46 protein-coding genes and 3 tRNA genes (1 of these 49 running past the window's edge) are annotated in these 57,671 nt (G+C 64.6%); 21 read left to right on the top strand and 28 right to left on the bottom strand.

Annotated features, from left to right (window positions below):
- From ABB27_RS09640 to ABB27_RS09605, 7 genes are all read right to left on the bottom strand, one after another.
- Positions 1–1,327, bottom strand: the 5' portion of a protein-coding gene (locus ABB27_RS09640) for a fimbria/pilus outer membrane usher protein (protein WP_161809640.1). It extends 1,010 nt beyond the left edge of the window; 1,327 of the gene's 2,337 nt are visible here — the first part of the coding sequence; the start codon lies at positions 1,325–1,327; the stop codon falls past the left edge of the window.
- A 1-nt stretch (position 1,328) separates the two neighbouring features.
- Positions 1,329–2,117 (bottom strand): fimbrial biogenesis chaperone, encoded by a 789-nt coding sequence (locus ABB27_RS09635; RefSeq protein WP_057628484.1) that lies wholly within the window; start codon positions 2,115–2,117, stop codon positions 1,329–1,331.
- Between the two features lie 8 nt (positions 2,118–2,125).
- Entirely contained in the window at positions 2,126–2,638 is a 513-nt protein-coding gene (locus ABB27_RS09630) for a Csu type fimbrial protein (RefSeq protein WP_057628483.1), read from the bottom strand.
- A 296-nt stretch (positions 2,639–2,934) separates the two neighbouring features.
- Positions 2,935–3,894 carry a Csu type fimbrial protein gene (locus tag ABB27_RS19690; protein WP_057628482.1) on the bottom strand — a complete coding sequence of 320 codons (960 nt, stop codon included), beginning with the start codon at positions 3,892–3,894 and terminating at the stop codon, positions 2,935–2,937.
- A 68-nt stretch (positions 3,895–3,962) separates the two neighbouring features.
- A complete protein-coding gene (locus tag ABB27_RS09620; protein ID WP_057628481.1) occupies positions 3,963–6,218 on the bottom strand; it encodes a fimbria/pilus outer membrane usher protein in 2,256 nt (751 codons plus the stop codon).
- Positions 6,219–6,276: 58 nt separating this feature from the next.
- Positions 6,277–7,110 (bottom strand): fimbrial biogenesis chaperone, encoded by an 834-nt coding sequence (locus ABB27_RS19315; RefSeq protein ID WP_083491236.1) that lies wholly within the window; start codon positions 7,108–7,110, stop codon positions 6,277–6,279.
- A 13-nt stretch (positions 7,111–7,123) separates the two neighbouring features.
- On the bottom strand, positions 7,124–7,636 hold the full coding sequence (locus ABB27_RS09605) for a Csu type fimbrial protein (RefSeq protein WP_057628478.1): 513 nt from the start codon (positions 7,634–7,636) through the stop codon (positions 7,124–7,126).
- Positions 7,637–8,007: 371 nt separating this feature from the next.
- On the opposite strand from ABB27_RS09605, the gene map reads away from it, so the two are divergent.
- From map to ABB27_RS09575, 6 genes are all read left to right on the top strand, one after another.
- A complete protein-coding gene (gene map, locus ABB27_RS09600; RefSeq protein WP_057628477.1) occupies positions 8,008–8,784 on the top strand; it encodes a type I methionyl aminopeptidase in 777 nt (258 codons plus the stop codon).
- A complete protein-coding gene (locus ABB27_RS09595; protein WP_057628476.1) occupies positions 8,781–11,420 on the top strand; it encodes a [protein-PII] uridylyltransferase in 2,640 nt (879 codons plus the stop codon). Before map ends, ABB27_RS09595 begins: the two co-directional genes overlap by 4 nt.
- Positions 11,420–12,490, top strand: coding sequence for a 2,3,4,5-tetrahydropyridine-2,6-dicarboxylate N-succinyltransferase (gene dapD / locus ABB27_RS09590; RefSeq protein WP_057628475.1), 1,071 nt, complete (start codon positions 11,420–11,422; stop codon positions 12,488–12,490). Before ABB27_RS09595 ends, dapD begins: the two co-directional genes overlap by 1 nt.
- Before the next feature lie 173 nt (positions 12,491–12,663).
- Entirely contained in the window at positions 12,664–13,020 is a 357-nt protein-coding gene (locus ABB27_RS09585) for a Spx/MgsR family RNA polymerase-binding regulatory protein (protein ID WP_057628474.1), read from the top strand.
- Positions 13,021–13,082: 62 nt separating this feature from the next.
- Complete coding sequence (dapE, locus tag ABB27_RS09580) at positions 13,083–14,210, top strand: succinyl-diaminopimelate desuccinylase (RefSeq protein ID WP_057628473.1); 1,128 nt, start codon at positions 13,083–13,085, stop codon at positions 14,208–14,210.
- A gap of 41 nt (positions 14,211–14,251) precedes the next feature.
- Positions 14,252–17,176 carry a ligand-binding sensor domain-containing diguanylate cyclase gene (locus tag ABB27_RS09575; protein WP_083491234.1) on the top strand — a complete coding sequence of 975 codons (2,925 nt, stop codon included), beginning with the start codon at positions 14,252–14,254 and terminating at the stop codon, positions 17,174–17,176.
- A 233-nt stretch (positions 17,177–17,409) separates the two neighbouring features.
- On the opposite strand, the gene ABB27_RS09570 is transcribed toward ABB27_RS09575, so the two are convergent.
- Together ABB27_RS09570 and ABB27_RS09565 are read right to left on the bottom strand one after the other, a co-directional pair.
- Complete coding sequence (locus ABB27_RS09570) at positions 17,410–18,096, bottom strand: pentapeptide repeat-containing protein (RefSeq protein WP_057628471.1); 687 nt, start codon at positions 18,094–18,096, stop codon at positions 17,410–17,412.
- 97 nt (positions 18,097–18,193) lie between these two features.
- Entirely contained in the window at positions 18,194–19,090 is an 897-nt protein-coding gene (locus ABB27_RS09565; RefSeq protein ID WP_057628470.1) for a tetratricopeptide repeat protein, read from the bottom strand.
- 355 nt (positions 19,091–19,445) lie between these two features.
- On the opposite strand from ABB27_RS09565, the gene asnB reads away from it, so the two are divergent.
- The 3 genes from asnB (at position 19,446) to ABB27_RS09550 (ending at position 23,085) form a co-directional block, all read left to right on the top strand.
- Positions 19,446–21,131 carry an asparagine synthase B gene (gene asnB, locus ABB27_RS09560; RefSeq protein ID WP_057628469.1) on the top strand — a complete coding sequence of 562 codons (1,686 nt, stop codon included), beginning with the start codon at positions 19,446–19,448 and terminating at the stop codon, positions 21,129–21,131.
- Positions 21,132–21,229: 98 nt separating this feature from the next.
- Positions 21,230–22,615: a cation:proton antiporter domain-containing protein gene (locus tag ABB27_RS09555; protein ID WP_057628468.1), complete on the top strand. Its 1,386-nt coding sequence runs from the start codon at positions 21,230–21,232 to the stop codon at positions 22,613–22,615.
- A gap of 41 nt (positions 22,616–22,656) precedes the next feature.
- Positions 22,657–23,085, top strand: coding sequence for a RidA family protein (locus ABB27_RS09550; protein WP_057628467.1), 429 nt, complete (start codon positions 22,657–22,659; stop codon positions 23,083–23,085).
- 330 nt (positions 23,086–23,415) lie between these two features.
- Here the strand turns inward: ABB27_RS09550 and ABB27_RS09545 are convergent, their stop codons facing one another.
- Positions 23,416–25,740 carry a penicillin acylase family protein gene (locus ABB27_RS09545; RefSeq protein ID WP_057628466.1) on the bottom strand — a complete coding sequence of 775 codons (2,325 nt, stop codon included), beginning with the start codon at positions 25,738–25,740 and terminating at the stop codon, positions 23,416–23,418.
- A gap of 149 nt (positions 25,741–25,889) precedes the next feature.
- Here ABB27_RS09545 and bfr point away from each other — a divergent pair, with 149 nt between their 5' ends.
- Positions 25,890–26,378 (top strand): bacterioferritin, encoded by a 489-nt coding sequence (bfr, locus tag ABB27_RS09540; RefSeq protein ID WP_057628465.1) that lies wholly within the window; start codon positions 25,890–25,892, stop codon positions 26,376–26,378.
- Positions 26,379–26,488: 110 nt separating this feature from the next.
- Here bfr and ABB27_RS09535 read toward each other — a convergent pair whose 3' ends face one another.
- Entirely contained in the window at positions 26,489–27,145 is a 657-nt protein-coding gene (locus ABB27_RS09535; RefSeq protein WP_057628464.1) for a thiopurine S-methyltransferase, read from the bottom strand.
- Between the two features lie 189 nt (positions 27,146–27,334).
- Entirely contained in the window at positions 27,335–29,578 is a 2,244-nt protein-coding gene (gene parC, locus ABB27_RS09530; protein WP_057628463.1) for a DNA topoisomerase IV subunit A, read from the bottom strand.
- A gap of 17 nt (positions 29,579–29,595) precedes the next feature.
- Here parC and ABB27_RS19945 point away from each other — a divergent pair, with 17 nt between their 5' ends.
- Genes ABB27_RS19945 through ABB27_RS09510 form a run of 5 tightly spaced genes read left to right on the top strand, consistent with a single transcriptional unit; the run spans position 29,596 to position 34,467 of the window.
- Positions 29,596–29,742 carry a hypothetical protein gene (locus ABB27_RS19945; RefSeq protein WP_161809639.1) on the top strand — a complete coding sequence of 49 codons (147 nt, stop codon included), beginning with the start codon at positions 29,596–29,598 and terminating at the stop codon, positions 29,740–29,742.
- Between the two features lie 50 nt (positions 29,743–29,792).
- On the top strand, positions 29,793–30,236 hold the full coding sequence (locus tag ABB27_RS09525; RefSeq protein ID WP_057628462.1) for a MarR family winged helix-turn-helix transcriptional regulator: 444 nt from the start codon (positions 29,793–29,795) through the stop codon (positions 30,234–30,236).
- On the top strand, positions 30,233–31,705 hold the full coding sequence (locus ABB27_RS09520) for an efflux transporter outer membrane subunit (RefSeq protein WP_057628461.1): 1,473 nt from the start codon (positions 30,233–30,235) through the stop codon (positions 31,703–31,705). The genes ABB27_RS09525 and ABB27_RS09520 overlap by 4 nt, the downstream gene beginning before the upstream one ends.
- Positions 31,706–31,718: 13 nt before the next feature.
- Entirely contained in the window at positions 31,719–32,900 is a 1,182-nt protein-coding gene (locus ABB27_RS09515; RefSeq protein WP_057628460.1) for an HlyD/EmrA/EmrK family protein, read from the top strand.
- A gap of 7 nt (positions 32,901–32,907) precedes the next feature.
- Complete coding sequence (locus tag ABB27_RS09510; protein WP_057628459.1) at positions 32,908–34,467, top strand: DHA2 family efflux MFS transporter permease subunit; 1,560 nt, start codon at positions 32,908–32,910, stop codon at positions 34,465–34,467.
- Positions 34,468–34,683: 216 nt separating this feature from the next.
- On the opposite strand, the gene ABB27_RS09505 is transcribed toward ABB27_RS09510, so the two are convergent.
- The 3 genes from ABB27_RS09505 to ABB27_RS09495 all read right to left on the bottom strand — a co-directional run bounded on the left by ABB27_RS09505 (position 34,684) and on the right by ABB27_RS09495 (position 35,686).
- Positions 34,684–34,770: transfer RNA gene (locus tag ABB27_RS09505), tRNA-Leu, on the bottom strand.
- A gap of 406 nt (positions 34,771–35,176) precedes the next feature.
- Positions 35,177–35,263: transfer RNA gene (locus ABB27_RS09500), tRNA-Leu, on the bottom strand.
- Between the two features lie 336 nt (positions 35,264–35,599).
- A tRNA-Leu gene (locus tag ABB27_RS09495) sits at positions 35,600–35,686 on the bottom strand.
- Positions 35,687–35,918: 232 nt separating this feature from the next.
- Here ABB27_RS09495 and rnr point away from each other — a divergent pair.
- The 3 genes from rnr to ABB27_RS09480 all read left to right on the top strand — a co-directional run bounded on the left by rnr (position 35,919) and on the right by ABB27_RS09480 (position 40,405).
- Complete coding sequence (gene rnr, locus ABB27_RS09490; protein WP_083491240.1) at positions 35,919–38,318, top strand: ribonuclease R; 2,400 nt, start codon at positions 35,919–35,921, stop codon at positions 38,316–38,318.
- A gap of 147 nt (positions 38,319–38,465) precedes the next feature.
- On the top strand, positions 38,466–39,209 hold the full coding sequence (gene rlmB / locus ABB27_RS09485) for a 23S rRNA (guanosine(2251)-2'-O)-methyltransferase RlmB (protein WP_057628458.1): 744 nt from the start codon (positions 38,466–38,468) through the stop codon (positions 39,207–39,209).
- An 8-nt stretch (positions 39,210–39,217) separates the two neighbouring features.
- Positions 39,218–40,405, top strand: a complete 1,188-nt coding sequence (locus ABB27_RS09480) for a DmpA family aminopeptidase (protein ID WP_083491233.1) — start codon at positions 39,218–39,220, stop codon at positions 40,403–40,405.
- A gap of 168 nt (positions 40,406–40,573) precedes the next feature.
- Here the strand turns inward: ABB27_RS09480 and ABB27_RS09475 are convergent, their stop codons facing one another.
- From ABB27_RS09475 to ABB27_RS09465, 3 genes are read right to left on the bottom strand one after another with little or no spacing between them, the layout of a single operon-like run.
- On the bottom strand, positions 40,574–41,989 hold the full coding sequence (locus ABB27_RS09475; protein WP_244479197.1) for an efflux transporter outer membrane subunit: 1,416 nt from the start codon (positions 41,987–41,989) through the stop codon (positions 40,574–40,576).
- Between the two features lie 8 nt (positions 41,990–41,997).
- A complete protein-coding gene (locus tag ABB27_RS09470; protein WP_057628456.1) occupies positions 41,998–43,950 on the bottom strand; it encodes a MacB family efflux pump subunit in 1,953 nt (650 codons plus the stop codon).
- Complete coding sequence (locus tag ABB27_RS09465) at positions 43,947–45,341, bottom strand: efflux RND transporter periplasmic adaptor subunit (protein WP_484600298.1); 1,395 nt, start codon at positions 45,339–45,341, stop codon at positions 43,947–43,949. The genes ABB27_RS09470 and ABB27_RS09465 overlap by 4 nt, the downstream gene beginning before the upstream one ends.
- A 156-nt stretch (positions 45,342–45,497) precedes the next feature.
- Between ABB27_RS09465 and ABB27_RS09460 the strand changes: the two genes are divergently transcribed.
- The 3 genes from ABB27_RS09460 (at position 45,498) to ABB27_RS09450 (ending at position 48,946) form a co-directional block, all read left to right on the top strand.
- Positions 45,498–46,226, top strand: coding sequence for a response regulator (locus ABB27_RS09460; RefSeq protein WP_057628455.1), 729 nt, complete (start codon positions 45,498–45,500; stop codon positions 46,224–46,226).
- Positions 46,223–47,641 carry an ATP-binding protein gene (locus ABB27_RS09455; RefSeq protein ID WP_057628454.1) on the top strand — a complete coding sequence of 473 codons (1,419 nt, stop codon included), beginning with the start codon at positions 46,223–46,225 and terminating at the stop codon, positions 47,639–47,641. The genes ABB27_RS09460 and ABB27_RS09455 overlap by 4 nt, the downstream gene beginning before the upstream one ends.
- Before the next feature lie 501 nt (positions 47,642–48,142).
- Complete coding sequence (locus ABB27_RS09450) at positions 48,143–48,946, top strand: GGDEF domain-containing protein (RefSeq protein WP_057628453.1); 804 nt, start codon at positions 48,143–48,145, stop codon at positions 48,944–48,946.
- Between the two features lie 12 nt (positions 48,947–48,958).
- Here the strand turns inward: ABB27_RS09450 and rnt are convergent, their stop codons facing one another.
- The 10 genes from rnt to pstS all read right to left on the bottom strand — a co-directional run bounded on the left by rnt (position 48,959) and on the right by pstS (position 57,356).
- A complete protein-coding gene (gene rnt / locus ABB27_RS09445) occupies positions 48,959–49,555 on the bottom strand; it encodes a ribonuclease T (RefSeq protein WP_211263700.1) in 597 nt (198 codons plus the stop codon).
- Between the two features lie 311 nt (positions 49,556–49,866).
- Positions 49,867–50,616: an HvfC family RiPP maturation protein gene (locus ABB27_RS09440; protein WP_057628451.1), complete on the bottom strand. Its 750-nt coding sequence runs from the start codon at positions 50,614–50,616 to the stop codon at positions 49,867–49,869.
- Positions 50,609–51,475, bottom strand: coding sequence for an HvfB family MNIO-type RiPP peptide maturase (locus ABB27_RS09435; RefSeq protein WP_244479196.1), 867 nt, complete (start codon positions 51,473–51,475; stop codon positions 50,609–50,611). The genes ABB27_RS09440 and ABB27_RS09435 overlap by 8 nt, the downstream gene beginning before the upstream one ends.
- Positions 51,459–51,833 carry an HvfA family oxazolone/thioamide-modified RiPP metallophore gene (locus tag ABB27_RS20360; protein WP_057628450.1) on the bottom strand — a complete coding sequence of 125 codons (375 nt, stop codon included), beginning with the start codon at positions 51,831–51,833 and terminating at the stop codon, positions 51,459–51,461. Before ABB27_RS20360 ends, ABB27_RS09435 begins: the two co-directional genes overlap by 17 nt.
- A gap of 137 nt (positions 51,834–51,970) precedes the next feature.
- A complete protein-coding gene (locus ABB27_RS09425) occupies positions 51,971–52,363 on the bottom strand; it encodes an RcnB family protein (protein WP_057628449.1) in 393 nt (130 codons plus the stop codon).
- A gap of 198 nt (positions 52,364–52,561) precedes the next feature.
- Complete coding sequence (gene phoU, locus ABB27_RS09420; protein WP_057628448.1) at positions 52,562–53,269, bottom strand: phosphate signaling complex protein PhoU; 708 nt, start codon at positions 53,267–53,269, stop codon at positions 52,562–52,564.
- A gap of 152 nt (positions 53,270–53,421) precedes the next feature.
- Positions 53,422–54,252: a phosphate ABC transporter ATP-binding protein PstB gene (gene pstB / locus ABB27_RS09415; protein WP_057628447.1), complete on the bottom strand. Its 831-nt coding sequence runs from the start codon at positions 54,250–54,252 to the stop codon at positions 53,422–53,424.
- Between the two features lie 31 nt (positions 54,253–54,283).
- Positions 54,284–55,153 carry a phosphate ABC transporter permease PstA gene (gene pstA / locus ABB27_RS09410; protein WP_172837767.1) on the bottom strand — a complete coding sequence of 290 codons (870 nt, stop codon included), beginning with the start codon at positions 55,151–55,153 and terminating at the stop codon, positions 54,284–54,286.
- Positions 55,150–56,121 carry a phosphate ABC transporter permease subunit PstC gene (gene pstC, locus ABB27_RS09405; RefSeq protein ID WP_057628445.1) on the bottom strand — a complete coding sequence of 324 codons (972 nt, stop codon included), beginning with the start codon at positions 56,119–56,121 and terminating at the stop codon, positions 55,150–55,152. The genes pstA and pstC overlap by 4 nt, the downstream gene beginning before the upstream one ends.
- Positions 56,122–56,267: 146 nt before the next feature.
- Positions 56,268–57,356, bottom strand: a complete 1,089-nt coding sequence (gene pstS / locus ABB27_RS09400) for a phosphate ABC transporter substrate-binding protein PstS (protein WP_057628444.1) — start codon at positions 57,354–57,356, stop codon at positions 56,268–56,270.
- Between the last annotated feature and the right edge of the window lie 315 nt (positions 57,357–57,671).

The raw sequence follows: 57,671 nt of genomic DNA, 5'->3' as shown, positions 1-57,671 counted from the left end.
GGCGTGCGAGCAGTGTCCGGGTCAGATGTGCGGGAGCGTCGACAAATTGCCGGCTGCGGCGCTGGCTGTTGGCCGAAATGCTGAAGCCCGCTGCGTTCCATTGGTAGCCCAGCGCGTATTGGCCGCCGCCACGGCTGGCTGCCTGGCTGCCACTGTAGGAGGCGTTGAGCACGCCGCTGCGGCGCCCAAGCAGGGCCACCGCGCCGACCCCGGCCAACTGCAGGTTGGCGGTGGCTTCTGCATGTGTTTCCAGCGTCAGATGATCGTTCAAGCCATGGCGCAGGCTGGCGCTGGCCAAGGGTTGGTGGTCGTAGGCGAAGGAACGTAGGCCGTAGTCGCGGCGCAGTACGCCGATATCCAGCGACCAGTCCGACAGGCCGGTCTGCAGCAGCTCGGGCGCGCCGTACAGGGCGAATTCCAGCGAGCGGCTGTGGCCATTGATGTCGGTGACCAGCAACTGCGCCTGGCCAGCGCCATTGAGCGCAGGCGTGCTGTCCAGCTGGAAGCGCCCCGGGGCGACGCGTTGGCTGGCCTGGCGCATGCCATTGATGTACAGGTCCACGGTGGAAGGCAGCACCGCCTCGCCTGCAAACGAGGCCAGCGGGGTGGTTGCCCGATAGGGTTGCAGGTTGAAATTGCGCGACAGGTGCAGGCCGCCGATCCGTGCCGAGCGCGACCAGTCGAGCGCGCCGGTGAGCTGGTCACCCACGCTCAGGCTCAGCATCGGGCCGGGTAGATCCAGCTGCCAGCGGCTGTCCAGGCGGGTGTTGCCAGTGTTATGTCCGGCCCGCCCGGTGATCAGGCGCGAGCTCTGGCTTGTGCTCCAGATGCCCGCTCCCAGGCCGAACAGGCGTAATTCGCTATAGCCGCTGATATCCCGGTCACCATGTAATTGCTGCGCATAGAGGTCGTAGTTCAGCAGCAGGCCGGGGCTGCTGTCGCTGACAGCAAGCGCATCGCCAACCTCGCCAACGTGCAGTCGCGTGGTTGGACGGTCCAGCATCTGCACCGGTACCTGCAAGTCCAGGCGCTGGTTGCCGCGGTCATAGTCGATACGGATGCCGGGCAACTGCGACAGTGTGATCGAAGGTGCATCGTCGGCAATCTCGCCCGGTAGCCGCACGCCCAGCTCCTGCAGGGTTTTTGCACTGGCTGACAAGCTCTGCCCCTGCAGATTGAAGCGGGCCAGCGTTCCGCCCTGCTCACGGTTGATATGGACGTCCAGGTACAGCTTCTGGATTTGGCTGGCGGTGGCGGCGAACGGCTCGGGCAAGGTCAGCGGGCGCGCTGCGGTCGGCGGTGCTGCGCCGGTAGCGGCGAGGGCCACGCTAATGGCCAGCGGAAGGGAGAGGCTGCGCTGCGGGGGCATCGTTCAGCCTGGCCTGCAAGTGGCCCGGGTAGGAGAGTTGCGTTGCCAACGGCAGTCTCCATTGCATCTGCTGGCCAGCCAGCACATAGCCGAGCAGGCCTGGGTGCAGCGGTGTGACGCTGCCATTGTCTGCGCGCCAGGCAAGCTCGCTCAGGCGCACGCGCTGGTTGCCTGTGTTGTGCGCCTCCAGGATCAGCGCGCCGCTCGCAGGCTGCCAGCTCGTCTGCAGGCTGCTTGTATCCTGCGCAGGTTTGCTGATCTGCTCGCGCGGCAGCGCACCATGTGGCAGAACAAACACCGGTATGGAGTAGCGCAGCAGGAATTGCAGGCCTGAAGGCCGCTGCTCGGTGGCCTCGGGTAGCTCGTCCACCCACACCCGATAGGCCTGCTCGTAGGGGATGGCTGCCGGCAATGGGGCCGGGCGCACGATGCGTACCAACTGGCGCTCGCCGGGGAGCATCTGGACGATCGCAGGGCTAGCGCGCAAGGCCTGGGTGGGCGCAAGCACGTCGCTTGCTCCTGTCTGCGACCACTGCTGTACGCGGATCTGTGCATGCACGGCCTGGTCGCCGTTGTTCTCCAGCCACAGCGCGTTGGCCTGCTGGTTGTCGCTGAACTCGAGAATGATGGGTGCGACCTGCAGGTTGCCGGCGTTGCTGTCGAATGCACAGGCGAGCACTGCGATCAGCAGCATGCGGCGGCCACGCTTGGCCGCGCGGGTTGCCGACAACGGGGACGACACGCGCATGGCTGTGCTCAGTAGGTGATCGTGGCGATAACCGTGTCGCTGTAGCTGCCTGCCGGGGCGTCGGTGGACGGTACGCGGCCGTAAACAGGGACGGTCTGTGTGCTGGCGCTACCGGTTCCTGCAAGGGTGTCGGTACCGACCACATCGCCCCAGAAATTCTGCCGGCCGGCATCGCGATACAGTCCATAGGCAAGAAAGTTGTTGCTGCCGTCGGACATGCGGCGGTTGTCCGCCGCTGCGGTGGTGCTGGTGGCATTGGCGCCGGAGTTCATGCCGATGGTGTAGGGCGTGCCGTTGCTGCAGTTCACCTCCAGCGTGCCTTGCGCATCGACCGGAGTGCCGGTGGAGCGGGTCAGGGTGCCGAAATCGATGTCGCTGGCGGCAACAGCCTGGATGTCGCAGGACTCGGTGATGACGATGCGGACCTGGAACTGCGTGGTCTGGGTTGCTGCTGATGCAAGGGCTGCGCTGGCAGCCAGGGCAATACTGAGTGGCGTGATGAGGATGCTGCGTGCACGCATGGCGATACCCTCGGCTATGGATGCCAATGCGTGATGTCATGGCATTGGCGAGCACCCAAAGCTAAGCACGCGGTTGCCAGCTTGGCGCGGGTTTAATGCGTCTGGTTCGGCTGAACGGGCGATCCTGCTAACTTGGGTCAATTCGCGCCACGATGCTGCGTTTTGCTGACGTCAGATGCTGCTTGCACCTGTCCGATCTGCAGCAGCTGGATGGCACATGTCGTTACGTCGGTTCGCATGCAGGCTGCTATCACGATGCAAGTGATGCTGTCGTTTGCTGGCACGTGCGGCGAGCATCAGTACGTCAGCGTCACGGTGATGGTGTCCTGGTAGTTGCCGGGTAGGGCGCTGGGTTGTGCAGGCACCTGGCCGTAGACGGTCAGACGCTGCATGTCGCCGTTGCCGATACCACTGACGGCGCTGTGCTGGGTGTTGCCCCAGTGGCTGGAGCGGCTTGCGTCGCTATACAGCTCGTAGCCCCGGCGCGCATCGCCCGAGGCCATGAAGCGGTCGCCGGATTGGGCGTGCAGGCCCTCGTCCAGGCTTACCTGCCAGGCGACATCACGGGTGCATTTCAATTGCAGCGAGGCCGTCTGTTCGCGGTTGCCGGCAAATGCACTGGTGGCGCCGAAGTTCATCTGCGCCAGGGTGCTGATGCGACAGCTGCGCTGCACCGTTGCCTGTACCCCACTCCAATTGAAGTCGATGTCGCCTGCGGCGCCCAGGTGGCCAGGGTAGCGCTCGCGACAATCGCTTTCCGTCGGCGTATGGATATAGCCATAGCTGTAACGAACGAAAGAGTTGTACGGCATGTCGCTATAGGGAAACCTGCCCGATAGGTTCTGACCGGCATGTACGCGGCCATGGATGGGAATTCTGAAGCTCAGGTTCTCGCGCGGCGCCAGCCGGAAAGTGAGGCTGTAGAGCGGATAGCCGCTCCACTGCGGGCCAATCGGCTGGCTGCGGGCGGCATCGGCATAGAGGTCGTAGCGCATGAAGTCGCCATTGCCGTTGGACATCAGGCGCGGTGCCATCGCGCCGGAGGTGCCGGTGCCAATGAACAGGCAGACCCGGAAGATTGCCGGGGTGACCAGCGTGCCGATGCCGCCATTGCAATTGAGCACGATGGCGGTCTGCGCGTCCTGATAGCCGGTGGCCGGAACTGCGCCGAAATTGAGGCTGGGTGAGCTGGAGGTGCTGCAGTACGGCGCTGCTTCGGCCTGCGACAGCGGCAGCCATAGCGGCAGCCCGAACATCAGCGACCAGTAGTGTCTGCTGCGCTTTGCAGGCGGTGAATTGGGTGTTCCAGACCTTGGTTCGCGAACTATTCGCATATCACGTCCTCGAGGTTGATCCTGCCTTCGCTTGCGGGGGCGGTGGGCAAGTGGGCGCTGCATTGACCGGCCTCAAAGTGCAGGCGCGACTGTGGTGGTGGATCAAGCAGATACACCTTGCCTTCGTGGCCGACGACGCTGCTTGTGGGTAGATGGCCGGGGGCTTGCACGCTGATGCGGCTGCCGGCTGGCAGCCATTGGCCATCGCGGTCGCGCACACCAAAATGCAGCGCAAGCCTGCGCCGCATTGGAAAAACTACCTGCACGCCGCGGCGGGTTTCCGGCACGACCTCCGCGCTGGTGCTATCCAGCTGCATGTCGGCCGGCAGATGCTGTGGATCAATGGACAGCTGGTTGCGCTGCCAGGCGCTGAGCTGGGATACCACCAGCTGGCCGTGCTTGTTGGTGCTGCCAACGCTGCGGTTGTCGAGCAGCACCGGCACTTCGCCAACGCCCGCGGTGGAGACCAGTACGAAGGCATCATCAACACGCGGCAGTGTGTGCATGCGCCCGCCTATCCAGGCCAATGCGCCGCTGCCGCTGGCATAGGCCTGGGTGTAGCTGGCTTCCGCGCGGTCATGCTCGATGCCCGCCGACCATTGCCCGCGCAAGGCGCGTTGGTTGATTTCCGCGCGCAAACCACGCTGCTGTTCGCCGCCGCTGATCTGCGCACGCCAACCCAGCGCAGCAGGCGTGCTGGCGGCGCGGTTGGCTTCCAGCGACAGCTGATTGCCGTTGCGGCCATGGCGGAGCGAGGCGCTTCTGCTGGTATGGCGGTCCAGTGGCTGGGACCAGTAAGCGAACGCGCTATCGCCGCGGTTGTCGCTGAGATCGCGATTGACGTTGACGCTCAGATACGCGTTGTTGCTCAGCGCGTGCGACCAGTTCACACCCGCATAGCGGCTGCGCGGCAGCTCGGGATGGTGTTGGGCAACATAGCTGAGGCTGAACTGGCCAGCCGCAGTGCCGAAGCCGGCAAACGCCTGTTCGCTGCGGCGTGGCATGGTGGCCTGCTCATGCACTGCGGCCACGTCGCGGTAGCCAGCACTGCGCCGCAGGCTGCTGGCCGATACGCTGAACCGGCGAGCGCTCCATTGGTAACCCAGCCCGTGTTGGTGACCACTCAGGCCGGTCGCGTGGCTACCGGCCAGCGAGCCACTGAGTACTCCGCCGCGGCGGCCGAGCAGCAGCACGGCACCTGCACCGGCTTGCCGGATGCCGCGGCTGCCTTCGGCATGGGCCTGCAGGGTGAGGCTGTCATGAAGCCCGTAACGCAGGCTGCCGCTGGCAACCGGATGATTGCCGTAGGCAAAAGAATGCAGGCCGTAGTCGCGGCGGATGGCTCCCAGCTCCAATGACCAGTCTGCCAATCCGGCCTGCAGCAGTTCCGGCGTGCCATACAGGGCGAAGTCCAGCGTCTGGCTTTGCCCGGTGATGTCGGTGACAACCAGCCTGGCCTGGCCAGCGCCATTGAGCGAGGGGCTGCTGTCGAGCTGGAAGCGGCCGGGCGGCAACTGCTGGCTGGATTGGCGGATGCCGTCGATATACAGGTCCACGGTCAAGGGCAGGATGGCTGCACCGGCAAAGGACGCAGGTGGTGTGGTCAGGCGATACGGCTGCAAGGAAAAGTTGCGCGACATACGCACGCCGCCCAGGCGCAAGGCACGCGTCCATTCGTGCGCTGCGGTGACGCTGTCGCCCACGCTGAGGCTGACCATCGCGTCGCGCCAATCCACCTGCCAGCTGCTGTCCAGGCGGGTGCTGTGGGTGCGACCGCTGCCGAAGACGTGGGCAAGCGTGGTGCTGCCGATGCCGCTGCCCAGGCCGAACAGACGCAGTTCGCTGAAGCTGCTCAGGCTTGTGTCATCACCGGCATGGCGGGCATGCAGGTCGTAATTGAACACGCCACCGGCGCTGCGTTGAACCGGATCCGGACGTGGCGAGTCCATGCGGCGCAGATCCCGGTGGGTAGCCGGCCGTTCCAGCATCGACAGCGGCACCTGCAGGTTGATCTGTTGCAGGGCGGCGTCGTAGTCGATGCTGACCCCGCTCAGTGCCGGCAGCGGGACCAATGCCTGCCCGCCGAATTCCGCCGGCAGCGTGAGCCCGAGCTGGCGCAGATTCTGCGGGCTGGCAAACAGGGTCTGCTGGCGGACCACATAGGGCGTCAGCTGGCCTGTATCGGCCTGGTTGATGCTGGTTTGCAGCAGCAGCGTGTAGTCCTCGGTAGCGGTTGCGGGCAGCACTGCTCTCTCTCCGGCAGCGGCCGGTGAGCAGGCAAACCCGGCAGCGGCAAGCCCGAGGCTAATGCTCAGCAGCGACCTGCGGCAGGGCTTGTGGGTCGACATCGTCATTGAGCCTGGCGTGGAGAAAGCCGTCGGCCGGCAAGGGCCCGGGCAAGGGGAGCGTCCAGCGCATCTGCTGGCCTGCCAGCACGTAGCCAAGCAGTCCAGGGGTGATTTCGATGGCGGGCCCCGACGTGGGGATCCAGCTCAGCTGGCTGATGCGGATGCGTTGCACGCCGTGGTTGTGCAGGACCAGGCGTGCCTGGCCGTTGCTGGCCTGCCAGTGGCCCTGCAGCTGCGTGGCATCGGTATGCAGGCGTTTGCCTGTGCGTTCCAGCTGCGGTGTCGCACCGGTCGGTAACACGAACACCGGGATGGAGTAGCGCAGTAGAAAGCGCAGGCTTGAGCTCGCGCTGCCGGTTGCGGTCGGCACCTCGTCTATCGTCAGCCGGAACGCCTGTTCGTCGGCGTGCCTGCCTGGCTGAGGCTGGACGATGCGAACCAGTTGCGATTGGCCGGGGGCGATGTCCACCAAGGGTGGGCTGGCGAGCAGACCATCACTGGGCTGCTGGTGCTCCTGCCCGTCCTGTTGGGCCCAGTGCTGTACCCGGACCTGGGCGCGCAGGGCTTCGGTTCCGGAATTGGTCAGCCACAGGGTCTGCGAAGGCTGACTATTGGCGAACTCGAGCAGGATGGGGGCGACCTGCAGGTTGCCGGCGCTGCTAGGGAAGGACGTCAGTAAGGGGAGTGCAAGTAATAGTGCAGGTAGTCGTGCAGGTAGTCGTGCAAGTAATACGGTGGCGAGCCTGGCCCGGCTCGCCACCCGCAAACTGCGCGGGTGGCGATGGTTCATGGTGCTGGCCTGATCAGTAGGTGACGGTCGCGGTGATGGTGTCCAGGTAGACGCCAGCAGCGACGTCGGTGGCCGCTACTCGGCCGTAGACCGGGATCGATTGCTGCGCGGCGGTGCCGGTGCCGCCCACGGTATTGGTACCCAGCACCCGGCCCCAGAACTGGGTGCGGGCGGCGTCGCGGTACAGGCCGTAGGGCACCAGCCCGCCATCGGCGTTGGTCATGCGGCGGTTGTCAGCGGCAGCGGTCGGGCTGCTGGAGTTGAGGCCGGGGTCCAGCGCGATCTGATAGGGCGTGCCGCGGCTGCAGTTGAGCTGCAGGGCGCCCTGGTTGTCGATCGGGGTGGCGGTGGTGGAGCGCACGTGGGTGCCAAAATCGATGTCGCTGGCGTTGACGGTGTGCACGTCGCAGGACTCGGTGATGGTGATCTTGACCTGGAACTGCGTGGTGTCTATCGCTGCGTGGGCGGCACCGGCAAAGGCCGTGGCGGCGATGAAGGCGAACAGGGGGACGTTGCGAAGTTTCATGGTAAATCCTTGGGGGAAAAGACAGCGCGCCTGTCGAGTTCCGTGCGGGCCGGCTTGCGGCAAACACGGTGTGGCAGGTGCGGATTGAGTCTGTTCCCAGGCCACCGGTGAGGGGTATGAGATATGTCCCAAGGCGGGTTTTTCTGTGATGCGCGTGCGCCAAATTAGCGTTGTTTTAACTGGGTTTTGGCGGCTTTGGCGGGTCCGATTGAGACGATTCGCGGGCGTATGGAAAGCGCGTGGCGGCGGCATCGAGGGCGGCGATGCAAGCAGAGGTCAGCGTCGGGGGAAAGGGCTGTCCAACGGGCTGATTCCGTGTTCATTAATGTGAAATACTTAGCGAAATAGCCCAAATGGGGGATAATCGGCACATGGCAATCCAACTGAAAACCCCCGAAGAAATCGAGAAGATGCGCATCGCTGGCCGTCTGGCGGCCGAGGTGCTCGACATCGTCGCTCCGCACGTCAAGCCCGGCGTCACCACCGAAGAGCTGGACCGCATCTGCAACGACCACATCATCAATGTGCAGGGCACCGTCCCGGCCAATGTGGGCTACCGCGGATTCCCCAAGACCGTGTGCACCTCGGTCAACAACGTCATCTGCCACGGCATTCCCAGTGAAGCCAAGGTGCTCAAGGATGGCGACATCATCAATATCGACGTGACCGTCATCAAGGACGGCTGGCACGGCGACACCAGCCGCATGTATTACGTCGGCACCCCGTCGGTGATGGCCAAGCGCCTGGTGGAAACCACCAAGGAAGCCATGTGGCGTGGCATCCGCGCGGTCAAGCCGGGTGCAACCCTGGGCGATGTGGGCCATGCGATCCAGGAATACGCCGAAGGCGAGCGTTTCAGCGTGGTGCGCGAGTACTGCGGCCACGGCATCGGCAAGGTCTATCACGACGAGCCGCAGGTGCTGCATTACGGTCGTCCGGGTCAGGGCCTGGTGTTGAAGCCGGGCATGACCTTCACCATCGAGCCGATGATCAACGAGGGCACCCGTTACACCAAGGTGCTGCCCGATGGCTGGACCGTGGTGACCAAGGACCGCAAGTTGTCGGCACAGTGGGAACACATGATCGCAGTGACCGAAGACGGCGTTGAGGTATTGACGTTGTCACCGGCTGAATCCGCGCAGGCATGACCCCACAGCCGGCGGGCCCGAGTCTGGACACGCCGGCCGATTCCGCCGGTGACGCGCAATGGGCTGCCGATGCACGGCAGTCCCTTGCCCATACCGATGCGCGCCTTGGCAAGCGCTTCGAGCAGGCCGACAACGTCGAACGCCTGCTCGGCCTGCGCACGCGCGCGGTCGATCAACTGATTATTGAAGCCTGGCAGCGCTGCGTTCCTGCCGGCGCCGGTCTGGCGCTGTTCGCGGTAGGCGGTTACGGCCGTGGCGAGCTGTTTCCGCGCTCGGACATCGACCTGCTGGTGCTGGCCGAAAGCGACGTGCAGCAACGCCACGAAGCCACGCTGGCGCGCCTGTTCGCGCTGCTGTGGGACGCCGGCCTGCCGGCCAGCCACGCGGTGCGTTCGGCTGCGCAATGCGTACACGCTGCCGCCGACCAGACGGTATTGACCGCCTTGATCGAAGCGCGCCCGCTGGTGGCTGACGCAACCGCCCAGCATGGCCTGGCGCGGGCGATCGCGCCGAGCCTGGTATGGCCGCCGCGCGAGTATTTCCTGGCCAAGCGCGAAGAGCTGCTGGCCCGCCACCAACGCTTTGGTGACACCGCCGACAATCTCGAGCCGGACATCAAGGATGGCCCGGGCGGCCTGCGCGATCTCAATACGCTGGGCTGGATGGCGCTGCGCGCCTTTGGCGTCAGCAACATCGATGCGCTGGTCGGGCTTGGCCATCTGGGCCTGGACGAGGCGGCTGCGCTCAAGCGCGAGCGGCAGGTATTGGCGCGGCTGCGCTTCGGGCTGCATCTGGTGGCACAGCGGCCGGAAGAACGGCTGCGCTTCGACTACCAGAAAACCTTGGCCGCACGCATGGGCTTCGGCGACGACGCCGAAAGCCTGGGCGTGGAAAAAATGATGCAGGGTTTCTATCGCAGTGCGACGGTGATCCGCCGCATCAGCGATCGCCTGTTGCAGCGCTTTGAAGAACAGTTCGACGGCGAAGCCACGCCGCAAGCGGTGGGCGCCGGTTTCTCGCTGCGCCGCGGTTATCTGTCTGCAGACGATCCGATGTGGCCGCACGGCGATATCCGCAGCATCTTTGCCTTGTTCGCCTGCTGGGCGCGGACCAACGATGTGCGCGGTCTGCATTCGATGACCGCACGCGGCCTGGCCGAAATGCTCGATGAAATCCCCGCCTATTCGGCGGTTGATGACAGCGTCCGCGAACAGTTCATGGCCTTGCTGCGCGGCCCGCGTGCGGTCGATACGCTGGCACGCATGGCCCGTCTGGGTGTGCTGGGGCAGTGGATTCCCGCATTCGCGGCGGTCTCCGGGCGCATGCAGTTCGACCTGTTCCATGTCTACACGGTAGACCAGCACACCTTGATGGTGCTGCGGAATATGGCCTTGTTCGCCAGCGGCCGTGCCGATGAGTGTTTTTCCATCGCCCATGAAGTATGGCCGCGCCTGCGCAAGCCGGAGTTGTTGCTGCTGGCCGGCCTGTTCCACGACATCGCCAAGGGCCGTGGCGGCGACCATTCCGAGCTGGGTGCGGTGGACGCGCGCGAGTTCTGCAGCGCACATGGCCTGAGTGGCTCGGATACCGAACTGGTGGCCTGGCTGGTGGAACAGCACCTGCGCATGTCGATCACCGCGCAGAAGCAGGACATTACCGATCCGGAAGTGATCCATCGTTTTGCCGGCCTGGTCGGTGACCGCGATCGTCTCGATTACCTCTACCTGCTGACCTGCGCCGATATCGCCGGCACCAGCCCCAAGATGTGGAATGCGTGGAAGGACCGGTTGCTGGCCGACCTCTACTTCGCCACCCGCCGCGCGCTGCGCGAAGGCCTGGAGCATCCCTTGCCGGAGGCGGAGCGGGTGCAGGAAGCGCGCGACAACGTGCGCGAACAGATGCGCTTGCTCGGCCATGCCGATGCGGTGATCGAGCGCCAGTTCACCGCCATGCCTGACGAAAGTTTTGTGCGCTTCCGCCCCGAGCAGTTGGTTTGGCAAGCCGCCTCGCTGATCGAGATACGCAAGGGCGGCACCCTGGTTAAGGTGCGGCGGATCACCCCGGAAAGTGACGCGCTGGAAGTTTTCGTGCATTCGCCGGACCGCGACGGCATGTTCGCCGCCATCGTGATGACCCTGGACCGCGCCGGCTACGGCATTCACCGTGCCCGCGTGCTCGATGGCCCTGACGACACCATTTTCGATACCTTCGAAGTGACGCCTGCAGGCAGCTTTGCCGATGGCGACGCCGCGCGATTGGAAGCGGTGCTGCGCAAGGCATTGGCCGGCAATATCCTGATATTGCGTCCGTCGCGGCGGGTGATGCCGCGCCAGCTCAAGCATTTCCGCTTTGCCCCGCGCATCGAGTTCCTTGAGTCCAGCCATCAAGGCCGCACCGTATTGAACCTGGTGGCGCCGGACCGCCCCGGGCTGCTGGCCGATGTTGCGCATGTGCTGCGTGACCAGCGTCTGCGTGTGCAGGATGCGCGCATCGCCACGTTCGGCGAGCGCGCCGAGGATCAGTTCCAGCTCACCGATCGCCACGATCACCCCCTTACCGAAACCTCCATGCAGGCTTTGCGCGACGCATTGCTGGCCTGCCTGGATCCCGACAACAAGCCAGGAGACCCCCACTGATGGCAAGCAAGCCCGCAACCAAGAAGACCGTGACCAGCAAGACCGCCAGCAAGGCCGCACCGGGCAAGACCGCAGCGCCGAAGAAAAAGGCCGCCGCAGTGAGCAAGCCGGCCGCCAAGCCTGTTGCCAAGGCAGTCAAGGCGCCGGTCAAGAAGGTTGCAGCTGCCAAGCCGAAGTCGGCCAAGCCGGCGACGCCGTCGCTGGGCCCGCGCAGCCTGCGCAAGCCGCCGGCACCGGGCGTGGCCGAGCTCAAGTTCAGCATCGAAAGCGCCTTCGAGCGCCGCAGCATGCTGACCATGGACGAGATCGAAGGTTCGACCCGTGCGCTGGTCAATCGCGTGATCGACGGCCTGGAATCGGGCGAGTTCCGTGTCGCCGAGCCCGATGGCAACGGTGGCTGGAAGGTCAATGAGTGGCTGAAGAAGGCGGTGCTGCTGTACTTCCGCGTCAATGACATGGCAGTGATGGACGGCGCCCCGGCACCGTTCTGGGACAAGGTCGAATCGCGCTTTGAAGGCTATGATGAAGCCGCCTTCCGCCAGGCCGGCGTGCGCGTGGTGCCGGGCGCGATCGCCCGCCGTGGCACGCACTTCGGCAAGGACGTGGTGCTGATGCCGAGCTTCACCAACATCGGCGCGCACGTGGGCGAGGGCACCATGGTTGATACCTGGGCCACCGTGGGTTCCTGCGCGCAGATCGGCAAGCACTGCCACCTGTCCGGCGGTGCCGGCATTGGCGGCGTACTGGAGCCGCTGCAGGCCAGCCCGACCATCATCGAAGACCATTGCTTCATCGGTGCCCGTTCGGAAGTGGTGGAAGGCGTGGTCGTCGGCCACCACAGCGTGATCGGCATGGGCGTGTTCCTGAGCCAGAGCACCCGCATCTACAACCGCGCCACCGGCGAAGTGACCTATGGCTATGTGCCGCCGTACAGCGTGGTGGTCAGCGGCTCGCTGCCGTCCAAGGACGGCACGCATTCGTTGTACTGCGCGGTGATCGTCAAGCAGGTGGACGCCAGGACCCGCAGCAAGACCAGCGTCAATGATCTGCTGCGCGGGTTGGCGGACTGAATTTCCCTTCTCCCTGAGGGACTGCAGCCCCCTTTTTGGGGGAAGGTGCCCTGAAGGGGCGGATGAGGGTAGGGCAGTCGCCTGCGGTGTGATTCGCAGGAGGCTTCGCCCTTGCCCTCTCCCCAACCCCTCTCCCGGCAGGAGAGGGGCTACATCACCGCGAGCTTTGAACCATGACCACAATCTACGGACTGAAAAACTGCGACACCTGCAAGAAAGCCACCAAATGGCTGGACCGCTTCAATGTCGCCTATACCTTTGTCGATTACCGCGACAACAAACCCAGCCCGGAAACGCTGCTGGAGTGGGCCGGCAAGGCCGGCGGTTTCGCGGCGATGATCAACAAGTCGTCGACCACCTGGCGGCAGCTGCCGGACAGCCGCAAATCGCCCGAGTCCGATGCCGAGTGGAAGCTGCTGCTGCGCGAATACCCGCAGCTGATCAAGCGCCCGCTGGTGATCACCGACGACGGCACGCTGAGCCAGGGTTTCAGCGACAACGGCTTCAAGGCACGCTTCAACATCGCCTGAGTCGCCCTTCAGTAAATGTGGGAGCGGCCTGAGCCGCGAAGCCACCGATCCATAAGGCCGCCATGAACGACGTACTCGCCCTGACCTGCGATCTGATCGCCCGCCCCTCGGTAACCCCCGAAGACGCCGGCTGCCAGCAGCTGATCGCCGAACGCCTCAACACCGCCGGCTTCAACTGCGAGCACCTGCGCCTGGGCGAGGTCAACAATCTCTGGGCGACCCATGGCAGCGGCGCGCCGGTACTGGTGCTGCTCGGCCATACCGACGTGGTGCCGACCGGCCCGGTCGAGGCCTGGAGCAGCGATCCGTTCAAGCCGGAAGTGCGCGATGGCGTGCTGTACGGGCGTGGTGCCGCCGACATGAAAGGCAGCGTCGCCGCCTTCGTGGTCGCCGCCGAGCAGTTTGTGGCCGCCCACCCCAACCACCCCGGTACGCTGGCGGTGCTGCTGACCAGCGACGAGGAGGGCGATGCCATCGATGGCGTACGCCACGTTGCCAAGCTGTTCGTCGAACGCGGGCAGGGCATCGACTGGTGCATTACCGGCGAGCCCTCGTCCACCGCCACGCTCGGCGACCTGCTGCGCGTTGGCCGTCGCGGGAGCCTGTCGGCCAAGCTGCGCATCAAGGGTGTGCAAGGCCATGTCGCCTATCCGGAAAAGGCGAGGAATCCCATTCACCTGGCCGCGCCGGCGCTGGCTGAGCTCACCGCCCGGCATTGGGATGATGGCTACGAAAGCTTCCCGTCCACCAGCCTGCAGATTTCCAACATCAATGGCGGTACCGGTGCCAACAATGTGATCCCGGGCGAGCTGCAGGTGATGTTCAACCTGCGCTACAACCCGCACTGGAATGCGGAAAAGCTGGAAGCCGAGATCGGCGCACTGCTCGACCGTCACGGCCTGGATTACACGCTGGATTGGCACCGCAGTGGCGAGCCGTTCTACACCCCGGAAGGCCGCCTGCGCAGCGTGGCCCGTGAGGTGCTGGCCGGGTTTGCCGGCGCCGCGCCCGAGGAAAGTACCGGTGGTGGCACCTCAGATGCCCGCTTCATCGCCCCGTTGGGTGCGCAGTGCATCGAGGTGGGGCCGGTGAATGCCAGCATCCACCAGGTCGATGAGAATGTGCGCGTGGCTGATCTGCAGGCGCTACCAGACCTTTACCGGAAACTGATAGAAAAACTGCTGGACTGACCTGTTACGGTGCAGGTGCACAATCTTGCCAGGGGGGCAGGATGGACAGGGTTCAAATGGGATTCCGCCATGCGCTGATGGCGCTGTTGATGTGGTGCGTGCTGCCATTCGCGCAGGCTACCACCGCGATGCATGGCCTGCCGTTGCTGCGTCAGTTCAGTGCCAACCAGCTGCCGGCGTCGCCAACCTACCCGGGCGTGGTCGTTGACCGCGCCGGCAACCTGTATGCCGCCAGTGGCGAAGGGGTGATGCTCTACCGCAGCGGCGTGTGGGAGTTGCTGGAAGTAGCCGGCGAGGCGCCGGTGTACTCGATCATGCTGGCACGCGACGGCAGTATCCATGTCGCCGGTGCCGGCGTGTTCGGGAAACTGCTGTTGCGGGCAGATGGCACCCATAGATTCGTCGATCTGCTGCCGCGGCTGGCCAGTGCGGGCCTGGTGCAGGCGCCCGTCGAGGTTTTTTCGCTGGGGGAAACCGCGCGTGGTGTGCATGCGGTGAGTGCCGATGGCTTGTTCGTGCTGGAAAAAAACGGCAGCACCACGCGGCTGCAGGTTCCCGTTGGCGCGCGCGCACGCCCGCTGGTAGCTGGCGATGACATCTATTTCCGTGTGCCGGGCGAAGGCCTGTACCGCGTGGACAAGAACGCAATGGTGCCGGTCGAGGGCACGCAGTCATTGGCGAAACTGCGTGTCCCTGCTGCCTGGCCGTACCGCGGTGGCCTGTTGTTCGCCACTGCCGATGGCTTCCATTTCAGCGATGGCAAGCGCCTGCGCAAGCTCGATACCGATGCTGACGCCACGTTTCGTCTGCATGAGCCTTATACCGGCATCGCCTTGGCCGACGGCGGCTTCGCGGTGGGCAGCTTCGATGGCACCGTAATGCGCTTCTCGCCGGGCCTGCGCCTGCTCGACAGCTTTGCTGCCTGTGCGGGCGAGATGTATGACCTGGTGGAGGATCGCGAAGGCGCGGTGTGGGTATCCGGCGAGAGTGGAATCGCGCGCCTGCGTTGGTCGCTGCCGTGGACGCGCTTTGGGCGCCTGCATGGCCTGAGTGGGCGGGTCTTCGACAGCACCTGGTATGACGGTCGCTTGTGGGTGGCGAGCATGGGGGTATGGAGTGCACCTCCTTCCGCCGCTGGGACGCCGATGTTCTCGCAACAGCAGTGGCCACACCGTGACCTGGAAACGTTCGCCCTGGAGGGCACCAGCGCCGGCCTGCTGATCGGTGATCGCTATGGGCTGTCGGTGCTGGATCCCGGGCAGACGCAGCCTCGGCCTCTGCTGGCAGCGGTATTGGGCGACAGTGTCATCAAGCTGCTGCCTTCGGCGTTCGACAGCCGACGGATGTTTGCCCTGGCCAAAGACAGGATCATCGTGCTTGGCCAGCGCGATGAGCGTTGGCAGGTGGCGGCGCAATGGAAAACCAATATCAAGGCGGTAGACGGCCTGTACGAACTTGCGGCTGGCGAGCTATGGGCCGGTGACGCGGGTGGTGGCGCGCGCCGCTGGCGTTTCAATCCCGATAGCGGTCAATTGCTCACCGATCAACGCTATGGGGCGGCGCAGGGACTGCCGGTTGCTGCGGGGCAAGGCACGCATCTGTTCCGCAGTGATGGCGTGCTTTATGCGATCTCAGCCGGGCAGGTGCAGCGCTTGCAGGGCGAGCAGTTTGTGGTCGCAGAACTACCGTTGCTGACGGGGTTGCAGGCGCCGGCGGAGCTTGAGGGCGAGGACAACGCGCAAGGGAGCTTTGCCTGGACGGCAAAGCAGCTGTGGTGGCGCAAGCCCGGGGCCGCCACATTCGGGTTGCAACAGGTCAGTGATAGCCGCGTACCTGGCTTCATGGGTGTCGCGCTGCATGCTGATGGCCAGCTGCGCGTGGTCACCCGCGACGGCGTATTGCAGTTGGATCCTGCTGCTGCCGAATCCGCTGCTACGTCGTCGCAGGCGCGACTTGATCGCATCGAGTTGCAGCGGCCAGATCACCCGCCCGTGTTGTTGCCGCTGTCACCACAAACGCTGCAACACTTGCCGGCAGGCGCTGGCCTGGCCTTGCGCTTCGGCATAAGGAGCATGGAGCCGGAGGTCGAATTCCGCTATCGCATGCTGGGCCATCACGACGACTGGTCGCCTTGGGCCGCCGGGCGCGAGTTGACCTACCAACGCTTGCCGGCCGGGGCTTACACCTTCCAGCTGCAGGCACGGGTGTTGGGTGGCCTGCCGACGGAAGCAGTAGGTTATCAGCTGCAGGTGGCGCCATTCTGGTATCAACGCGGCTGGGTTCTGGCGGCCTTTGCTGCCGCAGGCGTGTTGTTCGTGCTGATGGTAGTGCGCCTGCGCACCCGCGCCGTCAACGCGCGCAACCGCCTGCTGGAACAGAAGATCGGTGAACGTACGGCCGAGCTGCAGAGCGCCAACGCACGCCTTTCGTTGCTGGCGATAACCGACGGGCTCACCGGTATCGCCAACCGGCATGCAATGGAGAAGGCGCTGCCGCGTGCATGGCAGCTTTGCGCAAAGTTGCAGCAGCCGCTGGCGGTGATGATGATCGATGTCGATCATTTCAAGCAGTTCAACGACACCCATGGGCATCACACCGGTGACCTGCAGTTGCGCCGTGTCGCGCAGACGCTGGCCGCACAGGTGTCGGGCGCAGATGAACTGGTCGCACGTTACGGCGGCGAGGAATTCGTGCTGATCCTGCCCGGCTGCGACCAGCAGGCGGCGCTGGCGCGTGGCGAGCGCCTGCGCAGCGCGGTGGAGCAGGTCACCGGCGCGGCAGGGCAGCGGGTGACCATCAGTATCGGCGTTGCGGTCTGCATTCCTGTACTGGAGGAGGACCCGATGGCCTTGGTGCGTTGCGCTGATCAGGCGCTTTATCGAGGCAAGCGGGGCGGACGCAATCGCGTACAGATCGCCGTGCTGGCGGAAGAGGCGGATGGAGCGCGTAGCGAGAAGTTCGATTGAAGAGGCGAGGGGCATCGTAAGGCAGAGTGCGACGAGCCCGCAGACAGGGATCCTGTAGTTCCACATCCTGTGACTCCAAAATCCACCCGTCCGTGGGCGCATATGGCGATTCTTTGCTCTGATGTGTTGGGGATATCTACGCCTGAGTGGTGGCAATTCTCAAAGGAAAGTCATACCCAACTTGCTTCCGGCACCTGCATTCCGGACCAATAGTCTTCGTGGCGTGAACCCACTCAAGCAACAATCAGCCCGAACGAAGCCAGCACCGCTGCAGCCTGCCGCTGCGAGATCACCGCTTTCTTGAAATACTTCGCGTCCATCACGTTGAGCCCGCTGATGTCGGTGTCGCGCAGATCGGCGCCTTCAAAGCGGGTCAGCTTGGTCTGCGCGTTGCGCAGGCTGCCGCCGCTGAACACCGCATCGCGGAAGTCGCAGCCGGAGAGATCGGCATCGGAAAAATCCATGCCTTCCAGCTGCGCCTTGCGGAATGACAGCCCGCGCAGGTCGGCGCTGACCAGCAGGCAGTCGCGGAATTCCAGCGCCCAGCCGCTGACTTCCTGCAGGTGCGCGCCGGTCAGTTTGCAATCCTTGAACTGCACCGACGACAGCGTGGCGCGGCGCCAGAAGCTGTTGTTGAGGTCGCAGTGATCGAAGCGCGAATCACTGAGCTGGGCCGAGCTGAAGTCGCAGTTGCTGCCCCGGCACTTCTGCCATCGGCTTTCTTCCAGTGACGCCGCCAGCCAGTTTGCGCGGCTCAACGAGCACTGGTTGAACCGGTAGCCGTCCATGTCCAGGCGCGAGAAATCGCCTTCGTCCAAGATGCAGGACTCGAACACCGCCGCGCGTGGATGCGCGCGGATGATCTGCTGCATGCGTGTGCGGTCGATGGTTTCTTCGCGGAAAGTGGCGGTGCTGGTCATGTTCAACTCTGCGGGTGCAAGCGGGTGATTCTGCGCGACATTGCTGGGCCGGAGCAGTCATGTCGCAGCGCGGCTTATGTGTACCGGGCGGTATGCGCTATTCGAAGATGAAGAACGGTGGCGCGATGGCTTTGCGCCAATACGATTCATCGGCAAGGTAGAACTCCTGCGCATTGGCGCGTGCGAACCATGCCGCTGCTGCAGCCTCATCCTTCTGCAGGCCCTTGCTGCCGCGACCCAGCGCCAGCCCGCTGAAGTACTGGCCGTAGACATTGCCTTGTTCGCCGGCGCGTTGGTACCAGCGCAGCGCCTCGCTCATATCCTGGGGTATGCCGATGCCGGCTTCATGCAGGGTGCCAAGGTCGACCTGTGCCTCGGCATCACCGCGAGCAGCGAGGCGCTGGATGCGAGCGATGGCGGCGTTGGTGGACGGCCGGTCGCCGGCAAGACGTGCCGCTTCGGTCGAGGCGCGGGTGGCCCCGCGCAGCGCGTCCAGCTTGTACAACTCGCGCATGTACACCGCCGAGCGCAGCCGCCAGCGCAGTGCGCCGGCCATGTCGCCCTGGCGTTCGTACCAGCGCGCCAGATCATGCATGGCATACGGTGAGCCGTGGTAGGCGGCACTGTGGTACCAGCGCAGAGCCTTGCGTGGTGATGGCTTGAAACGCACATCCTCAGGCTTCTGGGGTTCGTCGCTGCTGTCCAGCCGGCCTCGCTCCCAGAACGTACCCAGTTGTTCCTCGGCGCTGGTGCTGCGGTGGGTGCGCGGTGTTGTCGCCGCTGCGCGCGCATACCAATCCAGTGCGCGAGGGTCGTTCCATGCCTGGTACATCCTGGCGACCCGCAGGGCCGAATCGAACTGGCCATCGGCGGCAGCGGTCAACGCATCGCGCTCGGTTGCGCTGGGCGGGCGGCTGGCGGGCGCCGTCGCGCAACCGAGCAGGGTAAACAGGGGCAGTGCGTATAGCAGCAGGCGGGGTGTGGGGCGGGGCATCCAGCAGCTCGTCCGGGCAGAGGGCCGGCGATTATCGCGGAGCGCGCCGGCCCGGCTGCTGAATCGGTTGCCAAAGCAACAGTTGCGCGGCCGCCGAAACAGGGATACGGTCAGCGCATGTCCTCGTTCCTGGCCACCGCCGTCAACAATAACAACCGCAATAATCTGCGCGCGAATAATCGTGCGCGGCCACTGCGGGACTGCGACCAGAGCTAGAACAGGCAACACGCTCAGGACACCAGAAAACCCGCATCGGCCGATGCGGGTTTTTTTATGGCCGGGCGGGAACACCAAGCGGCTGGTCTTCAAGCCGTTGCTTCGACTGTTTGTCCCCACACAACCCAGGAGCTTTCCCATGTGTTCCATCTTCGGCATTTTTGGCCTGCAACCCGGTGACGACCTGCAGGCGCTGCGTCGGCAGGCGCTTGAACAATCCCAGCGCCAACGCCATCGCGGCCCGGACTGGAGCGGCGTCTACGTTGATGACGGCGCCATCCTGGTGCACGAACGCCTGGCCATCGTCGACCCGGCCGGCGGCTCGCAGCCGCTGTTGTCGGACGATGGCCAGCTGGCGCTGGCGGTCAACGGCGAGATCTACAACCATCAGGAGCTGAAGAAGGAGCTGACCCAGCCCTATGCTTTCCAGACCGGTTCGGACTGTGAAGTGATCAACGCGCTGTACCGCGAAGATGAGCCGGCCTCGTATCTGAACAGGCTCAACGGCATCTTCGCGTTTGCCCTGTGGGACCGCGCCAAGCAGCGCGTGATCATCGCCCGCGACCCGATCGGCGTGGTGCCGCTGTACTGGGGCCACGACAAGCAGGGCCGGCTGTGCGTGGCCTCGGAGATGAAGTCGCTGTCCGATACCTGTGCCGACGTGGCGCAGTTCCCGCCCGGTCACTGGTATGACAGCAGCACCGATACGCTGAGCAAGTATTACGAGCGCCCGTGGCGCGAGTACGAGGCGGTTGAAGGTGTGGACGTGTCGCTGGCCGAATTGCGTGAAGCCTTTGAACGCGCCGTGCATCGCCAGTTGATGACCGATGTACCGTACGGCGTATTGCTGTCCGGCGGTCTGGACTCGTCGCTGGTGGCGGCGGTTGCTGCACGCTATGCGCGTCACCGCATCGAGGATGACGGCCAGAGCGAGGCCTGGTGGCCGCGCCTGCACAGCTTTGCCATCGGCCTGAAGGGCTCGCCGGACCTGGCCGCGGCCAAGGTGGCGGCGGAAATGCTGGGCACCGTGCATCACGGTTTCGAATACACCTTCGAGGAAGGCCTGGACGCCCTGCCGGAAGTGATCCGTCACGTCGAGACCTATGACGTCACCACCATCCGCGCATCGACGCCGATGTTCCTGCTGGCGCGGCGCATCAAGGCGATGGGTGTGAAAATGGTGCTGTCCGGCGAAGGCAGCGATGAAATCTTCGGCGGCTATCTGTACTTCCACAAGGCACCAAACGCGCGCGAGTTCCACGAAGAGCTGGTGCGCAAGCTCGACGCACTGAACAACTACGACTGCCTGCGCGCCAACAAGTCGATGATGGCCTGGGGCGTGGAGCCGCGCGTGCCGTTCCTGGATCGCGAATTCCTGGACGTGGCGATGAAGATGGATGCGCGCCACAAGATGGTCGACAAGGCCAGCGGGCGCATCGAGAAAGCCGTGCTGCGCGAAGCCTTCGAAGGCTATCTGCCGAAGGAAATCCTGTGGCGGCAGAAGGAGCAGTTCAGTGATGGCGTCGGCTACGGCTGGATCGATGGGTTGAAGGCGCATGCCGAAGCCCAGGTTAGCGACCGCGTACTGGCAGCGGCCGACAAGCGCTTCCCGCACAACCCGCCGCAGACCAAGGAGGCGTACTACTACCGCCACGTGTTCGAGCAGTTCTTCCCCAGCCATGCGGCCTCGGAGACCGTGCCGGGCGGCAAGTCGATTGCCTGCTCGTCGCCGGCGGCGATTGCCTGGGATGCCAGCTTTGCCAGCATGGCCGATCCTTCCGGCCGCGCCGTGGCTGGCGTGCATGAGCAGGCGCTGGCGGGCTGAGCGATGACCCTGCGGCCCGCCACCTGCGGGCCATGGGGCCGTGTGTCGCGGGGCGGCCTGCGGGGCTTATGATCGCGGGCTGACAACAGGGGGAGTTCATGGACGCAGACACGCCTCGTCCCGCTTCACGGTTGCGTTGGGTGTTGCTCTATCTCGGTTGGGCGGGGCTGCCGATGCTGCTTGCGCTGTTGTTGGCTGGTCGTGCCGGGATGGATCTGGCAGCGCCGGTGCGGCACGTGGCCCAAGCGACTTCATCGGCCTTGCAGCCACATTCCGCGCTTGGCCTGTTTCTATTGCAGCTGCTGGTGCTGCTGCTGGTCGCCAAGGGCATGGGACGGTTGTTGCGTTGGTTTGGCCAGCCGGCGGTCATTGGTGAGATGGCCGCCGGTCTGATGATGGGCCCCTTGCTGTTCGGCGCGCTGTTGCCGCAGGCGCAGGCTGCGTTGTTCCCGCCCAGTTCGCTGGGGCCGCTGAGTCTGATCAGCCAGCTGGGGGTCTTGATGTTCCTGCTGGTTGCCGGCGTGGAATTGGATCTGGGCAGGCTGCGCGGCCGGCGCAGATTTGCTGTTGCGGTGAGTCATGCCGGCATTGCCGTGCCCTTTCTGTGCGGTGTGCTGCTGGCGATCTACCTGTATCCGGCGCATGGACCAGCGGGCGTGGGGTTCACTCCTTTTGCATTGTTCATCGGCATATCGCTGAGCATTACCGCCTTTCCGGTGCTGCTGCGCATTCTTGCCGACCGCGGCATGACTCATAGCCCACTGGGGCAGACCGCCATCGCCTGCGCGGCGCTGGGTGATGCCACGGCCTGGTGCATGTTGGCGCTGATCGTCAGTGCCATCCAGGCGACAGGATGGGGAACAGCGGCTTTCAACCTGGCCTGTGTGACGGCTTTCATCGTCGTGATGCTCGGCCTTGTGCGGCCCTGGTTTGCCCGGCAGACGATCATCGCCGGCCGAGAAGGCGCTTGGTTGCTGGGCATGGTGTTGCTGACCCTGGCCAGCGCATTGTTGACCGAATACCTGGGCATCCACGCCTTGTTCGGCGCGTTTGCAGCCGGTGCGGCAGCTTCTTCCAATGCGCAGCTGCGCGAGCTGATCATCAGCAAGGTGGAACCGCTGGCGGCCACCCTGCTGCTGCCCCTGTTCTTTGCCATGACCGGTTTGCGCCTGCGAGCCGACGCGCTGCAGATAACTGACGTATGGCTTTGCGTGCTGGTGACTGCGGTTGCCGCCGCTGGCAAGTTGATTGGCACCTTCGCTGCCGCGCGTAGCGCTGGCATGCCGGTGCCGGACGCAATGCGGCTGGGCGTATTGATGAACACGCGCGGCCTGATGGAGCTGGTCGTGCTCAACCTCGGTTATGAACTTGGCTTGCTGGGCGACCGCCTGTTTGCGGTGCTGGTGGTAATGGCACTGGTGACCACGGCGATGACAGGGCCCTTGCTGGGTTGGAGCGCGCGCGTTCAACGCAAACCCAATTGAGTTTTTTCAAGCAGTAGTCCTCTCAAACAAAAGGAACTTCGATGCGTGTATTGCCGCTGTTGATGCTGGGGTTGTTGGGTAGTCCATTTGTTGCGACAGCGGCTGAGCTGCCGCTGGAGCGCCATCAACTGGGCAGTTGGGAGACGGATATTGGCTATACCGGCGTGGTGCGCGATGGCGACACGCTGCATGTTTCCGGTGTGCCGTGCCGGGGCGCGGACATGCAGGCCGCGGTGCGTGACTGCTACGGCAAGCTGACCAGGATCCTGCAGCAGTTTGATGCGGACAGCAGCCAGGTGGTCAAGGAGACGGTGTTCACCACCGATATGGATGGATTGATCAAGGCCATTCCCGAGCGCAAGACGTTCTTTGCCGATGGCAAGTATCCGGCCGCCAGTTGGGTGCAGATCAGCCGCCTGTTCGATGCCGAAGCCAAGCTCGAGGTGGAGTGGACGGTGCGCTTGAAGTAAGCGTGATGCGCTGGCGTAGCCCGGATAAGCGAAGCGCACCCGGGGCTTTTTGCGCTCAACCAGGGTCAAAAGTTCCGCATCGATGGCAGGAGCGATTCGGTCTTCGTGCGCGGATGTCTTGTCTGCTTCCCCGGGTGCGCTGCGCTTACCCGGGCTACAGATGCCATGCAGCCCTGCAAGTTGTAGGAGCGGCGTAAGCCGCGAAGCCGACCATCAGGTTGCACATGCATCCATGGGTTTCAGAAAAACCAGCTTCGTGGCTTACGCCACTCCCACAGTCAGATGCCGGTTGGGGCTAGCTGGGTCTGCATGCAGACCTGTGCTGGTTTTTCAGCGCGGACTCAATTTCATGCTGTGTGTCGCCTTGCCGGGCAGGAACGGGGTAGGGCGACCTTTTACCCAGTCTTCGTGGCCCGCGCCCCAGAATGGCGACAGCGGGTGTCCGCTCTGGCCGCCGGGCATGTGTACGATGCCGTCGGCTTCGTGGCCGGGTGAGACCACCATGCGTTCGGACGCGCCGAACTTCGGCCCGACCACGCGCGGCATGTCGCTGTCACCGGCGAGAGGTTCCGCTGCCATGCACAGCCAGCGCTTGAACAAGGCCGGCAACGCCGCCGAGACCGGATGACAGATTGCGGCGGTGTTGCGCTCGCCCCAGCTGCGTTGCGTCAGATCCGTTCCTTGGGCGGCCAGATCTTTTTCCAGCTGCCGTGCGCTGTCAGCCAGCAAGGCATCCCAGCTTTCATACGGCGGCGGCAGCAGGTTGGCCGGGCGTTCGCTGAGCATGGGCCATAGCACACCCTCGAACTGTGCCAGTTTGGGGGCGATGTAACGCTCGCCCAGCTGCGCCTTGGCTGCTGCCAGCAGTGCGCCTTCCATGTTGTCCGTCAGGATGCCGCGGAAACCGCGCGCCATCCGGTAGCTGACCGAATCGATGGAGGCACGGCCCTGCCATTGGCGGCTGGCGGCTTCCAGACGTCTGAGCGCGGGATCATCACTGTGCTCGACGGTCTGCCGCAGCAGTTTCCACCAGCGCTCCATCAACAGGGCACGGTCGTCCAGCTGGATGGCCAGCAGATCGCGTTCGCTGAAAACATCACGGGCGAACAGGCCATCGCGGATCTGCTTGGCACGTGCGCCGAAGTCATAGCCGCCATCGCCGGCTTCGGCCAGCGCGGCGCCATCAAGCACGCGGCCGTTGGCGGTCCACAGGCGATGATCCGGTGGATCAACCAGTGCCGGTGCCTGGTCGGTGCGGATGGGCCAGGGCGGGCAGCTGGATTGCGTGGCGGCATCGGCATGGCAGGCCGGATCCCGTGCCGGTCTTGCACCAATCAGGCGCCAGGCGATGCGCCCGCTGCGGTCGCCCACCAGCAGGTTTTGCGCAGGCACACCGGAGCTATCGGCCACTGTGAAAGCAGCCTCCAGATCGGCGGCCTTGGCCATGTCGGCGAAATCCAGCCGCACGGCGCCGGGCTGCTGGCCGACCCAGCGCAACGCCAGCAGGCGGCCATCGGGCTCTTCATGCAGAACCGGGCCCCAGGTGCTTTCGCGCACCAGCAGCATCTCCGGTTGCGCACCGGCGACGGCGATGGCCTCGTTGTAGCTGCGCAGTGGCGCATCAGCGGGCAGGGCGGCGTAGTCGGCGGTATCGATATAGCTGTTGGTGAATGCCCAGGCCACCCGCGTATTGCTGCCGACGATCACCGCCGGCAGGCCCGGCAGGGTGAAGCCGCTGACATCGACCTTGCCATCGGGCGCGGTCGGGTCGGCGTAGCGCAGGCGCGCGCGGAACCAGATGTTGGGCGCACGCAGGTTCAGGTGCATGTCGTCGGCAATGATGGCGCGGCCGTCGGCGGTCAGGGCGCCGGCTACTGCAAAGTTATTGCTCCCTAAGATCTCCGAGTCCGCCGCGACCGGCGCAGGTGGCGCGTTGCTGGCGTGTTTGCGCAGGTCCAGCGTCGCCGCATCCGGCAACACCGCATCACCGCGGGGCGCACCAAACAGAGGCGCGTCCCAAGCGCTGCCATCGTGGCTGAGCAGTGCGTACAGCGCTGGCGGCATCACGCTGCGGATGCGGGCCATCGAGAGTTCGCGGGTATTGGCCGGGTCCTGTAGGTCGCCGTACATCGCCAGGCCGGTCAACACCGAATCCTCCAGTTCCCAGGGCCGGGGTTGCTGGCGCAGCAGCAGGTACGGCCATGGCCGTACCGGCAAGGCGGCAAGGCCGGCGTTGACACCTTCACGGTAGGCTTCAACGACGTTGCGCTTGCCGCCCAGTGCCGCCCCAAGGTTCTGCTGGGTATGGGCACGCAGGCGGTGCACACGCATGCGCTTGTCCAGCGGCAAGGCCTTGGCACCGAACAGCTCGGACAGCTCGCCGGCCGCCGAGCGCCGCATCAGGTCCATTTCGAAGAAGCGTTCCTGCGCGTGGACATAGCCCAGCGCACGGGCCATATCGGCCTCGTTGGCGGCCTCGACGGTGAGTACCCCCAGCGCGTCACGCTCGATGCTGACCGGGGCGGACAGGCCCGGCAGCGCCAGTTCCCCGTCCAGCTGTGGCAAGCTGCCGCGCAGCAGCCCCCAGATCACCAGCAGCAGTACCAGCAACAACCCCAATACGACCCAAAGCGAACGCAGCAGCCAACGCAGCACAGGCCTACCCCCGGTAGCGGTTCTGTCGCGATTGTAGACAGCTTGTGAAGCCGAAAGAGAGGGAATCGCAACTGAAAGTGATTCCGATTAGATCATTGGCTTTTCAGATGGGGCACCCTATGCACCATCGAATCATCAGGAGCACCCCCATGCAGGGCAAACCCGAAGTCATTGAATGCCTGAAGGAGCTGCTGCGCGGCGAACTGGCTGCGCGCGACCAGTACTTCATCCATTCCCGTCGTTACGAGGATCAGGGCCTGCTGGCGCTGTACGAGCGCATCGGCCACGAGATGGAAGAGGAGACCGAGCACGCCGACGCGCTGCTGCGTCGCATCCTGTTCCTGGGCGGCAACCCGGACATGCGTCCGCACGGTTTTGAGCCGGGCGTGACCGTGATGGAGATGCTGGAGAAGGATCTGCAGGTGGAATACCAGGTGCGTGCCAATCTGGCCGCAGGTGTGAAGCTGTGCGAAGCCCAGGGTGATTACGTCAGCCGCGACATCCTGATCGCGCAGCTGCGTGACACCGAAGAAGACCATGCCTGGTGGCTGGAGAAGCAGCTGGGCCTGATCAAGCGCATCGGCCTGGAGCTTTACCAGACCAGCAAGATGGACGCCAAGGGCACCGCAGCGCATTGACCTGAAGGCGGCAAACGCCGCCTTCTGTAGTGCCGACCCATGGTCGGCATTGGATACTCCGGCAATGCCCCTGTCGACCGATGGTCGGCACGACAGGGGTTTGGTCAGCGTTACAGCCGCTGCAGCCTGTACACGGCGGTGGACAGCGCGCTTATCCCTTCGGGATTGAAATCCGGCTGTTGATCGCGGATGTCGCGGCGCTCCAGCAGGCTGGCATGCCATGGTGTGGCAAACAATCGCTGCACTTCATCTTCTTCCACCGAGAACGGTGGGCCTTGTTTCTCATCCTGCGGGTATTCCAGGGTGATCAGTACACCCTGGCAGCCGACTGGCACCTGCGCATACAAGGTGTCGCGGTAGTGCTGGCGCAGATGCGCTGGCAGGGCGATCAGGGCGGCGCGGTCGTAGACGCCGGCGATGTCCGCCAGCAGCTCCGTATCCAATGCGAAGGCATCGCCGCAGATGATCTCGATCGGCCCCGCGCTGTAGTGCTCGCCATATTGGCTGCTGTGGCGCTGCGGGGTGATGCCGGCCTCGGCGAAGAACTGCTCGATGGCCATCGGTGACAGCTCAATGCCCAGCACGCGGTGGCCCTGTGCGGCCAGCCAGTGCATGTCCAGGGTCTTGCCGCATAGCGGCACCAGCACGCGGCTGCCCGGCGGAAGTTCCAGCGTGGGCCAGTGCTTCTGCAGCAGCGGCATCACCTCGCTGCGATGGAAGCCGATTTGACCGTTCTGCCAACGTTGCAGCCAGAAGTCGGGTTGCATGGGGTTCTCCAGTTGCGGTTGCTGGTTGGTTCGTTGTTTGTGGGAGCGGTGTCAGCCGCGAAGCTGAAGGCAATGGATCTATGGTGGTTTGTGATTGCCGATGTCTGTTGGATCTGTGGCTTCGCGGTTTACGCCGCTCCTACAAAGAGCCGAACAAAGAAGGCCGGGCAATGCCCGGCCTTCTTGTACTTACTGAACTTCGAGCCCTTCAACCTTCTGCCAACCACGCGGCAACAAATGCCCGCGCGTCGCCCTCGTTCCCAGATACGTTTCCAGATCCTTGAACGACAAGTTCATGGTGCGCTGGCCACTGCGTACCTGCAGGGTGTTGGATGGGCCTACCGCGACCACCGCCACCACGCGCTCGGTGGAGAGCTTGGCCTTGGGGATCTCGATGATCTTGTTGCCCTTGCCCTTGTCCAGCTCGGGCAGCTCGCTGGCCGGAATGGCCAGCATATTGCCGGCGCTGGTGACCGCGACGATGCGGTCGGTCTCCGGGTTGGCGACCTGTGACGGGGTCAATACCGCCGAGCCGGTCGACAGGTTGAGCATCGCCTTGCCGGCCTTGTTGCGGCCGGTGAGGTTCTCGAAACGGGTGACGAAGCCGTAGCCGTGCGTGGACGCCAACACGAAGCGGGTGTTGTTGTCGCCGCTGGCCACGGTGACGAAGCTGCTGCCCGGTGCCGGCGAGAAACGGCCGGTCAGCGGTTCGCCATTGCCACGTGCCGAGGGCAGGGTGTGCACCGGCGTGGAATAGGCGCGGCCCTCGGTATCGAGGAAGGCCACCTGCTGCGTGCTGCGGGTGCGAGCCACTGCCAGCAGGCTGTCGCCGTCGCGGTAGTTCAGGGTCGAGCCGTCGACATCGTGGCCCTTGGCCGCACGCACCCAGCCCTTCTCTGACAGTACGACCGTCATCGGCTCGCTGGGCACCAGCTCGGTTTCGTCGATGGCCTGGGCGGCACCGCGCTGCACCAGCGGCGAGCGGCGCTCGTCGCCGAACTTCTTGGCATCGGCCAGCAGTTCGTCCTTGACCAGCTTCTTCAGCTTGGCGTTGCTCTGCAGGATCGAGAGAATCTTGTCGCGTTCCTTGGCCAGCTCATCCTGCTCGCCACGGATCTTCATTTCTTCCAGGCGCGCAAGCTGCTTGAGCTTGGTTTCCAGAATGTAGTCAGCCTGGTCTTCGCTCAATGCGAAGCGCGCGATCAGCGCGGCCTTGGCATCGTCCTCGGTGCGGATGATGCGGATCACTTCATCCAGGTTGAGGAAGGCAACCAGCAAGCCTTCCAACAGGTGCAGACGACGCTCCACCTTCTGCAGGCGATGGTTGAGGCGGCGGGTCACCGTGTCCTGGCGGAAGCGCAGCCACTCGCTGAGCAGCATCTTCAGGTTCTTGACCTGCGGGCGACCGTCCAGACCGATGACATTGAGGTTGACGCGGTAGCTGCGCTCAAGGTCGGTGATGGCGAACAGGTGGCCCATCAGTTGTTCGGCATCGACGCGGTTGGAGCGCGGCATCAGCACCACGCGCACCGGGTTGGCGTGATCGGATTCGTCGCGGATGTCTTCCAGCCACGGCAGCTTCTTGGCGCGCATCTGCGCGGCAATCTGCTCGATCACCTTGGACGGCGAGACCTGGTGCGGCAAGGCATCGATGACGATGTTCGGGCCTTCCTTCTTGAAGGTGGCGCGTGCACGTACGCTGCCGTTGCCGGTTTCGTAGATGTTGCGCAGGTCCGAGGGCGAAGTGATGATCTCGGCGGTGGTCGGGTAGTCCGGGCCCTTCACGTGTTCGCACAGTTCGGCGACGGTGGTGTCGGGCTCGTCGATCAGGCGCACCAGTGCGCTGACGATCTCATTGAGATTGTGCGGCGGCACGTCGGTCGCCATGCCCACGGCAATGCCGGTGGTGCCATTGAGCAGCAGGTGCGGCAGGCGTGCCGGCAGCCAGGTCGGCTCTTCCAGGGTGCCATCGAAGTTGGGCGTCCAATCGGTGGTGCCATGACCCAGCTCGCCCAGCAGCATCTCGGCGATCGGGGTCATCTTGGATTCGGTGTAACGCATGGCCGCGAACGACTTGGGGTCGTCGCTGGAGCCGAAGTTGCCCTGGCCCTCGATCAGCGGGTAGCGGAACGAGAACGGCTGCGCCATCAGCACCAGCGCCTCGTAGCAGGCGCTGTCACCGTGCGGGTGGTATTTACCGATCACGTCACCGACGGTACGCGCGGACTTTTTGGGCTTGGATGCAGCACCCAGGCCCAGTTCGCTCATCGAATAGATGATGCGGCGCTGCACCGGCTTGAGCCCGTCACCGATGAACGGCAGGGCGCGGTCCAGCACCACGTACATGGAGTAATCAAGATAGGCGCGTTCGGCGTATTCGCGCAGCGGCTGCTGTTCAAAGCCGTGGAAAGCTTGGCGTGCAGGATCGGTCATTGCGGGTGGTGCTACCTGTGAACGTTGAAGCCGCGGCGTGGCTGCCGGCTTCCAGACCCATCGATTATCCGGATGGCGGCGGCGATGCCAAGCGCGGTGATGGTCCGGGTGAAGCCGCTGCCATCGATTCTCTACATATGTGTAACGCTGAATTCACTTCTTGATGGAAATATTCCGTTGAGAATATTTCCAAGTGGAAATAAAATGCCGCCCCATGACTGAACCCTCCTCCCGGCCGACCAGCTTCGGCCTGCTGCTGCGCCAGGTGGGCGACGGGCTGGTACGCCAGCTCGACGCCACCATGGCCGAAGAAGACCTTGGCATCGGTTTCACCCATTACGTCGGGCTCAAGGTGCTGTCGCAGCTGGCGCCGTGCACTGCTGCCGAGCTTGGCCAGGCTATCAACCAGGTGCCCAGCGCGGTGACCCGGTTGCTGGACAGGCTGGAATCGCTCGGCGCCGTGCGCCGCGAGCCGCACGCCCAGGACCGGCGGGCATTGCAGCTGGTGGTGACCGATGAGGGCAAGGCCTTGTGGGCCCGGCTCAAGGTGCGTGGCGACCGGATCATGGATCTGGCCCTGGGCGACCTGAATGATGCCGAGCGTGACCAATTGTTTTCCCTGTTGACCCGGGTACGGGACGCCCTTTCTCCCCCATGAATACTTCTCCTATGAAATGCACGCGGCTGTTGCTGCCGGGTGCCCTGGTGCTGGCACTTGCTGCCTGTGCCAGCAGCCGTGGCCTGCAACCGCAGGGCCATCTGCTCGACGCCGACAGCCTGCACGGCAGCCGTGCGCTTGCCGGCGCGCCGCTCAGTGCTGCCGGTTTCCCGGCCGCCGACTGGTGGCGGGCGCTGGGTGACCCGCAGTTGGATGCGCTGGTCGCCGAAGGCCTGCGCAGCAGCCCATCGCTGGAAGCGGCCGACGCCCGCCTGCGTCAGGCGCAGGCACAGGCTGCCGGTGCCAACGCCGAACGCAAGCCCAGCTTGGCGTTGTCGCCGGGCTATACCGGCCTGACCCTGCCCAAATCGATGGTCGGTGATCTGGGCGGCGATTACATGGGCAGCGTGCAGGCCGTGGCCAACTTCAGTTATGGCGTGGATCTGTGGGGTGGCAAGCGCGCCAACTGGGAGGCCGCCGTGGACAGCGGCCATGCCGCCGCGGTGGATGCACAGGCCGCGCGGCTGGATCTGTCGGCTGCCATCGTCCAGGCCTATGTGCAGCTGGCCCATGCCGGGCAGCTGCAGCAGGTGGCCAACGACGAATTGGTGCGCGCTGAAAAGACATTGGAACTGACCCAGCAGCGTCGCCGTGCGGGCATCGACAGCAATCTGCAGGTGACCCAGGCGCAGGCCCGCCTGCCGCTTGCCCGCCAGCAGCAACTGGCCGCGCAGCAGCAGATCGATTCGGCCCGCAATGCCTTGGCGGCACTGTTGGGCCAGGGCCCGGACCGTGGTCTGGATATCGCCGTTCCAGCTGAGTTGAACTCGCTTGCCCTGCAGCTGCCGAGCGTACTGCCCAGCGAACTGCTGGGCCGGCGCCCGGACATCGTTGCCGCCCGCTGGCGGGTGGAGGCGGCAGACAAGCAGATCAAGGTCGCCAAGACCCGCTTCTATCCCAGCCTCAACCTGACCGCACTTGGCGGTGTGGTCTCGAAGAACCTGGACAGCCTGCTGCAGAGCGGTTCGACCTTCGGTCTGCTGGCACCGGCGCTGAGCCTGCCGATCTTCGACGGTGGCCGCTTGCGTGCCGGCCTGGCCAGCAGCGATGCCGACTACGACCTGGCCGTGGCCAGCTACAACCACACCGTGGTCGAGTCACTGCGTGACGTGGCCGACCAGGTCGCCGCGCTGCGCTCGCTGGGCGAGCAGGTGCAGGCCCAGCAACAGGCGCAGGCCACTGCGCAGGCTGCCAATGATCTGGCCCAGCAACGCTATCGCGCCGGCATCGGCAACTACCTGGACGTGCTCAGCACGCAGGACCAGTTGCTGCGCAGCCAGCAGCAGCTGAGCAACCTGAAGTCGCAGCAGCTGCTGTCCTCGGTGCGCCTGAGTGCGGCACTGGGCGGGGGCTTCCAGCCCGACGCCACTGCCGAACCTGCCGCCGTTACCGCCCATTCGAATTCCTGAGACGCCTCCCTCCATGAGCCAGACCTCCTCCCCCGAAGCGGCCGCAGCCGCTCCCAGCCGCCGCGGCAAGCTGCTGCGCGGTTTGTTGTTTGTTGTCGTGATCCTGCTGGTGGCGTTTGCCGCGTGGTATTTCCTGTTGGGCCGTTGGGCCGAGGACACCGATGACGCCTATGTCGGTGGCAACCAGGTGCAGATCACCCCGCAGATCACCGGCACCGTGGTGTCCATCGCCGCCGATGACGGCATGAAGGTGGAGCAGGGCCAGCTGCTGGTGCAGCTGGACCCGGCCGACACCGAAGTGGCCATGCAGCAGGCGCGCGCCAATCTCGCCAGTACCGTGCGCCAGGTGCGCGGCCTGTACCGCAGCGCGGAAGGTGCGCAGGCGGAGTTGAACGCACGCCAGGTGACCGTCAAGCGCGCCCGCGAAGACTTTGCTCGCCGCCGCGACCTTGCTGCCACCGGCGCCATCTCCAATGAAGAACTGGCCCACGCCCGCGATGAACTGGCCGCTGCTGAAGCGGCTGTAGCCGGGTCGCGCGAAAGCGTCGAGCGCAGTCGCGCGCTGATCGATGACACCGTCATCGCCACCCAGCCGGACGTGCAGGCCGCAGCGGCGCAGCTGCGTCAGGCCTATCTCAACAACGCCCGCGCCGGCATCGTCGCGCCTGTCACGGGTTATGTTGCACGCCGCTCGGTGCAGGTTGGCCAGCGCGTGCAGCCGGGCGCCGCCTTGATGGCAGTGGTGCCTGCCGAACAGATGTGGGTGGATGCCAACTTCAAGGAAACCCAGCTGCGTCACATGCGCCTGGGCCAGGAAGTGGAACTGCGCTCGGACCTGTATGGCAGTGACGTGACCTACAAGGGGCACATCACCAATCTCGGCCTGGGCACCGGTTCGGCGTTCTCGCTGCTGCCGGCGCAGAATGCCAGCGGCAACTGGATCAAGATCGTGCAGCGCGTGCCGGTGCGCATCACCATCGATGCCAAGCAGTTGGCCGAGCATCCGCTGCGCCTTGGCCTGTCGATGAAGGCCGAGGTCAACCTGCACGACCAGAAGGGCACGGTGCTGCCGGCCGAAGCCGTCAAGGGAACGGTGTACGGCACGCAGGTCTATGCCAAGCAGCTGCACGATGCCGATGCGCTGATCCACAGCATCATCCAGGACAACCTGCCGCCGTCCGCGCGCGCCAGCTGAGGTCATCATGTCCGCTCAAGCTCCCACGGCGCCGGCCACGACGGTCGGCGCAGGGCCGGCCAATGTAGCCCTGTGCACGGCCGGCCTGGCGCTGGCCTCGTTCATGCAGGTGCTCGACACCACCATCGCCAACGTGTCGCTGCCAACCATCGCCGGCAACCTCGGTGCCAGCTCGCAGCAGGCGACGTGGGTGATCACCTCGTTTGCGGTCAGCACCGCCATCGCCCTGCCGCTGACCGGCTGGCTGAGCCGTCGCTTCGGTGAGGTGAAACTCTTCATCTGGGCAACGATTGCGTTCTCGATCGCTTCGTTGTTGTGCGGCATCGCCCAGAGCATGGGCATGCTGGTGGTATCGCGCGCGCTGCAGGGTTTCGTGGCCGGGCCGATGTACCCGATCACCCAGTCGTTGCTGGTGTCCATCTATCCAAGAGAGAAGCGCGGGCAGGCCTTGGCGCTGCTGGCGATGATTACCGTGGTGGCGCCGATTGCCGGGCCCATCCTCGGTGGCTGGATCACCGACAACTACAGCTGGGAATGGATCTTCCTGATCAACGTGCCATTGGGCGTGATTGCCGCGGCCATTGTCGGTGGCCAGCTCCGCCACCGGGTGGAGCAGACCGAACGGCCAAAGATGGATTACGTTGGCCTGGTCACCCTGGTGATCGGCGTGGGCTGCCTGCAGCTGATGCTGGACCTGGGCAACGAGGAAGACTGGTTCAACTCGACCAAGATCGTGGTGCTGACCTGCATCGCGGCGGTGATGCTGGCGGTGTTCGTGATCTGGGAGCTGACCGACAAGGATCCGATCGTTGACCTGAAGCTGCTGCGGCACCGCAACTTCCGCGCCGGCACCCTGGCGATGATTGTTGGCTACGCCGCGTTCTTCTCGGTGGCGTTGATGATCCCGCAGTGGTTGCAACGCGACATGGGCTATACCGCGATCTGGGCTGGTCTGGCGACCGCTCCGCTGGGCATTCTGCCGATCATGGTGGCGCCGGTGCTGGGCAAGTTCGGCCACAAGGTCGATATGCGTTATCTGGCGACGATCGCCTTCTTCGTATTGTCGATGACCAGCTTCCTGCGCTCGGGTTTCAACCTGCAGGTCAACTTCGAACATGTGGCTGGCGTGCAGCTGCTGATGGGCGTGGGCCTGGCCTTGTTCTTCATGCCGGTGCTGCAGATATTGCTATCGGACCTGGAGGGGCGCGAGATCGCGGCCGGCTCGGGTCTGGCAACCTTCCTGCGCACCTTGGGCGGCAGCTTCGCCGCCTCGCTGACCACCTGGCTGTGGGCACGTCGTACCCAGCAGCATCATGCCGACCTGACCGAGCATGTCTCGCTGTACGACCCGGGCATGCACGACCAGGTAACCGCGATGGGGCAGGGCGATCTGCAGCACGGTGCGGCGATGCTCAACGAAATGATCAACCACCAGGCATCGCAGATGGGTTTCAACGACATCTTCCTGCTGCTGGGTTGGGTGTTCCTGCTGATCATCGGCCTGGTGTGGCTGGCCAAGCCGCCGTTCGGTGCCGGTGGCGGCGCTGCCTCGGCAGGTGGGCATTGACCATGCTTCTTGTAGGAGCGGCATAAGCCGCGAAGCTGAGATCAGTGAAGCTACAGCGAAGCCCGTAATCCGACAGATTGCGGGCTTCACTTTTTGTAGTGCCGAGCCATGCTCGGCAGAGGCCTTGCCGGTGAAGCTCCTGCCGAGCATGGCTCGGCACTACAAAAGAATCGGGCACAAAAAAACCCGCTTTCGCGGGTTGTTTCGTTTGAGTCATGGTGCCCAGGAGAGGACTCGAACCTCCACGGAGTTGCCCCCGCTAGCACCTGAAGCTAGTGCGTCTACCAATTCCGCCACCTGGGCGACTCAGGGGACGAATTGTGCCGAGTGTGAAGAAAACTGTCAACGATTTACGCGAAGAAATTTCACATCGCTGTGTAGTGCCGAGCCGTGCTCGGCAGGGGCTTCACCAGCAAGCTTGCAGGCGAAGCAAGTGCGGCGAAGCGGGCGCATCACACCACGAAAAAAATAGAAGGGCTCATGTAGTGCCGAGCCATGCTCGGCAGAAGCTTCACCAGCGAGGTTGCAGATGAAGCATGTATGGCGAATCAGGTGCGTTCAGGTACTCGAGGACTGAAGGGGCTCATGTAGTGCCGAGCCATGCTCGGCATGTGGCGTTATCGGTAAGGCCTCTGCCGAGCATGGCTCGGCACTACAAAAGAAGCGGGCACAAAAAAACCCGCTTTCGCGGGTTGTTTCGTTTGAGTCGTGGTGCCCAGGAGAGGACTCGAACCTCCACGGAGTTGCCCCCGCTAGCACCTGAAGCTAGTGCGTCTACCAATTCCGCCACCTGGGCGACTCAGGAGCGAGATTATGTAGGACGTTTCTGGTGCCGTCAACAGTTTTGTGAAGAGCGGTATGGAAGCCGTAGCCCGGGTGAGCGAAGAACCGTAGCCCGGGTAAGCGAAGCGCACCCGGGGGAATTCGCGGCAGAGCTTTGCGGCGGGGAGAATCCCGGGAGCGCTTCGCTTACCCGGGCTACACAGCCGTGTGTTGGCGAAGGCATTGCTTCTGCCCCCTCCCTTTGCCGCAGGCAAGGGGAGGGCTGGGGAGGGGTAAGGCGCTTGCTCCTGCCCCACGTCCAAACCCCGGAAACGAAAAAACCCGCTTTCGCGGGTTTGATCTTGAAACGTGGTGCCCAGAAGAGGACTCGAACCTCCACGGAGTTGCCCCCGCTAGCACCTGAAGCTAGTGCGTCTACCAATTCCGCCACCTGGGCACTTCAGGCCGCGCAGTTTGAAGAGGATGCCGGTCTTTGTCAACGCTTTTTCACATTCATCTGCGGTGATCCTGTGCGCACCCTGTACACGTGGGTCCATGTACCATGGAGGCTGATGAAAAACAAAAAGACCACTGGGGCCGACAAGGCCCAAAAGTCCGCCACCGGCAGCAAGCCGGGCAAGGCGCCGGGCAAAGCCCCCAAAGCAAAGTCGGCCAAGCTGCCGCCATGGATGCCGGAAAGTCTTTCCGCACCCGCAAAGCCAGGCGCTGCCAAGCCAGCCAAGGCCGGCCCGGCGCGCTCCGGCGCCGCCAAGCCAGGCAAGCGCAAATTCAATGACGATGCCGCCCCGCAGAGTTTCGTGCGCGGCCGTCGCAAGTCCGGTCCACCGGTAGCGGCTTTCGATGATCCGTATGCATCGCGCGAAGCCGAGCGCTACGCGCAGCCGATTGCCAGTCGTGAGGCCATCCTGCAGCTGCTTGATCGCTGCGAGGGACCGCAGAACGCCGAGGAAATCGGCGCCGCGCTCGGCCTGACCGAGCCTGATCGCGCCGATGCGCTGGCCAAGCGCCTGGGCGCGATGGTGCGTGACGGCCAACTGGTGCAGAACCGCCGTGGCGGTTTCGCGCCGGTCAGCCAGTTGAGCCTGATCCCCGGCGTGGTGATCGCCAACCCGGAAGGTTTTGGCTTCCTGCGCCCGGACGAGGGCGGCGACGATCTGTTCCTGTCGCCCTATGAAATGCGCAAGGTGATGCATGGTGATCGTGCGTTGGCCAATGTCACCGGCATCGACCGCCGCGGCCGCCGCGAAGGCGCCATCGCCCGCGTGCTGGAGCGTGGCGTCAACCGCCTGATCGGGCATTTCAGCGTGGAAGCGGGCATCAGCTATGTGGTGCCGGACGACAAGCGTATCCAGCGCAACATCCAGATTCCCGGCGACCTTACCGGAGGCGCCAAGGACGGGCAGCTGGTGGTCTGCGAGCTGACCCATGCGCCGGATTCGCGACGTCCGCCGATTGGCAAGATCATCGCTGTGCTCGGCGATAAGCTGACCCCGTCGCTGGTGGTGGAAACCGCCATCCACGGCCATGAGCTGCCGTATGAATTCCCGCCGGAAGTGCTGGACGAGGCCACTGCGGTGCCGTTGACGGTGGAGCCGTCGATGATCGGCACGCGCGTGGACCTGCGCAGCATGCCGCTGGTCACCATCGACGGTGAGGATGCCAAGGACTTCGACGACGCGGTCTACTGCGAGCCGAACCGTGATGGTTTCCGCCTGGTCGTGGCCATCGCCGACGTCTCCAACTACGTGCGTCCCGGCACGCCATTGGATGATGAGGCGCAGCGCCGCGCAACCTCGGTGTACTTCCCCGGTTTCGTCGTGCCGATGCTGCCGGAGACGCTGTCCAACGGCATCTGTTCGCTGCGGCCGAAGGAAGACCGCATGTGCTTCGTCTGTGACATGCAGGTCGGTCGCGATGGCCAGGTCAGCGAGTCGAAGTTCTACGAAGCGGTGATGAACTCACATGCGCGCCTGACCTATACCCAGGTATGGGCGGCTGTAGGCGAGGATGACGCGGACACCAAGGCCGTCATCGGCCCGTTGCTGCCGCAGATCCAGAACCTGCACCAGCTCTACCGCATCCTGTCCAAGGCGCGCGAGCGCCGTGGCGCGATCGAGTTTGAATCCTCGGAAGTCCGCTTCGTGCTGGACAACCGTGGCGAAGTGACCCAGGCCGGCATGATGGTGCGCAACGACGCCCACAAGCTGATCGAGGAATGCATGATTGCCGCCAACGTGGAGGCTGCACGCTACCTGCTGTCCAAGCATGTACCGGCGCCGTTCCGCGTGCATGAGCGGCCGCCGGAGTCCAAGTTCGCCGACCTGCTGGAGTTCCTCAAGGAATTCAAGCTGAGTCTGCCGCCGTGGAGCAAGGTACAGCCGGGCGATTACACCAAGCTGCTGAAGAAGGTGCGTGAGCGCCCGGACGCGGCACTGCTGGAATCGGTGCTGCTGCGCAGCCAGTCGCTGGCGGTGTATTCGCCGGACAACAATGGCCACTTCGGTCTGGCGTTGGAGGCCTATGCGCACTTCACCTCGCCGATCCGCCGTTACCCGGATCTGCTGGTGCACCGTGCCATCAAGTACGCGCTGACCGGTGGTCCGCTCGACAAGTACACCTATACCCCGCGCGAGATGGCGGCGCTGTCGCTGCAGTGCTCCGAGCGTGAGCGCCGTGCCGACGAGGCCGAGCGTGAGGTCGACGAGCGTTTCCGCGCGGCGTGGATGGAAAAGCACGTGGGCAGCCAGTTCGATGGCGTCATCAGCGGCGTCACCAGCTTTGGCCTGTTCGTCGAGCTGTACGAGTCCAAGGTCAACGGCCTGGTCCATGTGACCCAGCTGCCGCACGACTATTACCAGTTCGACCCGATCCGCAAGACGCTCAGCGGCGACCGCCGTGGCAGCGAATTCCGGCTCGGCGACCGGGTCCGCATCCTGGTGCTCAAGGCCAGCATGGAAGAGCGCAAGATCGATTTCCGCCTGGTCGAAGACAAGGACGGCAAGGTCGAAGCGCCGACCCCGCAGCCCGAACGCGGCAAGCCGGCCAAGCGTACAAAGCAGAAGTATTGAAACCAGAAACCGGGGGGAGCAGCCAGGTACCAGTGAGAGCCCAGCGCTCGCAGGTTCCTGGCCCCACCTCTGGTTTCTCGTTGCTGGCCTCTGGTTTCTGGCCCCAAGTAGTACCATTGCCCCCCGAATTCCCCCCATGTGACGCCCATGAGCAAGCAGAACCAATGGATCGTCGGCGTCAATGCCGTAGCTTCGTCGATTGAAAAGGACCCGGAAAACGTCCGTGAGGTCCTGATCGAGGCCGGTGCCAAGAACCCGCGTCTCGTCGAAATCGAGGAAGAAGCCCTGCGCAAGGGCATCGACGTGCGCAAGGTCAACGCCCAGGCGCTGGGCGGCGTGGCTGGCCAGGTCCGCCACCAGGGCGTGGTAGCACGCTATGCCGCGCCCAAGCTGTGGGACGAGAGCGAGCTGAAGGGCCTGATCGAAGCGGCCGAAGGCAAGGCGCTGGTGCTGGTGCTGGACGAAGTGCAGGACCCGCACAACCTCGGCGCCTGCCTGCGCAGCGCCGCCGCCGCCGGGGTCACCGCGGTGGTGATCCCCAAGGACAAGAGTGCCCCGGTCAACGCCACCGTGCGCAAGGTCAGCGCCGGCGCGGCCGACAGCATTCCGGTGGTGTCGGTGACCAACCTGGTCCGTTGCATCAAGGACATGCAGAAGCTCGGCGTGTGGGTGTACGGCCTGGCCGGTGAAGTGGATACCACCATCCACCAGCTCGACCTGCGCGGCAATGTGGCCCTGGTGATGGGGGGCGAGGCCGACGGCATGCGCCGCCTGACCCGCGAAACCTGCGACCAGCTGGTGCGCATCCCGATGCCGGGCGATGTGGAGAGCCTCAATGTATCGGTGGCCACGGGTGTGGCATTGTTCGAGGCTGTCCGCCAACGCCTGTAAGGAACACCATGCCCCGCACGCCGCATCGTCTTTTCCTCCGATTGACTGTGGCGCTGGCGGGGCTTTGCGTCCTGAGCGCCGCCGCCCAGGACGCCCCGCGCGTACGTGCGCGTGATCTGGGCGTCGCGCCCGGCATCTTCAGCCCGGGCAGCAACAACGCGATCACCGATGTGGCCGGCGTACGTGTCGGCCAAGTGACCCTGAGCGAAGGCGACACGGTTCGCACCGGCGTCACCGCGATCCTGCCGCACCCGGGCAATGCCTACCGCTCGCGGGTGCCGGCGGCGCTGCACGTGGGCAATGGCTTCGGCAAATTCATCGGCAGTACCCAGGTAAACGAACTGGGCGAACTGGAAACCCCGATCCTGCTGACCTGCACGCTGTGCGTGTGGAAGGCCGCCGATGCGATGGCCGATTGGATGCTGGCGCAACCGGACATGCAGCAGGTGCGTTCCTTGAACGTGGTTGTCGGCGAGACCAATGACGGCGGCCTCAATGACATCCGCGCGCGGCCGGTTACCGCCGCAGCGGTGCGTCGCGCGCTGGAGACGGCGAAGAGCGGGCCGGTGCAGGAAGGCAGCGTCGGCGCTGGCACCGGTACGGTGGCATTTGGCTGGAAGGGTGGCATCGGTACTTCATCGCGCAAGCTGCCCGAGAGCCTGGGAGGCTGGACGGTGGGCGTGCTGGTGCAGGCCAACTTCGGCGGCGTGCTGCAGGTGGAGGGCGCGCCGGTCGGCCGTGAGCTGGACCGTTACGCGTTCCAGAATGCAGTGGCGGCGCAGGGCAATGTGCGTGGGCTGGCCGATGACCGCGGCGATGGCTCGGTGATCATCGTGGTGGCAACCGATGCGCCGTTGTCGGATCGCAACCTGCGGCGATTGGCATCGCGCGGGATGATGGGGCTGGGGCGTACGGGCAGTTCGGCATCCAATGGCAGCGGCGACTATGTGCTGGCGTTTTCGACCGCCGAATCGGTGCGGCGCGGGTTTGATGCCGCACAGCTGCAGACCACCGAGCTGGCGAACGAGCAGATGAGCGCGGTGTTCCAGGCCAGCGTGGATGCGGTGGAAGAGTCGGTTTACAACGCCTTGTTCATGGCGACCACGGTTAGTGGCAATGGACAGACGGTGGAGGCGATCCCGCTGGATAAAGTGCGGGAGGTATTGCAGCAGCATGGGGTAAAAGCACCGAGGTAGCAGGGTGCTAGCAGTGCTGCAGATTCAAGCGATGCTTGCCGAAGTCCCTTCTCCCGCCTGCGGGAGAAGGTGCCCGAAGGGCGGATGAGGTGAGCTTTGGCTATTAGGCCTTTGTTTTCTGCTTCTCCGCTCGACCCTCTCCCCAACCCCTCTCCCGCAGGGAGGGGCTCAAGTCGCCGCGCCACCCAGTGCCTTGTAAAGCGTCACATCATTGAGCAATTGGCTGCGCTTGGTCTGCGCCAATGACAGTTCCGCATTGCGACGGGTCTGCTCGGCTTCCAGCCATGTGCGCAGGTCGGTGGCACCGGCGCGGTAACGCACTTCGTACAAGCGCGCGATCTCCACTGCTTCGTCATGGGACGCCTGCGCCGCAGCCACCTGCTCGGCCAGGCGGGTGCGCGCCGACAAGGCGTTGTCCACTTCAGACAGCGCGGTATACAGCGTGCGGCGGAAATCATTGGCGGCGATCTGGTAGCTCAGGTCGGCCGATTTGATGTCCAACTGCATCTGCCGGAATTTCAGGAATGGCAGGCTCAGTCCGGCGCCCAGGGTCGCCACCGGGTTGCTCAGCACATCACCCAGCGAGGTGCTGGAACTGCCCACCGAACCACTCAGGCTCAGGCTGGGGTAATAGCTGGTGGCAGTGACCTTGATGCTCTTCAAGGACTGCCGCAGGCGCAGCTCGGCTGCACGAAGGTCCGGGCGACGTGCCAACAGTTCGGCGGGCGTGCCTTCGGCAAGTGCCGGGCTGTGGGCGACATCCAGATTCTGCGGTTCCTCGGCCAGCGGCCAGGGCTGGCCGTCCAGCAGCACGGTCAGGGCATTGCGGGTTTCCACCCGCTGCTGCTCCAGCTGCGATTGCGCGGCCTTCTGGCTTTCAATGTTCTGCTGCGCCTGGCGCACTTCCAGCCGCGAAACACCGCCGGCATTGAACTGGGCCTGCACCAATGAAGCGGTGCGCTGCAGGCGCTCAAGATTTGCCTGGCCGGTGGCGATGGCCTGGTTGAGGTAGCCCAACTGCCAGTACAGTTCGGCGCTCTGGCCAACCAAGATCAAGGCGGTGCTCTGCAGGTCTTGTGCGGTGGCCTGGGCTTCCCATTGGGCGATGTCGCGCTGGCCGCGCAGCTTGCCCCACAGGTCCAGCTCCCAACCCAGTGACACGCTGGCGCTGTTGCTGCGCGACCAGTCGTCACTGCTGTCGATGCTGCGGCTGCCACTGGCGCTTGCCGAGCCGTTGGCCTGCGGCCACAGGTCGGCACTGGCCAGGCCGGCCTGCGCGCGGGCACGTTGCAGTTTCAGGCCAGCCGAGGCCATGTCGGTGTTGCTGTCGAGCACGCGGGCAACCAGCCGGTCCAGATTGGGATCGGCAAAGCCCTGCCACCAGGCATCGGCACGGATGTCGGCCACCGGTGCGGTGACTTCGTGTTCGATCGCCTGTACCGGCGCGTTGGCTGCGGCATCGCCACGGCCGTAGACGGCGGGCACGCGCAGGTCAGCGGCAGGATCGGCGCTGGGGGTAGTGGCGCAAGCGGTCAGGACCGCGCCCAGGGCGGCGGAGAGGAGCAGGGGATGGAGTGCTTTCATGGTCTTCTTCATTCGCGGGCCAATGCCTCCACCGGATCCAGTTGGGCGGCATTGCGGGCCGGCAGGAAGCCGAATGCCACGCCGATCAGGGTCGAACAGGCGAAGGCGGCAATGATCGAGCCGGTGGAGAACATCAAGGTGAAGCTGGCGCCAAAGGTCTGGAACGCCCAGCCGATGGACAGCGCCAACACAATGCCGAGCACGCCGCCGAGCAGGCACACCAGCACCGCCTCGATCAGGAACTGCTGGCGGATATCGCTCTGTCGCGCGCCCACGGCCATGCGCACGCCGATCTCGCGGGTACGCTCGGTCACCGACACCAGCATGATGTTCATCACGCCGATCCCGCCCACCACCAGGGCAATCGCGGCAATGGCGCCGATCAGCAGGGTCATGGTTTTGGTTGTGGACTCGATGGTTTCGCGGATCTCGGCGGTGTTGCTGAGGAAGAAGTCCTCGGTGCCGTGACGCAGGGTCAACAGCTTGGTGATGGCCGATTGCGCCGCATCCATCGGCGTGTCGTCCCTCACCCGCAAGGTGATGCTGCTTAGGTAGGTCTGGCCCAGCATGCGCGCCATCACCGTGGTGTAAGGCACCCACACGCTGAGGTTGGTGCTGCCACCAAAGCCCATCGATTGACGCTTGGCCACCCCGATCACCCGCGCTGGTACATTGCCCAACAGCACCACCTGGCCGAGTGGATCATCGCTGCCGAACAGCTGGCTACGGGTGTTCTCATCGATCACCACAACCTGCGCCAGGCCCTTGACCTCGCTGGCGTCGAAGTAGCGGCCACTCACCAGTGTCATGCCCTTGACCCGGAAGTACTGGTCACCGATGCCGGCGACCTGCGCCGAGGCGGCCTTGTTGCCGACCCGTGCGGTCACCGAGCTGGAGACGCTGGGAGTGACGCTGTCGATATAACTCTGCGTGGCCAGCGCTTCAGCATCACTGCTTTTGAGCGTCTGCACGCGAGCGGAGCGCATGTCGCCGAAGCCGCGGCCCGGATATACGTCGATGGTATTGGTGCCCAGCGAGGAGATGTTCTGCAGGATCTGCTGCTGCGAGCCATTGCCCATTGCCACCACCGATACCACCGAGGCGATACCGATGATGATGCCGAGCATGGTCAGGAAGGTGCGCAGGCGATGTGCGTTCATTGCCAGCAAGGCCATGCGGAAGGCTTCGACAAAGCGATCACGCGCGGCCTGGAAGGCACTGCCGCCGGTTTTGACCGGGGCAGGGCGCTCCAGGGTCTTCAACGCCGGCACTTTGTCGTTGCGGCGGTCGGCGACGATTACGCCGTCGTGGATCTCGATGATGCGCTGCGCGTGCTCGGCGACCTGCATGTCGTGGGTGACGATGATGATGGTCTGGCCTTCGGCATGCAGCTCGCCGAGGATATTCATCACTTCCTCGCCCGAGGCGCTGTCCAGCGCGCCGGTGGGTTCATCGGCCAGGATCACCTCACCGCCGTTCATCAGCGCACGCGCGATCGAGACGCGCTGCTGCTGGCCACCGGACAGCTGGCCCGGCTTGTGGCCCATGCGGTCACTCAAGCCCAGGCGCGCGAGCAGGGCTTCGGCACGGCTGCGGCGAGCGTCTGCCGGGGTGCCGGCGTAGATCGCAGGTACTTCCACGTTGCCGCGTGCATCCAGGTCGCCGAGCAGATGGTAGCGCTGGAAGATGAAACCGAAGTGCTCACGACGCAGTTCGGCCAGCTCATCGGGTTGCATGTGCCCGGTTTCGCGACCGGCCACCTTGTACGAGCCGACAGTGGGGCGGTCCAGGCAGCCGAGGATGTTCATCAGCGTCGACTTGCCCGAACCGGACTGGCCAACGATGGCAACCATTTCGCCGGCGTGGATGTCGAGATTGACGTCCTTGAGCACGGCGATGGTCTCCTCGCCGGCGGGAAACTCGCGGCGCAGGTCGCGCAGTTGCAGCAGCGGCTGGCTCATCGGCGTGGACCACCCATCATCGGGCCCATCGGGCTGCGCTGGTTGCTGCGCGTGCTGCTCTTGTCGGCATCGCTGACTTCACCGACCACGACCAGCTCGCCTTCGCTCAAGCCTTCCACTACTTCAACGTTGGAACCGTTGTTGAGGCCGATCCTGATCCTGCGCGGCTCCGGCTGGCCGTCCTTGTTGACTACCCGCACCATGTAGCTGTTGCTCTTGGCCAGCTCGGCGGCATCGGGCTGGCGGCGCTGCTGGCGCTGGGCTTCCTGCTTGCTGCGGGCGGCGCGTTGCTCACCGTTGCCGGCGGCTGCACCGGCACCACCACCACGTCCGCCTTCCGGTACCTTGGGGCCTAGCGCGACGGTGGGGATCAGCAGGGCATCCTTGGCTTGGGCCAACATCACCGATACCTGCGCGGTCATGTCGATGCGCAGCGTGCCGTCCGGGTTCTCGACGTCGAACAGCGCGTTGTAGTACACGGCGGTGCTGGAGCTGGACGAGGACGAGCTGCTGGAACTGGTGCTGTCGGTGCTGATCGAGGCTGGCGCCGGGTTCACCGTGCGCAGGGTGGCCTGGTAGCGGTGATTGGGGTTGCCAAGGATGGTGAAGTACACCGGCATGCCGGGCTTGACCTTGACCACATCAGCTTCGGAGATCTCGGCGTTGACCGTGACCAGATCCAGCCGTGCCAGCTTGACGATGGTTGGTGCGGACTGGTTGGCGTTGACGGTGCGGCCTTCCTCAGCCACCACCGCCACCACGGTGCCGTCGATGGGCGCGGTGATGCGGGTGTAGCCGAGGTTGGCCTGGGCGGTACCCAGTTCGGTTTCGCGCTGCCGGATCTGCGCGTCGAGCGCGCGGATCTGGGCGCGGGTACTGGCCAGGTTGGCCTCGGCCGACTCGAACTCGGCGCGTGAAGTGGCCTCGGCGGCGAGCATTTCCTTCTGGCGGGCAAAGGCCAGCTCGGATTCCTTCAGAGAGGCGGTCTGCACTGCGCGCTGGGCGCGGATGTTTTCCAGCGCGGCCTCGGCGTTCTTGAGGCTGTTCTCCTGGGTGACCGAGTCGATCTCGGCGATCAGGTCGCCCTGTTTGACCACGTCGCCCAGCTGCACCTTGAGCAGCTTGATCTGGCCCGAGGCCTGCGCGCCCACGCTGACCAGCTTGTAGGCATCGATCACACCGGTGGCATCGACGGTCTGCTCCAGATCGCCACGGCTGACCGGCGAGGTCGCCATCGAAGGGGCGGCCGGCTTGCGCGTGGCCCAGAACGCGCCGCCGGCGATCAGGGCGACGAAGGCGACGGCAAGCAGGATGCGGTTGCGGCGGGAGGAGGGCAGCAGCTTCACGGTGGTTGGACACTCATTGGCCGCGGTGGCGGCGTCGAGATCCAGTGTGGCCAGCAGCCTGTTCAGCCTCAAGGCACAGTGTGTGTCGGCGTGTATCAGGTTCAGGCTGACATGTATCGGCATGTATCAGCAGCCGGCGCTGATACCTGGTGATACATGCACGGGCGCGCACAACGATCCGCTAGCATGGATCATTGCCCCATGACGGACATACAGACCTTGCACCGCTTGCTGGTGGTAGACGACGACAGTGACATCCGCAGCCTGCTGGCCGAGCAACTGGGCCGGGCAGGCTATGCGGTGAGCACGGCGGCCGATGGCAACGAGATGCGCCAGGTGCTGACGCGCGAGCACATCGATCTGATCGTGCTGGACCTGAACCTGCCGCGCGAAGATGGCTTGGCGCTGTGCCGCGAGCTGCGTGTGCGTTCGACCACGCCGGTGATCATGTTGACCGCGCGCAGCGAACCGATCGATCGCGTGCTGGGCCTGGAAATGGGCGCGGATGATTACCTGGCCAAGCCGTTCGAGCCGCGCGAACTGCTGGCACGCATCCGCAACGTATTGCGGCGTACCGAGGCCCTGCCGACCAATATGGAGCCGCTGGCGATGCGCAGGGCGGTGTTTTCAGGCTGGGTGTTCGATCTGGAACACCGCCATTTGATCGACCCGGCCAAGCGTGTGGTGATGTTGTCCGGCGCCGAGTTCCGGCTGCTGCGGGTGCTGGTGGCGCATGCCAACAAGGTGCTTTCGCGGGAACAACTGGTGTCGCTGAGCAGTGGCCGCAACTATGAATCACAGGACCGAGCCACCGACCTGCAGATCAGCCGCTTGCGGCAGAAGCTGGGGGATGCCGGCGGCGCCGATGGTCTTATCAAGACGGTGCGCAACGAAGGCTATGTATTTGCCAGCGCGGTGACCCTGGAATGAAGCGGCTGCGCCTGTTTCTGTCGTCGATGGCGGGGCGACTGTTTGTGATCCTGCTGGTCGGCATGATGGTGGCGGCGATAGGTGCGACCTTGCTGGCCGAATCGCGCAGGCAGCAGGAGTTCGAGCGGCAGAATCTTGCCCGCATCGCCGACCGCCTGCAGGGTTTCGTCAATCTGTTGGATGCCAACCCGGAACTGCGCAGCCGCTTGCTGGCCGTTGGCGGGCCGAATGTGCGTGAGGTGAAAGGCGACTTCCGCGTAGGCGATGTGGACACTGCCTTGATGGAGGTGCTGGCTGCACGGGGCGGGGCGCTTGCCGGCGCACAGGTACGCGCCAGCAGTTTTCGTGCCTGCATGCCGCCGTTGCCGGAGTTTCTGCCACCGCCGGAACGGGGGCCGCGCTCGACCCAGCGGCGCGAGCGTGAACGGGATCCGGCATTCACCCCGCCGCGCTGCCGGCTGGTGGAGCTGAAACTTACCGATGGCACGCCGCTGCGGCTGGCGCTGGAATACCCGGCGGTGGCGCGGCGTTCGGCATCGGCCTTTGATCCCTGGTTCCTGTCGCTACTGGTGCTGGCGATCGGCCTGCTGGCGTACGTGGTGGCACGCATCGCCAGCTCACCGCTGCAACGGCTGGCAAACCATGCCACCGAGCTCGGTCATGACCTGCAGCGCGAACCGCTGCCGGTGTCAGGCCCACTGGAAGTGCAGCGTGCCGCCGAGGCATTCAATGCCATGCAGAAACGATTGCAAAGGCACCTGGGCGAACGTACGCAGATGCTGGCGGCCATCACCCACGACCTGCAGACGCCATCAACGCGACTGCGACTGCGGCTGGAGAACGTGCAGGACGAGCAGTTGCGCGAGCGGCTGATCGGTGATCTTGCGGCGATGCAGGCCCTGATCCGTGAAGGTCTGGAGCTGGCGCGCAGTGCCGAAAGTGCCGAGCAACGTGCGGCGCTGGATCTGGATTCGCTGCTGGAGAGCGTGGTCGAGGATGCGGCTGAGTCCGGCCACGACGCGCTGTTGCAGCAAGGCTGTGGCGCCGTGTTGATGCTGCGCCCGCTGGCGATGCGGCGGCTGTTCTCCAATCTGGTGGACAACGCGGTGAAGTACGGTCATGCCGCCCATGTGAGCGCACGCCGCGAAGGCGATGCGGTGGAGGTGCGGGTGCGTGACAATGGGCCGGGCCTGGCCGAGGAGGAGCTGGAGGCGGTATTCACCCCATTCCTGCGGCTGGAAACCTCGCGCTCGCGGGAGACTGGCGGTGCCGGCCTGGGCCTGACCATTGCCCGCGCCCTGGCCGAGAAGGATGGCGCCAGCCTGACGCTGCGCAACCATCCCGAAGGTGGCCTGGAAGCCGTCGTCCGTTGGGAAGCCCCACAATGGGCCACAGCCCATACAGGCACTGCCTGAGCTTGTGGGAGCGACGTATGCCGCGAAGCCACCGATTCCACCGGCGTGCCTGCAACCCGCCCAGCAGGGGCACATCGAGCGCAGGGGGCTGTTGCCGTGATCTGCCAGACCACCAGCTTCGCGGCTCACGCCGCTCCCAAAGATCGCCATCCCGCAGCTGATGTGGGAGCGGCGCAAGCCGCGAAGCCACAGATCCCATCGACCCGCACATCTATGGCATCCCGAGCGCAGGGATCTGTCGCGGGGATCGATGTGGTCTTCTACCTTCCCGGCCAGACTCGTGCCGACCGCACCATCCGCACTATGCAATTGTTTCGGCGTTCGCCAACGTGATCTTCATCGCTGATCTACCGTAAGTGTTTGCTAGTATCGCCAGATCAGCTTGGGGCATGAACGATGGCAGCAGAGAAGAATCTGGTTACCCGCCCGGGCGTCAGCACGCGCGCGTTGGGGAGCAAGGGGGCGGTCTTTGCAAATCGAGGTCTTGGGGCGCTGATCATCTTGGGCGGATACGCTGCATTGCCGGCGTGGGCGCAGGCCGGGAGCAGAGCTTTCCAGCCGCAGCCTGTAGTTGCGGCGCTATCGGCACCGGCGCTGCTCGGTGGCCTGTGCCTGCTGTTGATCGTGGGGCTGCTGTGGCTGGGAATGCGGTTCCGGCAGCAACGCAGCCAGGCGCAACTCCTGTCGGCGCAGGCGCTGGCCCAGTCCGACGAATTGCGCCAACAGAACAAGCATTTGGAAGCCACCCTGCTTGAAAAAGCCGAGCTTGAGCTCAAGCTGCGCGAACAGGCCGATGCGTTCGAGCGCCTGGCCAACGAGGATGATCTCAGTGGGCTGCCCAATCGCCGTGCGTTTGACGAAGTGCTGGCACGTGACATGGCCGTCGCCCGTCGCGCCGGCCGCGCACTGAGCTTGGTGGTGCTGAGCATCGATCACCTCAAGCAGATCAATGCGCAGTGGTCGCGCGCGGTCGGTGACCTGGTGCTATGCGAAGTAGGTGAGCTGATGCGGCGCAGCCTGCGTGCCTCGGACATGCCGGCGCGGTTGGGCAACAAGGAATTCGCGGTGTTGTTGACCGACACCGCATTGCCGGAAGCAGAGATCGCCTGTCAGCGGCTGCAGCGCCTGTTTGCTCAGTATGTGGAGTGGGGCGGCCACGAGGCCGGCGACATCAAGGTCAGTTTCAGTGCCGGGGTGGTGCAGCTGCACGAAGACGACCAGGCACCCGTGCTGTTCTACCAGCGCGCAAAGAACGCGCTGGCAACGGCGAAAAGGGAAGGTCGCGCGCGCACCTGCACGGCCTGAGTGCCCCGCCGCTCAGCTGGCGGTTGTGGTGGGCCAGGCGTTGACGATCTTGCAGAACAGGCGTGCGGTCTGCTCGGTGTCGTATACCGCGCTATGCGCTTCACTGGCATCCCATTCAAAACCGGCTGCCTGTACCGAACGTGCGAGCACGGTCTGGCCATAGGCCACGCCGGCCAGGGTCACCGTATCGAACACGCTGAAAGGGTGGAACGGATTGCGTTTGTGGCCGCTGCGGGCAACGGTGGCATTTACGAAGTTCAGGTCGAAATGGGCGTTGTGGCCGACCAGGATCGCGCGTTGGCAGTGATACTTTTTCATCGCCGCGCGGATCGGTGCGAACACGTGTTCCAACGCCTCGCGCTCGGGCTTGGCCAAGCGGAACGGGTGGTCAAGTACGATGCCGGTGACTTCCAGCGATTTGGGGTCGATTTCGGTGCCTTCGGCCGGGATCACATGCGCGCTGGCGGTCTGGCCGGGATACAGCAGGCCGTTCTCGTCCATCTCCACCGGCACGGCGGCGATCTCAAGCAGCGCATGGCGATTGCAGTCGAAGCCACCGGTTTCCACGTCCACCACCACCGGCAAAAAGCCGCGGAAGCGCTGCGCCATGGGCGTGTAGGCAGGACGGGGCAGCGAGGGTTCAGCAGAGTCGTTCATCGCAATAGGGTAGCAGAGCGGGTCAAGCGGCCGTGTCAGCGAGCGCCCGCGACCGGCGTACAGGAGCGGCATGGGCAATGTAGTGCCGAGCCATGCTCGGCAGGGGCTTTCCCACCAAAACCTGCGGGAGAGGCGTAAGCCGCCAACCCCTCCCCAACCCTCCCCTAGGCCTTCGGCCGAGCGAGGGAGCGCATCGTTGCCGCGGACAGAAGGGGTTCAAGCCTTCAGCCAATCAATGCGGACAATCAAACCCTCCGTCAAAGTCAGGGCGCCGCGCTGCCCAGCAGGCAGCCCTTGTCCCTTAGCTGCTGCAGCATCGCCGCGCCGTTTTCGATGAAGGCCTCATCCGACTGCGTGCCGGCCTCAAGCGCCAATTCCCGCAGCTGCTCACGCCCGCTGAGCGCAGGAAACTGTTCCAGCCGTTCCAGCAGCCGATACAGCAAGGGCGACAGTTCGGAGAACGCGATGTCGCCATCGGTCTGGCGGCGGGCCAGCAGCAGGGTCGGCTGCAACGGTGGCTGGCAGGGTTGATATTCCAGACCAATCCTATGCACCGGCCAGTGGTAGGCGAGGGCGCGGCAGCAGGGGGAAAGCACCGGGCTGCCGGCCAGCAGGTCGCCGTGTGGATCATGTGCCGGCAGCGCTGCGTCGCTGATTTTGAGGGCCAGTTCGATCCACTCGTAATGGGCCAGTTCAAGCAACCAGGGCGCTTCCGGGTCGACGCTGCGCTGGTCGAGGAAGGCGATGAACTCCTGCCCGATCTCTGGAAACAGCGGGGTCTGTGCGCGGTGCTCGCGGCAGAACGCGCGCACCAGCTGCTGCCATCGCGGCACCACCAGGCTGCGTGCGATCACCGGGAAATTGGCCGTCAGCAAGCTTTGGATATTGTTGAAGTACAGCTCGCGGTAAACCTGCATGCGTGCAGGGGCTATGCCTGGCGGGGCAGGCTGTTGCTGCGGATCACGCAGGTGCGCGGCGAAGCGCTTCTGCAGCGCGGCCAGAGACTCAGTCATGGGAGCCGATCCGGGCATGTTGCAGCTCACGGATCCGGCCTATCTCGGCCAGCAGTTCGGGCAAGGGCGGGAAGTTGAAATCGCGTTCCAGCAAGGTGGGGCGCACCCCGTGCATGGCATAGGTATCGGCCAGCAACTGCCAGACATCGCCTTTGACCGGCATGCCATGGGTGTCGATCTTCAGGTCTTCTGTTTCATCGTGGTGGCCGGCAATGTGGTAGCTGGCAATGCGCTGCGAGGGCAGCCGTGCAAGAAAGGCGCGGGCGTCATAGCCATGGTTGATGGCATTGACGTACACATTGTTGACGTCCAGCAGCAGGTCGCAATCGGCCTCGTTGAGCACGGCGTTGATGAAGTCGGCCTCGTCCATGTCGGCTGCAGGTACGGCGTAGTAGGAAGCGTTTTCCACGGCGATGCGGCGACCAAGGATGTCCTGCGCCTGACGGATGCGTGCAGCCACGTGGTGGACGGTTTCGGCGGTGAACGGCAACGGCAGCAGTTCATAGAGCTGGCCGTCATCGCTGCACCAGCTCAGGTGCTCGCTGTACAGCGCTACCCGGTGCTGGTCGAGGAAGCGCCGGGTACGCGCGAGGAATTCCACATCCAGGGGGGCCGGGCCGCCCAGTGACAAGGACAGGCCGTGGCAGCTGAGCGAGTGCCGCTGCGACAGTGCCGACAGCGCCTCGCCTAGGGCGCCGCCGACGCCTATCCAGTTATCCGGTGCGCATTCGAGGAAATCGAATGCGTTTTCCGGTGCCTGCTGCAGGGCGTCGAGCAGCGAGCGCCGCAAGCCCAGGCCTGCGCTGGCCTGGGCCGGCTTGCGCAGGCCGTGCGTGTCCGGCTTAGTGCTTGCCGCCACACTTGCCCTCGCCGCATTTGCCTTCGGCCTTGGTTTTATCGGTGCTGGTAGCCGCTTCGCCTTCGGTCTTGGCCGCGTCGGTCTTGGCCTTGTCCTTGTCGGCGCCGCATTTGCCTTCGCCACATTTGCCCTCACCGCACTTGCCTTCGGCCTTCTGTTTGGCATCGGCGCTGGCATCGGCCGCGGCCTGGTCGGTAGCGGCGGCGGCCTGGGCTTGGGCCGTCGGTGGGGTCTGGGCGCTGGCACCCAGGGCGTAGCCTTGGGCCAGATCGGTCATGGCAAAGGCAGGAGCCGCCATGCCGCCGAGCAGGGCAACGCCCAGGGCGAGGGTGGTGGGCTTACGGATGTCGATGGCCATTGCGGTGTCTCCGGTAGTGGTTGGGCCGGGGGGAGGCTGGAGCTTAGCAAGCAGCCCGGGCCAGCGGCGTCACCTTGCCACCGTTGGAACGAGAACGGGCCCAACCGGGCCCGTTGTGATCCCAGCGGCAGCGCCAATCAGCGCTGACCGCTGACGATATCGATGATCAGCCCGGTCGCGACAGCCATCAGCACATAGCGGTCATCAAGCTTGCGCCATTCATTGCCGCGGCCGGGCTTGCGCAGACCGTGCTTGTTGTAGTCGGTGACACGGTTGCCGCGCTGGTTCTGCGGCAGGCGCTCGCCCTTGCGGGGAGCATGGTGAGCACTGTTCTGCGACGCATGCTGGGCGCCGTTGCGCGCAGCCGGTACCGCGCCGGTGTTGCCGGGGCTCTGGTTGTGCGGGGCGGTGCTGCGTTGCGGCTCGTCGTGGCGCGTGTTGTCACGCTCGCGGTCCTGGGTGGGGCCGGCGAAGGCGGTGGCGGAGGCCAACAGGGACAGGCTCAGGACGGTGGCGGCGATACGCTTCATGGGGATTCCTCAGTGCGCAGCGGAAGTGCTGCGGACGAGTCCATGCTCGGAAAAATCCCGTGAATGCGATATTAAAAATGGCATCTGCGGCGTATCGCTTTGTACCGCTCTGTATCAGCCCGCCGCAGTGCAGCGCGGCGGACGGGTGCGGAGGGTGGGATCCGGTGCTGCCGCTGCCGGCAGCACCGTTGATGAAACTCAGGCGTGATCGACGGTGCTGGTTTCGTCGCGCTTCTCGCGCGGCGGCAGCGGCGCGTCACCGTGCACCAGGAACCAGACGTTCTCGGCGATATTGGTGGCGTGGTCACCAATGCGTTCCAGGTTCTTGGCCATGAACAGCAGGTGCGTGCACGGGGTGATGTTGCGCGGGTCTTCCATCATGTAGGTCAGCAACTCGCGGAACAGCGCGGTGTACTGCGCATCCAGACGTGCGTCGTCGGCCCGCAGCTTGAGCGCGGCTTCGGCATCGTTGTCGCGGTAGGCTTCCATCGCGCGGCGCACCTGCTGCGCGGCCAGGCGGCCGAGCGCGCGTACGCCCTGGATCTGTGGCAGCGGCGGCACCGCCGCCAGGGCGATGGAACGCTTGGCGACGTTGGCGGCGTAGTCGCCGATACGTTCGATGTCGGCCGGAATCCGCAGACCGGCGAGGATCTCGCGCAGGTCGCGGGCCATCGGCCCACGCAGGGCCAGGCGCATCACGTCGTGGCTGATCTGCTGCTCGAGCTGGTCGATGGCCTCATCGTTGGCGACGATACGCTGTGCGGCCTTTTCGTCGCGGCGCTCGATCACGTCCAGCGCGGCTTCGAGCTGCGCAACGGACATTTCGCCCATGCGCACGATCTCGGTCACCAGTCGCTGCTGTTCTTCGTCATAGCTCTTGACGATGTGGTCGTTGGGAAGATTCATGGAATGCTCGCTGGAGACTGTTCGGGTGGGACTGCATTCGTTCGGGAGCTGCGTTGCCGTCCATGGCGTACATCTGGCTTCGGAGTGCGGCCAGGCCGTCCTTGGCCAGGCGTCCAGCGGGCTGCGGACCGTGCGCGGTCCGCGCGCCGGCCTCAGCCAAAGCGACCGGTGATGTAATCCTCGGTCTGCTGCTTGGAGGGGTTGGAGAAGATGGTTTCGGTGCGGTCGTGTTCGATCAGGTCGCCCAGGTACATGAAGGCGGTGTAGTCGGACACGCGCGCTGCCTGCTGCATGTTGTGGGTGACGATGGCGATGGTGTAGTCGTTCTTCAGCTCTTCCACCAGCTGCTCGATGCGGCTGGTGGAGATCGGGTCCAGCGCCGAGGTCGGCTCGTCGAGCAGCAGCACGTCCGGGCGCAGGGCCACGGCGCGGGCGATACACAGGCGCTGCTGCTGGCCGCCGGACAGGCCCAGCGCACTCTGGTTGAGCTTGTCCTTCACCTCGTCCCACAGCGCACCCTGGCGCAGGGCCTCTTCCACGCGGACGGTCATGTCGGCCTTGGACAACTTCTCGTGGTGGCGGATGCCGTAGGCCACGTTCTCGAAGATGGTCATCGGGAACGGCACCGGCTTCTGGAACACCATGCCAACCTTGGAGCGCAGGCGGTTCATCGGGTACTTCGGCGAGAGGATGTTCTCCCCGTCCAGCAGCACCTCACCGCGGGCTTCGAGCTTGGGATACAGCGCGTAGATGCGGTTGAAGATGCGCAGCAGGGTGGACTTGCCGCAACCGGACGGGCCGATCAGCGCGGTGACGCGCTTCTCGGGGATTTCCAGGTTGATGCTCTTCAGCGCGTGGAACTTGTCGTAGTAGAAATCCAGGCCGCGTGCGGCCAGCTTGACCGGCGCCGGCGTGTGCAGCGACTGGTTGGCGGCGGGCACGGCGATGCGCTGCATCGGTACGGCATTGCTGAGGTCGTTCATGGGAAGGTCCATGGCAGTCAATCGTTTAAGTTCAGTCGTTCGAAATGCGGTTGCGCAGCAGCAGGCCACGCGCAGAGAGGCTGACCAGCAGCACGAATACGGTCAGCACCAGCGCGCCGGCCCAGGCCAGCACCTGCCAGGATTCATACGGGCTGCCGGCGAACTGGTTCATCACCACCGGCACCGAAGCCATCGGTTGCATCACGTTGCTGTTCCAGTACTGGTTGCCGAAGGCGGTGAACAGCAGCGGTGCGGTTTCGCCGGAGATGCGCGCCAGGGCGAGCAGGATGCCGGTGACGATGCCGGCCATGGCACTGCGGTACAGCACCTGCATGATCACCTTCCACTGCGGCACGCCCAGCGCCAGCGCGGCTTCGCGCATCTGCACCGGCACCAGCCGCAGCATTTCGTCGGTGGTGCGGATCACCACCGGCAGCACGATGAAGGCCAACGACAGCGCACCGGCAAACGCGGAGAACTGGCCGCCGGTCTGCATCACATACAAGGTGTAGACGAACAGGCCGAGCACGATGGACGGCGCCGACAGCAGGATGTCATTGACGAAGCGCACCACCGTACCGGCCTTGCGCGCATTGCCGTACTCGGCCAGCCAGGTGCCGGCAGCAACACCGAGCGGCGTGCCGATGCCGATCGCCAGTGCACACATCACCGCGCTGCCGAAGAAGGCGTTGAGCAGGCCGCCTTCCTGCATGGGCGGCGGCGTCATCTTGGTAAACAGATTGAGGTTGATGCCGGGCAGGCCCTTGGACAGCAGCGTCCACAGGATCCAGCCGAGGAAGAACAGGCCGAACAGCGCGGTGGCGCAGCCCAGCAGCAAGGCCACGACATTGGTGATGCGGCGGCGCAGGTAAAGCGCGTCAGAGGCGGAAGCGGACATCAGTTGCCCTCCTTGCGGGACAGGCGCATCAGCATCAGGCGGGCCAATGCGAGCACCACGAAGGTGACGATGAACAACACGAAGCCGAGCAGCAGCAGGGCCGAACGATAGGTTTCGGTGGCTTCACCAAAGTCGTTGGCGATCAGTGCGGCAATGGTGGTGCCCGGCTCCAGCAGCGACGGCGTAAGGCGCACGCTGTTGCCGATCACGAAGGCCACTGCCATGGTTTCACCCAGTGCGCGGCCCAGGCCGAGGAAGACGCCGCCGATCACCGCCGAGCGGGTATACGGCAGGACGATGTCCCAGCTCACTTCCCACTTGGTTGAACCCAGCGCGTAGGCCGATTCCTTCAGGCGGGTGGGGACGGTGAGGAAGACCTCACGCATCACCGAGGAGATGAAGGGGATGACCATGATCGCCAGCACGAAGCCGGCGGTGAGCATGCCGATGCCCAGCGGCGGACCCTGGAACAATGGGCCGATGATCGGCCATTCGCCCAGCGTCTCGTTGAGAAAGGGTGTTACGTACTGGGTCATCACCGGCACCAGCACGAACAGGCCCCACATGCCGTAGATGATCGAGGGGATGCCGGCCAGCAGTTCGATGGCGGTGCCAACCGGGCCACGCAGCCAGCGCGGTGCCACTTCGGTCAGGAAGAAGGCGATGCCGAAGCTCACCGGCACCGCGATCAGCATCGCGATCAAGGCGGTGACGATGGTGCCGTAGATCGGTGCCAACGCACCGAACTTGTTCTCGACCGGATTCCAGTCGGAGGAGTAGAAGAAGCTCAGGCCCTGTTCCTGCAGCGCATGGCGGCCGCCCCAGAGCATGGACAAGGCAGCGCCGGCCAGTGCGACCAGGACGAAAATCACCGTGGCGATCAGGAACCAGCGGAACAGCCGGTCGTTGCGGGCGTCGCGCAGATCGCGCGAAGTGGGCGACGAAGCGAGGGACGGTGCAATGGCATTCATGGCAGCGGCAGGGGCCCAGGAGGATGCGGTGGTATTTCTGTCCCCGATGTCGGGGAGTACAAATCTTTGAGATCGTCATCCCCGCCTTGACTGGGATGGCGCAATGACAAGAGCGGGTGCGCCAGCGGCGCACCCGCGTCATCGCATCACTTGAACTCGGCAGCCCAGTACGACTCGATCTGGGTCACCAGCTCGGCCGGCAGCGGCACGTAGTGCAGTTCGTTGGCCTGCGCCTGGCCGTTCTCGAACGCCCACTTGAAGAAGGCGCGGGTATCGGCGCTGCGCTTGGCATCCTTCGGCTGCTTGTGCATCAGCATGAAGTTGGTGGCGGTGATCGGCCAGGCATTGGCACCCGGGGCGTTGGTGATCACCAGGTTGAAGTCCTTGGCATTGGCCCAGTCGGCGCTGGCAGCAGCGGCGGCAAAGGTTTCTGCGGTCGGCTGCACCCAGCTGCCAGCGGCGTTCTGCATCGAGGCGTACGGCATGTTGTTCTGCAGTGCGTAGGCCAGTTCGACGTAACCCACCGAGCCCTTGATCTGCTGCACGTAGGAGGCAACGCCTTCGTTGCCCTTGCCACCGACGCCGTCCGGCCACTGCACCGAGGTGCCTTCGCCAACCTTGTCCTTCCACTCGCCGCTGACCTTGGACAGGTAGTTGGAGAAGTTGAAGGTGGTGCCCGAACCGTCGGAGCGGTGCACCAGGGTGATCTTGGTGTCGGGCAGGGTCACGCCCGGGTTGGCATCGACGATGGCCTTGTCGTTCCAGGTCTTGATCTTGCCCAGGAAGATGTCAGCCAGCAGGGTGCCGGTCAGGCGCAGCTGGCCCGGCTGCAGGCCTTCCAGGTTGACCACCGGCACCACGCCGCCAATCGCCGACGGGAACTGGCCCAGGCCAGCCTGTGCCAGCTCTTCGGTGGACAGCGGCTTGTCGGACGAGCCGAAGTCGACGGTGCCGGCCTTGATCTGGGCGATACCACCGCCCGAGCCGATCGACTGGTAATTGATCTTGGCGCCGGTGGCGGCGTTGTAGTCGGCCGACCACTTGGACACCAGCGGGAAGATGAACGATGCGCCTGCGCCGGAGATTTCGACGGAAACCTTGTCACCGGCGGCAGCGGCCGAGGCACCAGCGGCGTCCGGGCCGGAAGCGGCCTGGTTACCCTTGTCACCACAGGCTGACAGGCCCAGGGCGATGGCCAGCGAAAGGGCGGCAAGACCGGTCGTGTGCAGCTTCATGCGTCACTCCATAGCGGGAGAAATGCCGGCACCGCCGGCGGATGCGGCTATGAAATGATGTTTTTGTTACAGCCTGATTACATCGTTAAAAAAATCTGGAAAAGCCAACAAAATCAATGGCTGTAAAGTTGGCCGCAGGTAGGGTCAGGGTAGGGATTCGGCAGCTTGATGACAGCGAGAGCGGCGCCGCAAAGCCCCTGTAGTGCCGAGCCATGCTCGGCAGAGGCATTACCGGTAAAGCCCCAGCGGAGCATGGCTCCGCTCTACAGGTGAAGCCGAAGCCATGCCGCCCTGTTGTGCCGAGCCATGCTCGGC

Source organism: Stenotrophomonas terrae (assembly GCF_001431465.1).
Taxonomy (GTDB): Bacteria; Pseudomonadota; Gammaproteobacteria; order Xanthomonadales; family Xanthomonadaceae; genus Stenotrophomonas; species Stenotrophomonas terrae.
The sequence above is the reverse complement of the archived record's forward strand: the minus strand, read 5'-3'. Positions and strand labels throughout refer to the sequence as shown.

Bases quoted from the DNA above. Each gene is read 5' to 3' on its own strand.
- ABB27_RS09635 (WP_057628484.1), bottom strand. From the start codon at position 2,117: ATGCGCGTGTCGTCCCCGTTGTCGGCAACCCGCGCGGCCAAGCGTGGC.
- ABB27_RS09585 (WP_057628474.1), top strand. From the start codon at position 12,664: ATGACCACAATCTACGGACTGAAAAACTGCGACACCTGCAAGAAAGCC.
- ABB27_RS09480 (WP_083491233.1), top strand. From the start codon at position 39,218: ATGCCCCGCACGCCGCATCGTCTTTTCCTCCGATTGACTGTGGCGCTG.
- ABB27_RS09455 (WP_057628454.1), top strand. From the start codon at position 46,223: ATGAAGCGGCTGCGCCTGTTTCTGTCGTCGATGGCGGGGCGACTGTTT.
- ABB27_RS09525 (WP_057628462.1), top strand. From the start codon at position 29,793: ATGACTGAACCCTCCTCCCGGCCGACCAGCTTCGGCCTGCTGCTGCGC.
- dapD (WP_057628475.1), top strand. From the start codon at position 11,420: ATGGCAAGCAAGCCCGCAACCAAGAAGACCGTGACCAGCAAGACCGCC.
- ABB27_RS09425 (WP_057628449.1), bottom strand. From the start codon at position 52,363: ATGAAGCGTATCGCCGCCACCGTCCTGAGCCTGTCCCTGTTGGCCTCC.
- ABB27_RS09630 (WP_057628483.1), bottom strand. From the start codon at position 2,638: ATGCGTGCACGCAGCATCCTCATCACGCCACTCAGTATTGCCCTGGCT.
- ABB27_RS09565 (WP_057628470.1), bottom strand. From the start codon at position 19,090: ATGCCCCGCCCCACACCCCGCCTGCTGCTATACGCACTGCCCCTGTTT.
- rnt (WP_211263700.1), bottom strand. From the start codon at position 49,555: ATGGCGCAGCGCTTCCGCGGCTTTTTGCCGGTGGTGGTGGACGTGGAA.
- phoU (WP_057628448.1), bottom strand. From the start codon at position 53,269: ATGAATCTTCCCAACGACCACATCGTCAAGAGCTATGACGAAGAACAG.
- parC (WP_057628463.1), bottom strand. From the start codon at position 29,578: ATGACCGATCCTGCACGCCAAGCTTTCCACGGCTTTGAACAGCAGCCG.
- ABB27_RS09555 (WP_057628468.1), top strand. From the start codon at position 21,230: ATGGACGCAGACACGCCTCGTCCCGCTTCACGGTTGCGTTGGGTGTTG.
- ABB27_RS20360 (WP_057628450.1), bottom strand. From the start codon at position 51,833: ATGGCCATCGACATCCGTAAGCCCACCACCCTCGCCCTGGGCGTTGCC.
- rlmB (WP_057628458.1), top strand. From the start codon at position 38,466: ATGAGCAAGCAGAACCAATGGATCGTCGGCGTCAATGCCGTAGCTTCG.
- ABB27_RS19315 (WP_083491236.1), bottom strand. From the start codon at position 7,110: ATGAACCATCGCCACCCGCGCAGTTTGCGGGTGGCGAGCCGGGCCAGG.
- ABB27_RS09475 (WP_244479197.1), bottom strand. From the start codon at position 41,989: ATGAAAGCACTCCATCCCCTGCTCCTCTCCGCCGCCCTGGGCGCGGTC.
- dapE (WP_057628473.1), top strand. From the start codon at position 13,083: ATGAACGACGTACTCGCCCTGACCTGCGATCTGATCGCCCGCCCCTCG.
- pstB (WP_057628447.1), bottom strand. From the start codon at position 54,252: ATGAACGACCTCAGCAATGCCGTACCGATGCAGCGCATCGCCGTGCCC.
- ABB27_RS09440 (WP_057628451.1), bottom strand. From the start codon at position 50,616: ATGACTGAGTCTCTGGCCGCGCTGCAGAAGCGCTTCGCCGCGCACCTG.
- ABB27_RS09575 (WP_083491234.1), top strand. From the start codon at position 14,252: ATGGACAGGGTTCAAATGGGATTCCGCCATGCGCTGATGGCGCTGTTG.
- asnB (WP_057628469.1), top strand. From the start codon at position 19,446: ATGTGTTCCATCTTCGGCATTTTTGGCCTGCAACCCGGTGACGACCTG.
- bfr (WP_057628465.1), top strand. From the start codon at position 25,890: ATGCAGGGCAAACCCGAAGTCATTGAATGCCTGAAGGAGCTGCTGCGC.
- ABB27_RS09510 (WP_057628459.1), top strand. From the start codon at position 32,908: ATGTCCGCTCAAGCTCCCACGGCGCCGGCCACGACGGTCGGCGCAGGG.
- ABB27_RS09460 (WP_057628455.1), top strand. From the start codon at position 45,498: ATGACGGACATACAGACCTTGCACCGCTTGCTGGTGGTAGACGACGAC.
- ABB27_RS09515 (WP_057628460.1), top strand. From the start codon at position 31,719: ATGAGCCAGACCTCCTCCCCCGAAGCGGCCGCAGCCGCTCCCAGCCGC.
- rnr (WP_083491240.1), top strand. From the start codon at position 35,919: ATGCCGGAAAGTCTTTCCGCACCCGCAAAGCCAGGCGCTGCCAAGCCA.
- ABB27_RS09570 (WP_057628471.1), bottom strand. From the start codon at position 18,096: ATGACCAGCACCGCCACTTTCCGCGAAGAAACCATCGACCGCACACGC.
- ABB27_RS09550 (WP_057628467.1), top strand. From the start codon at position 22,657: ATGCGTGTATTGCCGCTGTTGATGCTGGGGTTGTTGGGTAGTCCATTT.
- pstS (WP_057628444.1), bottom strand. From the start codon at position 57,356: ATGAAGCTGCACACGACCGGTCTTGCCGCCCTTTCGCTGGCCATCGCC.
- ABB27_RS09595 (WP_057628476.1), top strand. From the start codon at position 8,781: ATGACCCCACAGCCGGCGGGCCCGAGTCTGGACACGCCGGCCGATTCC.
- map (WP_057628477.1), top strand. From the start codon at position 8,008: ATGGCAATCCAACTGAAAACCCCCGAAGAAATCGAGAAGATGCGCATC.
- pstC (WP_057628445.1), bottom strand. From the start codon at position 56,121: ATGAATGCCATTGCACCGTCCCTCGCTTCGTCGCCCACTTCGCGCGAT.
- ABB27_RS09535 (WP_057628464.1), bottom strand. From the start codon at position 27,145: ATGCAACCCGACTTCTGGCTGCAACGTTGGCAGAACGGTCAAATCGGC.
- ABB27_RS09605 (WP_057628478.1), bottom strand. From the start codon at position 7,636: ATGAAACTTCGCAACGTCCCCCTGTTCGCCTTCATCGCCGCCACGGCC.
- ABB27_RS19690 (WP_057628482.1), bottom strand. From the start codon at position 3,894: ATGTTCGGGCTGCCGCTATGGCTGCCGCTGTCGCAGGCCGAAGCAGCG.
- ABB27_RS09470 (WP_057628456.1), bottom strand. From the start codon at position 43,950: ATGAGCCAGCCGCTGCTGCAACTGCGCGACCTGCGCCGCGAGTTTCCC.
- ABB27_RS09520 (WP_057628461.1), top strand. From the start codon at position 30,233: ATGAATACTTCTCCTATGAAATGCACGCGGCTGTTGCTGCCGGGTGCC.